This is a genomic window from Acidovorax delafieldii, from assembly GCF_007993815.1.
Classification (GTDB): Bacteria; Pseudomonadota; Gammaproteobacteria; order Burkholderiales; family Burkholderiaceae_C; genus Acidovorax; species Acidovorax delafieldii.
In genome coordinates this window covers 901,967-956,853 of sequence record NZ_VJWE01000011.1, presented here as the reverse complement: position 1 = coordinate 956,853, position 54,887 = coordinate 901,967, and the positions used below count along the sequence as shown (strand labels likewise).

Here is a 54,887-nt window from a genome sequence, read left to right as displayed (position 1 = left end):
GATGCCGCACAGCAGGCGCAACTGGCCTGCCTGGCCGACTGGATTGCCGCCCGGTGCGAAGCGGCTGCGCCATCAACGGCCGCCGCTGTGCCCACCAAGGCACGTACACGCCGTCGCTGACCCCTTTTGTCTGCCTGCTTGTCGTGCGGCATCTCCCGCCTGCACGCCACGTATCGCGGACATCCATCGAAGAAAACATTACCAGGAGACACACCATGACCTCAGCTTTTACGCGCGTTCCAAGCATGGTCGCGCTGGCCGCACTCGCCTGCCTGGCCGGTCGCGCCCAGGCGCAGCAGCCTGCTGCCTACCCGGCCAAACCCATCCAGCTCATCGCCCAGCAGCCGCCCGGCAGTGGCTCGGACGCGATGACCCGCGTGTGGGCCGACTGCGCCGCGCGCGAGTTGGGTCAGCCCGTCGTGGTGCAGAACAAGCCCGGGGCCAACGGCATCCTGGCCGTCAACTACCTCAAGGCCCAGCCTGCAGATGGCTATAACCTGCTGAGCATCGGCATGTCGCAGATGACCATCACGCCCTACGTCTACAAACAGCAGCCCTACGATCCGCTGCGCGACTTTGACGGCGTGGCGGTGCTGGGCACGTCGCCGCTGGTGCTGGCAGTGCCCGCAGGGCAGGGCATTGCCAGCCTGGCCGATCTGCAAAAGCTGGCGCGGTCCACGCCGGGCGGGGTCAACTTCGGGTCGCCGGGCAAGGGCAGCCCAGCGCACCTGCTGACCTCGGCGTTGATAGAAAAGCTGGGTGTGCCCGGCACCCATGTGCCTTTTGTGGGTGAGGGCGCGGGCCTCACCGCGCTCATGGGCCAGCAGATTCACGCGATGACGCTGGTGATTGGCACGGCAGCACCACAGGTCAAGGCGGGCAAGCTGGTGCCGCTGGCGCTGTTTGGTGCGCAGCGCTCGCCGTTGCTGCCCGATGTGCCGACCATCGCCGAAGCCTTGCCCGCTGCCAGCGACCTGGCGCGGCCCGCGTGGATTGCCGTGGTGGCCAAGGCCGGCACGCCCCCCGAGTTGCTGAACCGGCTCAATGCGGTCACTGAGAAGTGTCGGGGTGGCGATTCGCAGTACAAGGCTCGCCTTGAAGCCATGAACGTCACGCTCACTGCCACCGCACCTGCCGATGCGCGCACCTGGGCGGCGCGTGATGCGGCCGTGTGGCGCCCGCTGATCGACAAGCTGGGCCTGGCCACGGAATGACGACGGGCACTGCAGAGCCTCAGGTCACGCTGGCCCACGGTGGGCAACTGCGCGGCCTGTGGGAGGAGGGCGTGCGTGTGTTCCGTGGCATGCCGTACGCGCAAGCGCCACGCGGCGCGCTGCGGTTTGCGGCGCCGTTGCCTGTTTCGCCGTGGTCCGGCGTGCGCGATGCCACCGCGTTTGCGCCCATGGCACCGCAGCTGGCCCGCAGCGCGCGTGCCGATGCGCCCATGCTGGGGGGCGACGACTGCCTGGCGGTCAATGTGTGGGCGCCAACCGCCGAGCCAGGAGCCCACCTGCCCGTCATGGTCTGGGTGCATGGCGGAGGCTTCTTTCGCGGCGCGGCCAGCGAGCCGCTGTACGACGGGGCGTCGCTGGCGCGACGGGGCGTGGTGCTGGTGTCGGTGCAGTACCGTTTGGGCATTGACGGGTTTTTGCACTTCGAAGGCGAGGAGCACGCTGCGCCCGCCAATCGCGGCCTGCTGGATCTGCTGATGGCACTGCAGTGGGTGCGCGACCATATCCACGCCTGGGGCGGAGATGCAGCGCGCACCACGGTGTTCGGCCAGTCGGCCGGTGCCGGGGCCTTGGCCTGTCTGATGGGCATGCCCGCTTCGCGGGGGTTGTTCCAGCGCGCCATTTTGCAAAGCCCCAGCGTCGCCTGCCAGACCTTGCAGGAGGCCGCTGCGGCCCGCCGCGCCGTGGCCGTGCTGGCCGGTGTGGAGTCCACCCTGGCTGCGCTGGGCGCGGCGCAGCAGGCTGCTGTGCTGCACGCCGTACACCGGCTGGCCTCCGAGCCTGCCCTGCGGCAACAACACGGGCTGGGCGGACGCAACTTCTTTCCCTTGCGGCCCGTGGTGGATGGCCAGGTGCTTACCGCACCGCCGTTGGAGGCGCTTGCGCAGCAGTGGGCGGCCCAGCCGCTCGACCTGCAGGTGCTGGTGGGCAGCAACGCGCAGGAGATGCGCCTGTACCACGTGCCCGGCGGTGCCATTGACCGGGTGACGGAGGCGCAGGTCCATGCCTTTGCGCAGGACGTGGGCTTGAATGCCTCCGCCGCACAGGCCCTAAGAAACATGCTGCCACCCGCGCAGCAAACGCCTGGCGAGTGGCTGTGCGCTCTGCAATCCGACTACTACTACCGCGTGCCCGCGCAGCGCATTGTCGCGCTGGCCCACCGCTGGGCCCGCAGCGCCCATGGTTATGAGTTCACCTGGCCCTCGCCGCAGTGGCGTGGGCGCTTGGGCGCAGCGCATGGGGTGGAGCTGCCGTTTGTGTTCGGCAATCTCCACACGCCCACAGGGCAGGAACTCACGGGGCCGACGCCGCCCGCTGCGCTGGCCGAGGCACTTCAGCAGCGCTGGGTGGCGTTTGCGCGGGATGGCAACCCTGGATGGGTGCCGTATGCCGGTGCACAGCCACCGGTCCAGCATGTGGGCGAAACGCTGTTTTGTGCGCCCCACACGCAGCCGGAGCGGTTTGCGCTGTGGGAGCGAGTTCTGTAGCGATCCGCTCTCAGGGCTCACCCGTCAGGGGTACCACAGCGGCCGTTGGCTCGCTACACTGAGCCAGCGCTTGCGCGCGACTGACCAACTACAGAGAGAGGGATTGCCATGGCTTCAGCCAGTGTGGGAGATTGCCTGTCGGGTGCCTGGGGCACCTTCAAGAAAAACGTCCTCACCCATGTGGTGTGCACCTTGCTGGTGATGGTGGTCGCCGGCATCAGCGCCGGCCTGCTGGCCGGGCCCATGGTGGTGGGCTACATGCGCATGATCGAGCGCGAGACGCGCGGCGAAGCGGTGCAGATCGGCGACGTCTTTCGGGGCTTTGATGACTTTGTGCCCGCCTTTGTGGCGGGGCTCATCAGTTCGCTGGTGGTGTCGTTGGGCTTCATGCTGTGTTTCATCCCCGGCTTGCTGGTCATGGCGCTGCCCCCGGTGGCACTGTTCCTCGTAGCGCGCGGCGAGCGCGATGGCGTCGCGGCTTTCAGCCAGGCCTGGACCATCGTGACCAAGAACCTGGGCTCGGCGTTCTTCTGCTCGCTGGTGCTGGGCATCGTGGGCTCGCTGGGTTTCCTGCTGTGCTGGGTGGGCGCGCTGCTGACGCTGCCGCTTTCCACCATCGGCTCCTACTACATGGCACGCCAGCTGGTGGGCGATGAGCCGGTGGCCCTTCCTCCCCTCTGACCCCGGCCCCGCAGTGGTGCCGGTGGGCAGCCCACCCGCCTGGCAGCCGCTGGGCGGGGGCGATCGGCGGCAGCGGCTGGCGTTGGGCCTGGGCTGGCCGCTGGCCATGGCGGCCACGCCCTGGGGGCTGGGTCAGGGCGGGCTGGGTCTGGGTTGCGCGTTTCTTGCGCTGACGGGCATACCCTGCCCGCTGTGCGGCGGCACGCACGCGTGTGCGGCCCTGGTCCAGGGCGATTGGGCGGCCGCCTGGGCGGCCAACCCGGGTGCGCTGGTGTTGCTGCTGTGGCTGTCGCTGCTGGCGGGCCAGGCGGTGGTCGAAGGCGCTCAGGGCCGCCGCCGCGTGGCGCGCTGGCCCTGGTGGCACCCGGCAGTGTTTGTCGTGTTGGGCAGCGGGTTGGTGCTGTCCTGGCTCTCGCGCCTGGCCGGGCTGGTGTAGCCGCTCGTTGGGTCCTTGGGTCCTGGTACTTACCTCTTCGTGAGGCGACCGCCTTCTATGGCCGTCTGAGTGCCCTGCGCAGCCGGTGGCCCGCCAACGCCAGCGCCTGCACCACATCCATGCACCAGCATCCCCTTGGGTCAGGTTAGCGCAGCCCCACGCATCGTTGCGGGGCAGACTGCCCCATGGTGCACAGCCTCCGTGCGCCAGGCTGGTGCATTCAGCTTGTATACCAGTTGGCACGGAACCTGCGATACCGCAGGCAATGACCACCGCCACCGAGATCAGCAACCGCATCATCGAAGCTGTGATGGCGCAAAAGCTCGCGCCCGGCTCCCGCCTGGGCGAGCAGCAGCTGGCCATGCTGTTCGACTGCAGCCGCACCATCGTGCGCGAGGCGCTCACGCGGCTGGCCACACGGGGCATCGTCACCGTCAGTGCCCGGCGCGGCTGGTATGTGATCGAGCCGTCTCAGGACGAAGCGCGCGAGGCCTTTGAGGCGCGCCGCGTGATCGAGCTGGGCCTGCTGCACCAGCTCAAGGTGGTGGACAAGACGGCGCTGCGCCAGCTCAAGAGCCATCTGCAACGCGAAAAGGCCGCGCTGGCGGGCACCGATGTAGGCATGCGCAGCTTCTTGCTGGGAGACTTCCATGTGTGCCTGGCTGAATGCCTGGGCAACAGCCTGCTGGCCGACACGCTGCGCGACTTCACGGCGCGCACCACGCTCATTGCCATGCTCTACCAGTCATCGCACGATGCGGCGCAGAGCTGTGCCGACCATGTGCGCATCGTCGAGGCGCTGGAAGCGGGAGACATTGCCGGCGCCGAGGCACTCATGTCCGAGCACATCGGCACCGTGCAGTCGGCCCTGCGCCTGCAGGCCAGCAGTGACCCGCTGGCCGGGCTACGCGATGCGCTGGCGCCGGTGCGCAAAAGCCCCGCTCAGGCCACCCCAACAGCCCGCGCGCGCAAGCCCCGCGCCGCCACCAGTTCCATCCCCCCAGCGTCTGACCCAGACGCACCTGCCGACGCATCCACCTACCTAGGAGCCCTGCTATGACCACCGTCCGCACCGTCACTTCGTCCACCCGCCGCCTGACCCTGGGCGTGCTTGCCGCCACCGGCCTCGCAGCGGCCCTGATGGCACCTGCAGCCCACGCGCAGAACGCTCTGGACAACATCCTCAAGGCCAAGGAAATCAAGATCGCCATTCCCACCGACTACCCGCCCTACGGCTTTGTCGGCACGGACCTCAAACCCCAGGGGCTGGACGTGGAGATGGCCAACTACATCGGCACCAAGCTGGGCGTCAAGGTCGAGCTGATTCCCGTGACCAGCGCCAACCGCATCCCGTACCTGCAAACGCAGAAGGCCGACCTCGTGATCTCCACGCTGGGCAAAAACCCCGAGCGCGAGAAAGTGATCGACTTCACTGCGGCCTACGCACCGTTCTTCCAGGCCGTGTTTGCGAGCAAGAGCCTGAACATCAAGAGCTTTGCCGACTTGGCGGGCAAGACGGTGGCCGTGACGCGCGGCGCCATGGAAGACCAGGAGCTGGCCAAAGTCGCGCCCCCCGGCGTGGATGTGAAGCGCTTTGAAGACCACGCCGCCAGCATTGCGGCCTTTGTGTCGGGCCAGACGCAGGCCATTGCGACCAGCGCATCGACGGCGGGCACCATCATGGTCAAGAACCCCAACCTGGCCACCGAATACAAGCTGCTCCTCAAGGACAGCCCGAACTTCATCGGTGTGGCCAAAGGCGAAGACAAGCTGCGCTTGCGCGTGAACGAAATCATTGCCGAGGCCCGCAAGTCGGGCGACATCGACAAGCTGTCCAACAAGTGGCTGGGTCGTCCTGCGGGTGACCTGCCCCTGTGATGCGGCGCACAGGATGAATTGCTGAAACCCAAGGGCCTGCGGCGCGACAAGCGGCGCAGGGCACAAGCATGCTGATTGCGCTCGATTTTTCTGCCGTCTTCGCGTCGTGGCCGTTGCTGGTGCGTGGCGTGGTCTGGACCATAGCCCTCACCATCGTGGGCACCGTGCTGGGCCTGCTGCTGGGCACGGTCTGCGCCTGGGCGCGTGCACGCAATCTGGGCCACCGGCCCACTGCGCTGCGCTGGGCCGTGGCCAGCTATGTGGAGCTGGTGCGCAACACGCCTTTCATCGTGCAGCTGTTCTTCCTGTTCTTCGGGCTGCCCGCGCTGGGGCTCAAGCTCTCGCCCGAGTTCGCGTCGGTGCTGGCCATGGTGATCAACCTGGGCGCGTATTCCGCCGAAATCGTCCGCGCAGGCATCGAGGCCACGCCACGCGGCCAGATCGAAGCCGCGCACAGCCTGGCGCTGACGCCAGGCCAGACCTTCCGCCGTGTGGTGCTGCCGCCGGCGCTGCAAAAGGTATGGCCCGCCATGGTCAGCCAGATCATCATCGTGATGCTGGGGTCGGCCGTGTGCGGGCAGATCTCCACACCCGAGCTGAGCTACGCCGCCAACCTCATCTCCAGCAACACCTTCCGCGCCTTCGAGGCCTTCATCCTGGCCACTGCTGTGTACCTGGTGCTGTCGATGTTGACTCGTCGTCTGCTGGTGTGGGTGGGGACCCGATTCTTGGTGGGGAGGTAATCGAGATGGTTGAATTTTCCCTGTGGGACATCCTGCGCAACCTGCTGCTGGCAGCGCGCTGGACGGTGTCCCTGTCCCTCATCGCCTTCATCGGTGGTGGCCTGGTGGGCCTGGTGCTGCTGGTACTGCGCCTGTCCAAAGTGCGTGGCGTGGATCGCGCCGTGGGCGCTTATGTGCAGGTGTTCCAGGGCACGCCGCTGCTGATGCAGCTGTTCCTGGCCTACTTCGGCATTGCGCTGTTCGGTATCAAGACCTCGCCGTGGACGGCCGCTGCGGTGGCGCTCACGCTCTACACCAGTGCCTACCTCACAGAGATCTGGCGCGGCTGTGTGGCCTCCATCCCCAAGGGGCAGTGGGAGGCGGCGCAGAGCCTGGCGCTCAACTTCGGCGAACAGCTGCGCCATGTGGTGCTGCCGCAGGCGCTGCGCATCGCGGTGCCGCCCACGGTGGGCTTTCTGGTGCAGGTGATCAAGGGCACGGCGCTGGCTTCGGTCATCGGCTTTGTGGAGCTGACCAAGGCGGGCAGCATGATCTCCAACGCCACCTACAAGCCCTTCCTCGTCTACGCCTGCGTAGCGCTGCTGTATTTCGTTTTGTGCTTCCCGGTGAGCCTGGTGGCGCAGTCCCTTGAAAGGAAACTCCATGGCCATCGCCGCTGAAGCCTCTGCAACCAAACCCACCCCTGCGCACGACGGCATCGTGGTGGGTGAGCCACCCATTGTGGACATCACTGCGCTGCGCAAGTCCTACGGCAGCAACGAAGTGCTCAAGGGCATCGACCTGAAAGTGCAGCGCGGCGAGGTCATCGCCATCATCGGCAAGAGTGGCTCGGGCAAGAGCACGTTGCTGCGCTGCGTGAATGGGCTGGAGGAGTTCCAGGAAGGCGCGCTCAGCGTCAACGGCCAGAAGCTGCTGCACGACAGCCCCGCCGCCATGCGCGCGCTGCGCCAGCAGGTGGGCATGATCTTCCAGAGCTTCAATCTGTTTCCGCACCTCTCTGTGGGCCGCAATATCATGCTGGCGCCCACGCTGGTGAAGGCGCGCGATGCCAAAACCGCCGAGGCGCAGGCGCGCCAGCTTTTGGCGCGCGTGGGGTTGGCCGAAAAGTTTGACGCCATGCCCGACCAGCTCTCGGGCGGACAGCAACAGCGCGTGGCCATTGCGCGCGCACTGGCCATGGAGCCGCAGGTGCTCCTGTGCGACGAGATCACCTCGGCGCTGGACCCTGAACTGGTAGGCGAGGTGCTGCGCGTGGTCGAATCGCTGGCGCAAGAAGGCATGACGCTGATGATGGTCACGCACGAAATGGCGTTCGCCCGCAAGGTGAGCGACCGTGTGATCTTCATGCACCAGGGGCGGGTGCATGAGCAGGGCACGCCTGCCCAGCTGTTTGGAAGTCCGCAGACGCCTGAGCTGCAGCAGTTTTTGTCCTCGCTGCACGACTGACCTGACCGACTGCGCAAAAATCCCGCCCGTGGTCTGGAGGCTCCAGTACGGGCGGGCGCGGGAACGATGGGCGGCTATGTCAAACCATGGGGCTGATAGGTTTGAGTACCCAAGCCGCAACCTGGAGGCTGGGTGTCAGGACAGCAAGCCTTTCTCGAACTCGGTGGGCGAGAGGGTGCCGTTGTGGTCAGCGTCCAGTTCCTTGAATCGTTGGCTGATCGCAGGCAATTGGGCGGCTTCCTTCTCGCTGAGCTTGCCGTCCTTGTCAGTGTCTGCGCGCTGGAATGCGGTGGTAGCCGCCTTGGAAGGATTGCCAGTGCCTGGGCCGTACGAATAGGGGACCTCTGACGGAGAGGCGGTTTTTCCAGGTGAGGCGGTCTGTGCCTGCAAGGCACCCACACCACCCAGAGAGAGGGCGGCGAAGAGCATCACGCTGCGTGTGTCGAACGAGTAGTGGCGTCGTTGCAGTGCTTTCATGGTGAGCCTGGCTCCTTTGAAGTTGAACAGGCTTGCATTGCACCGCAGCAAAGCGTGCTGCGCCAGCACTCTTGCCTGCTGTTGCCTCACTCTACATTTGCCAGCGCGGTGTAACGCGGCACGCCGGTTGTGTGTAGATGTCCGCACAGTGTGTAGCCAGACGCAAGCGTCCCCTGGTGCGCATTCACACCCCACCTGCTCAGGCGCTTGGCCTGACCTGCAAGCCCGTGAACGTCCTACAAGCGGGGTCGGGGCGCGGCAAAACAATGCATCCAAGCATTTCGCTTGATCGCACGTTTTTCCGAAGGAGCTCTCCATGCAAAAGCAAACCGTCTTCGCCGCTCTGGCCGCACTGGCATGCACCGCTGCGCTGGCCCAGACCCCCGCCAACAGCAATGCGCGCCCTCCGTCCGAGGTGAACCCTTCTGCATCCAGTGGTGCGGCGGCGTCCAAGGCACAAAACAAGGTGGACACGCGCAGCGCCAACAGCAGCGCCATGCCTGCCAACCCCGCAGCTGGCGACGGACGTGCGGCGCCGGTGGCCGAGATCAACCCCAGCGCTTCAGGCGGCAAGGCCGCAGCCAAGGCCGATGCACGCGTCAATGCACGCCTGATGGACACCAACGGCGACGGCATGGTGTCGCGCCAGGAGTGGGACACCTACCACGCACATGCATGGGACACCATGAAGCCCACCAACGCTGGCGTATCCACAGCCGACATCGACAAGCTCAACCGTGCCCCCGCTGCGCATTGATCTCGCCGTACGCAGCGCCTTGATAGCGCTGCGCCGTCGCCCTGTGGCACACCATGTTGTGTGCCACAGGGCGTGGGTTCGCGTAGCGGGCATGCTGCGTGTGGTGGGCGGTCAGTGCTCAGGGCGCAGTGCGTAGGGGGATTGGAGGCGAAACGCTTGCACCCGCGTGGCGGTGGCGGAGAATCCGGGCAGATTCACTGCGGTGGCTTGTGCCGCGCAGAAGCTGGCATCCATCCTCCCGTTTCCTCATCAAGGCACCCCATGGGCAACCGACTCACAGAAATCGCAACCCGTACCGGCGACGCCGGCACCACCGGCCTGGGCAACAACCAGCGCGTCTCCAAGAACAGCCTTCGCATCCATGCCATGGGCGATGTGGATGAACTCAACTCGCACATCGGCCTGTTGCTGTGCGAGCCGCTGCCCGATGAAGTCCGCACCTTGCTGGTCGAGGTGCAGCACCAGTTGTTCAACCTGGGAGGCGAGCTGTCGATCCCGGGCTTCGAGCTGCTCAAGGCCGACGCCGTCTTGGCATTGGACGAAGCCCTGGCCCACCACAACGCCGCGCTGCCGCGCCTGCAGGAGTTCATCCTGCCCGCGGGCACCCGCGCCGCGTCACAGGCCCACGTGTGCCGCACCGTGGCCCGCCGCGCCGAACGCGCCGTGGTTGCCCTGGGCAACGAAGAGGCGCTGAACGATGCGCCACGCCAGTACCTCAACCGCCTCTCCGACCTGATGTTCGTGCTCGCCCGCGTGCTCAACCGCATGGATGGCGGTGATGACGTGTACTGGAAAAGCGAGCGCCTAGCCCAGCAAAACGCTACAGAATAGATAGCTACCAGCGCATATTCTTCTAGCGCTTGGGGCCGATTTCATCAAAAATACCCCCCAGCCTTTGCCACGGGCGCGTCCCCAGGCCAAGACCGCCGCGCAAGGGCCGCCCCGCCGCGCTGGCGGTGCCCCCCATCCCGGATCGCGCTAGCGATGCGAGAGAAGGGGGAAGGCGCGAAGCGCCTCAGGGGGATGCACTTTATCTCGGTGCGAGGATCGCCATCGTCAGCCGCGACACACAGGTCAGCTCACCCGCTTCGTTGTGCAGATCGATGTGCCACACGTGTGTGGTGCGGCCGATGTGCACCGGCTTTGCCGTGCCGGTCACCCAGCCGCTGGTGGCAGAGCGCAGGTGGTTGGCGTTGATGTCCAGGCCCACGGCGCGGTAGCCCTCCGGCAGGGTGTAGTAGGCGCCGGTGGAGCCCATGGACTCGGCCAGCACCACGCTGACACCGCCGTGCAGCAGGCCAAAGGGCTGGATGGTGCGGTGGTCTACCGGCACGCGGGCGCGCAGAAAGTCGTCACCCACCTCGACAAACTCAATGCCCAGGTGCTCTACGGCGGTGTTGCGGTTGGCGGCCTTCAGCAGGGCCAGGTCGATGGGTTTTTTCCAGATGGGCATGGTGGTCACGGGGCAGGGCCAAGTCAGTGCAAGCCGCTGATTGTGCCAATGCCTGTGGTCCCGCCCTGTGCCGCAGGTGCCTGGCCTCAGCCCACAAACTTTCCGTTGGCGCCCATCACCCCCAGGTCCAGAAAACGCGAGCCCACATACGGCGCGCCGCTGGCGTAGTCGATGGACAGGCCACCCAGGTCGTTGCTGCGGATGCCTGCGAGGGCGTTGCGCAGCTTGGCGCGGGTCAGGTCGCGGCCGGCGCGCTCCAGGCCCTCGGCCAGCACGCGGGCGTTCACATAGCCTTCAAAGCTGCGGGCCGAGAACTCCTGGTAGCCCAGTGCGCGCATGGCCTTCTGGTAGTCGCGCACCACGGCAAAGCTGGTGCGGGCCGCGTCGGGCAGCACCAGCGACAGCGCAATGCCCGAGGCCTTGCCACCGAGCTGGCGCAGGTTGTCGCCCGACAGCGCCACGCTGGTGGCGGCCAGCGGCGTGCTGGGCGAGACCTTTTTGAACTCATTGACCAGCGTGGCGGTGATGTCGCCCGCCGTGCCCAGCAGCACGGCGTTGGGCTTGGCAGCCACGGCCTTGCCCACCACATCCGCCACCTGGGCGCCCTGGGCGTCGAGCTTGAAGGCTTTGGGTGCGGGCTGCTTGGCGGCGGCCATGGCCTTGGTCACATCGGCCAGAAACTCGCGGCCAAAGGCGGTGTCCTGGTACACGACGGCCAGCTCGGTGATGCCCATGGACACCAGCTTTTGGGTCAGGCGCTGGGCCTCGTCGGCGTAGCTGGCACGCACGTGGAACACCGAGCGGTACTCGGCCTTGCGCAGCGATGTGGCGCCGCTTTGCGGGGCCACGTAGGGGATCTGCGCCTCGTCCACCAGCGGCAGGATGCGCTGGTTGTTGGCCGTGCCCATGCAGGAGATCAGCGACACCACGTTGGCATCGGCAATCAGCTTGCGCACGTTGTCTTCGGAGCGGGCAGCGTCGTAGCCGTCGTCCAGCGCCAGCAGCTTGATTTCGCGGCCGTGGATGCCCTTGGCGTTGGCCTGGGCAAAGCCTGCATCCAGCCCCTGCTTGAGTTCCTTGCCCAGGCTGGCCAGCGCACCAGTCGTTCCCAGCGAGCAGCCAATGGTCACGCTCTTCGCGTCCATGGGGTCCTGCACGCCCACGGCGCGCGACGCGGTGGCAAACAGCAGGCCGGTGCTGGCGGCCACAAGGGATTGGGTGAACTGACGGCGTTGCATGGTCAAAAAAATCTCGCAGACAAAAAGCCACCAGCCCCGGACAGGGGCGGGTGGAGGGGGATGTGGACAGACAGAGGGGGAGGTCGATAGACCTAGGGTTAACCCTGATTTTACCGGGCCAGGCTGGCAGTTGGCTGTCAGAAGCCGATGGCCCTGCGGACCCTGTCGACAAGCGGGCGCCGCGCCTCTACGCTGCGCCGACCGGATCTGCGGGCCGGCGCATGCTCCCCGTTTCCACATACCGCTGGTGCCACGACAGCGCCTCATTCAGCAGGTGTGGCGTGTGCTGGCCCACGGCGTTGCGCTTGGCGCGGGCCACGTAGTCGTGCAGGGCGGGGCGGAAGTCGGGGTGCGCGCAGCGGTCGATGATGATCTCGGCGCGCTGCGTGGGCGAATGGCCGCGCAGGTCGGCCAGGCCTTGTTCGGTGACGAGGATCTGCACATCGTGCTCGGTGTGGTCCACATGCGAGGCCATGGGCACGATGCATGAGATGCTGCCGTTCTTGGCCAGCGACGGCGTCATGAAGATCGACAGGTAGGCATTGCGCGCAAAGTCGCCCGAGCCGCCAATGCCATTCATGATGGCCGAGCCCATCACGTGCGTGGAGTTCACGTTGCCATAGATGTCGGCTTCGATCATGCCGTTCATCGCGATCAGGCCCATGCGGCGGATCAGCTCGGGGTGGTTGCTGATCTCCTGCGGGCGCAGCACGATGCGCTGCTTGTAGTAGTCGATGCGGTCGTTGAAGTCCTGCATCGCCGCCGGGCTCAGCGACAGCGCCGTGGCCGAGGCGCTGGCCAGCTTGCCCGAGCGCAGCATGTCCAGCATGCCGTCCTGCAGCACCTCGGTGTAGGCCGTGAGGTTGTCGAACGGGCCGTTGTTCAGCCCTGCCAGCACTGCGTTGGCGATGTTGCCCACGCCCGACTGCAGAGGCAGCAGGTCTGCGGGCAGGCGGCCCTTTTTCACCTCGTGCTGCAGGAACTCGATGATGTGGCCCGCGATGCGGTTGGAGGTGTCGTCGGGCGCGGCGTACACGCTGTTGCGGTCGGGCTGGTTGGTCATCACCACGGCGATCACCTTGCTCGGGTCGCAGCGCAGGTAGGGCTCGCCAATGCGTTCGTCGGGCCGTGTCATGGGGATGGGCTTGCGGTGCGGCGGTACATCGGTGCCGTAGTAGATGTCGTGCATGCCCTCCAGCTGCGGGTTGTGCCAGGCATTCACTTCCAGGATGACCTTGTCGGCCTGGTCCAGCCAGGTCTTGTTGTTGCCCACCGAGGACGAGGGGATCAGACGCCCGTCGGGCAACACGCCCGCCACCTCGACCACCGCCACATCCAGCTTGCCCAGAAACCCGAACCACACAAACTGCGCCACGTGCGACAGGTGGATGTCCACATACTGCATCTGCCCCGCATTGATCTGGCGGCGCACCGTGGGGTCGGACTGGTAGGGCAGGCGCATCTCGATGCCGTCCACCTGGGCCAGCGCGCCGTCCAATTCGGGTGCGGTGCTGGCGCCTGTCCACAGCCCGATCTTGAAGCCATGGCCCTGCGCGTTCAGGCTCTCGATGCGGCGCGCCAGCGCGCCGGGCACGGCCTTGGGGTAGCCCGCGCCAGTGAATCCGCTCATGCCCACATGGGCACCGGCAGGGATCAGGGCGGCCGCCTCGTCGGCGGTCATGGTGCGGGAGAGAAAGTCGGGGTACAGCACCCGATCGGCCAGGGACATGAACAAACTCCGCAAAAAGAAAAAGGCCACCCGCCCGGTGAGCGGATGGCCCTGTGGACAAAACCCTGGATGCTAGCCTTCGTTCCTTACAAATTAAGGGTTAACCCTTACATATGAGGTTCAGCCCGGCCACATCCACAGATTACGCCGCTTTGCGGTTGAGCAGCGCGTACAGCAGGATCGCCCCGAACGTGGCGGTGCCGATGCCGCCCAGCGCGAACTGGCCGAACTTGAGTGTGAAGTCGCCCGTGCCCAGGATGAGGGTGATGGCCGCCACGATGAGGTTCTTGTTCTGCGAAAAATCCACCTTGTTGTCCACCCAGATCTTGGCGCCCGCCACCGCGATCAGGCCAAACACCACGATGGACACGCCGCCCATCACCGGCAGCGGAATGGTCTGGATCAGTGCGCCGAACTTGGGGGAAAAGCCCAGCACCAGCGCAAACACACCCGCCAGCAGGAACACGGCGGTGGAATAGATCTTGGTCGCCGCCATCACGCCGATGTTCTCGGCATAGGTGGTCACGCCCGTGCCGCCTGCGCTGCCACTCACCATGGTGGCAATGCCGTCACCAATGAACGCGCGGCCCATGTAGCGGTCCAGGTTCTGGCCGGTCATGGCCGTCACGGCCTTCACGTGGCCCAGGTTCTCGGCCACCAGGATGATGGCCACGGGCGCAATCAGCAGCATGGCATTGCCGCTGAACTGCGGGGCCGCAAAGCTCGGCAGGCCAAACCACGCAGCGTTGGCCAGTGCAGTCAGGTCCATCGGCTTGCCCAGGCCCAGGCCGTTGGTCAGCACTGCATAGATGATGCTGGCCACGATCAGCCCGACCAGGATCAACAGGCGCTGCACCATGCCGCGCGTGAGCACGGCCACCAGGCCCACGCTCACAAAAGTCACCACCTGCATCCAGCTGTCAAAGTTGCTGGCCGCCATGTTCTTGATGGGAATGCCCGCGAGGTTCAGCCCGATCACCGCCACCACCGAGCCCGTGACCACGGGCGGCATGAAGCGCTCGATCCAGCCCGTGCCAATCGCCTGCACCAGCGCGCCGATGAGCGTGTAGACGAGGCCACACGCAATGATGCCGCCCAGCGCCACGCCGATGTTGGCATTGGCCCCTTGGCCCGCATAGCCCGTGGCCGCAATCACCACGCCAATGAACGCAAAGCTGGAGCCCAGGTAGCTGGGCACCTTGCCGCCGGTGACGAGGAAGAAGATCAGCGTGCCGATGCCGCTCATCAGGATGGCCACGTTCGGGTCAAAGCCCATCAGGATGGGCGCCAGCACCGTGGCGCCAAACATTGCAATCACGTGCTGCACGCCCATCACAGCCGTCTGCGGCCAGGGCAGCCGCTCGTCCGGCGCGATCACGCCGCCTTGTTGCAACACATCAGCGCTTTTCACACGCCAGTTCATGAATCCCATGTGGTTGTTCCTTGTGGTTGAGGCGCGAATGCTAGTGGATGCGGCCAGGGTGGGGGACGAGCATCCCAGGCGGGTTACGATGCCCCCGCCCCCGCGAGGCACCCCGCACCGTTGCCAAGACCCTCACTGCCATGTTTCCTGCACCCACTTGCCCCTCGTGCCGCCAACCCATGCAGGCACACCGCTTTGCCAGCAACCTGGGCGATTCGCTGGAGCTGGACATCTGCTTTGCCTGCCAGGGCATGTGGTTTGACCGGCACGAGAACCTCAAGCTCACGCCCCAGTCCGTGGTCGAGCTGTTTCGGCTGCTGCACGAGCACCGTGTGGACCAGCACCAGGCCCTGGCCGAGAGCATGGCCTGCCCGCGCTGCAACACCAGCCTGGCCAAGGGTTACGACGTGGTGCGCAGCGGCCGCTACATGGTGTACCGCTGCGGGCGACAGCATGGGCGCTTCAGCACCTTCTCGTCCTTCATGGTCGAAAAAGGCTTTGTGCGCCACATGACGCGCCCCGAGATCGACGACCTCGCCAAGCGCGTGGGCGCCATCTACTGCACCAGTTGCGGCGCCCCTGTGGACATCCGCAAGGACCACGCCTGCCCCTATTGCCGTGCCGCGTTCTCCCTCATCGACCCCCAGGCCGTGGTGCGCGCCATGGAGGGCTATGCCGCCGCGAGCGCCAAGGCACCGGCGGCGCCGGTATCGCCCGTGGACATTGGCGACGCCCTGGTGGCCCTGGAGCGCGACCGCACCCGGGCCGAGCGGGAGCGCCAGAAGCGGGCGTTCACCACGGCCAGCAGCGACGCCAATGACAGCTCGTTCACCGGGGACCTGCTGGCCGCCGGGGTGGCGCTGGTGTGGGCGCTGGTGAAGGACTAGGGATTCAGCGTCGCGCTGGCCGCAAGCCCCGCCAGTGCACTGACATACCGCAGCACGCGCTGCGGTCATTCACGACAGACTGGGGCAGACCGTTCAGAATGGCCCAAGAACCTGTTGAACAGGCTCTAATGCCCTTGCCCTGGGCCACACCGCATCCCACGCAACCGTGGCGCCCGCAGCCACTGGAGGAGCGCCCCGTGCCGCAGTCCCCCACCAGACGCCCTGCCCGATCGCCGCGCAGCCCTGCGCCACCGGCGCGTGCGCTTCACCGCACCGGCAGCCTGCTGCAGCGCGCGCAGCTGCCCCCCGTGCCCAGCACCTTGCTCATCCCTTTGGCCGCGCGTGCCCACGGCGGGCGCTATTTCCCCTGGCTCGACTGCCACGATGCCGTGGCCCAGGCCTTGCTGACGCAGTTGGATGCCGATGTGAACAGCACCCTGGACGACCTGCCCACGGTGCTGCATGTGCTGTGGCGCACCCGCGCCATCAAGGAGGCGGGGCGCGCCTTTTTTGCCGAGCACCCGCAGGCCCTGGGCGTCAACCTGGGGTGTGGCCTCACGCACCACTTTCAGTGGCTGGACACGGGGGCCAACCAGTGGCTTGATGCGGACCTGCCTGCGGTGATGGCGCTGCGCAAGCCCCTGTTGCCGCCGCAGTGCCCGCGCATGCGCCGTGCCGATCTGGACCTGTCGCAACCCGGCTGGTGGCAGCGGCTCGGGCTGCCCGCGCAGCGCACCGACCCCCCGGTGCTGCTGGTGTGTGAGGGCGTGTTGATGTACCTGCCACCCGCGCAGGTGCATGCCGTGCTGGCCGAGTTTGCGCAGCACGCTCCGCCGGGCTCGCGCATGGTGTTGGATGTGATGACGCGCCAGGCCGTGGGTTGCGCAGCCCGCCACGCCAGCGTGGGGCCTACGGGCGCGGAGTTTCGGTGGGGGGTCGGCCGCATTGCAGAGCTGGCGGCTGTGCACCCGCGCCTGCACCTGCTGCGCGAGCAAAGCGTGGCGGAAGGCTACGGCTGGGCCGGTATTGCCATGGACATGTGGTGGCGCCCCTGGCTCGGTGCGCCGCTGTATGGTCTGGCCACGCTGGGGGTGAGGGACGGCTCTCCCTGAGCCGCTTCGCGTCTTCCCCCTGAGGGGGACGCCACCGGTGGCCTGGCAAAGCCAGTTCCACGGTGGCGCTGGCGTGGGGCGCGCCCGTTGCAGAGGTTGGCTACGGCCTGAGCGTCAGTGCGCGCATCCATTGGGGCGCCTTGCCCGTCAGCTGCCCCACGATGGCCGCCTGCAGCGGTGGCAGGCGCCGCGCGCCCTGCAGCACCAGTTGCCGCAGCAGGCGGGGCACCGGGCGGGCGTCGGTGTACAGGCGCACGATGGCGTTGGTGCCCTGGTAGATGGGCCAGGCGTGGCGGTGGTGGCCCTGGGCGTAGGGGGCCAGGGCGTCGGCGCTGCCAATGTCCTGCCCGCGCTGGCGGGCGCTGACCAGCGCGGCCGTGAGCCGCTCCACCCCCGCCAGCCCCAGGTTGTAGCCATGCGCCGTGACCGGGTGCATGCCCACGGCGGCGTCGCCCAGCAGCGCGCAGCGGTGGCCCGCAAAGCGCTGGGCATACACGGCCACCAGCGGGTAGGCATGGCGCTCGCCCACCAGCGCCATGGGTCCCAGCCGGTCGTTGAACTGGGCCTGCACCTGGGTGGCAAAAGCCTCGGGGCTTTGGGCCATCAGCGCGGCGGCGTCGGCCGCGCCCGCCGTGACCACCACCGAGCACAGCGCTTGTCCCGTCTGTGGGTCATCGGGCAGGGGCAGCACGGCCAGTGTGCGGTCGTAGCCAAAACATTCGTGCGCCACGTTGCCGTGGGGCAGGGCGTGGCGCATGCGGCAGACGATGACGGTGCGGCCAAAGTCGGTCATGTCTGCGCCAAGGCCCAGTTGGCGGCGCGTGGCCGAGAAGCGGCTGTCGGCGGCCACCAGCAACGGGGCGGTGAGGCGCTGGGGCGTGGCGTGGTCGCCAGGGCCCGTGTGGGAGGGCACGCAGTCCAGCTCGGCATGGCCGGGCAGCGCGGCCACGCGGGTGACCTGGGTGCCGGTGAGCAGGCGCACGCCCGGGGTGCTCGCAGCCACCGCGTGGGCTGTGCGCCGCAGAGCGTGGTTGGGCACGATGAAGCCCAGGGCGCCGTGAGCTGACACATCGCCGTGGGTGCCGCTGGCCGCGTTCAGTTGTAGCGCGCTGTGGCGGCCCAGCGGGCCGTCGTGCACCTGGGCCTCGGCAATCTGGCCCACCTCGTGGTCGGCCAGGTGCGCCCAGCTGCCCAGCCGCTGCAACGTTGCCTGGCTGGGGTGGGTGAGGGCGATTTCGCGGCCGTCAGGTGCGGGCTGGGCCAGCGCGCGGTCGCCCTGCTGCTCCACGACGGTGGCGGTGAACCCGGCCTGCGCCAGGGAGATGGCCAGCGACAGGCCCGCCGGGCCTGCGCCGACGATGAGCACGTCGCTGTGGTGGGTGGTCATGGCGGGATGAATACAGGGTGACAAGGTGCCCGCCCCGGGTCGGGGAGGCCGCGCGCCATTGTGGGCGGGCGGGTCTGGGCACGCTTTGCCCTGCGTCAAGCCATGGCGTGGTGACGCTATCCAATTGATAGCTGTTCAGGCATATGGTTCTAGCGCCTGGGGGCTAAAACAATCGAAACTCAGTCTCTGGCTGCCTTGCGCGGGGTTTTGCTGGACTTCTTTTTGGCCGGGCCTGCCTTCTTGCCGCGCAGGTGCAGCACCCAGGTGACCAGCAGCCACAGGTAGCCCGCCGGGATGCTGTACGCCGCAAAAGCCGCCAGCGACAGTGGTGGTGCGGTGACGGAGCGCGGGTTGGCAATGGTCTCCAGCAACTGGCGCGTGCCGGTGCCCAGCGTGGGCGTGGCGTGCTGGCTGCCCGAGCGGGCCATGAGGGCGCCCATGAAGGTGAAGAACTCCATCAGCAGCGCGCCGATCAGAAAACAGGCCAGCAGGGCCATCAGCTGTGCAAACGCCCGCCGGTTGCCCTTGGCCAGGAACACGATGGCCGACACCAGCCACAGCGCGGGCAACAACAGGACCAGGGCGGGCCAGGCGGACAGGAGAGTGGACATGGGAGACACGGCAGGTAGCAACAGGCAGCAGGGGCCGCTGGTGCGGGCACCAGCGATTCATCGGCAAGGCGCCTCCAGGAAGGCGGTCGAGTGCGGATGATAGAGGCTGCCTGTCGCCGGCTGATTCCGGCGGGTCGCGCGACCCGTCTGCCACCGCCGGCCGGCGCTTACGCCGCCACAAAGTCGGCCACGGCCTGCAGCACTTCCGCCTGCTGCAGGATCTTGCGGTGCCCCAGCCCCTCGGTGGCCAGCAGCGCGGCACCCTGAATGTGGTCGCGGTAGGCCTCGCCGTCAGCAAAGCGGTTGATGCGGTCGCCCCGGTCGTGCACCACCAGCGTGGGCAGTGCAATGCGCGGGCCCACGGCGGGGGGCTCAAACTGTCGCATCAGGATGCCCTCGCGCGCCTCGATGCGCCGCTGCATGGCGGCGCGGGTGCGCTCGGACAGGCCAAACACCTGCGCGAACAGGCGCGTGTATTCGTGCGGCGAGGCGGGCGGCGCCAGCAGCACCAGCCGCTCGGTGGCCAGGCCCCGGCTGGCCGCATGGGCCGCTGCGTTGGCCGCCAGCGAATGGGCCACCACGGCGTGGGGCGCCGAGTCCTGCGCGTGCAGGCGGGCGGTGGCGTATTCGATGGCACGGGCGAACTGCGGCAGGTTGCTCACGCGGCCCCGGCTGCCGCCGTGTGCGGGCAGGTCCACCAGCACCGGGCGCAGGCCGCGGGCGGCCAGGGCGTCGGCCAGCGGCAGCATCTGGCGCGCATGCCCGCCCCAGCCGTGCAGCAGCAGCACCGTGGGGCCGTGCGGCTGGGCCTGGGGCAGGTACAGCGTGATCTCGGCGTCTTCAAACGCCAGGCGCTCCGTGCGCCAGTGGCCCGGTGGCACGGCGCTGCGGCCCGGTTTGCGCAGGGGTAGGGGCGTGCCAAACAAGCGGTAGGCCGCGCGCACGGCCAAGGTGGGCCACAGGCGTTCGGCCGTGCCCAGCGCCACACGCAGCAGGCGCATGCCGGGGTGCTCGCCGTAGAAGCTGGACGTGGCCTGCAGCGCGGCGGATGGGGAGGTGTTCATGGTGGGACTCCAGGAGGGAGATGGGGGTAGATGGGGGAGGTGGACCGGGTGGACGGTCAGTAAAAGATCCAGTCCCGGTTGCTGCGCGGGAGGCTGGTGAGGGTGCTGCGTAGCGACCGGATGGCGCCCACTGCGGCCGCAATGGCGGCAATGCCCAGGATGATCAACATGGTGGTTCCTTTCTTCGCACGGTTGTGCGAAATTGGGACATAAAAAAACAAGAGCACTCCCTGGCACACCACCGCGTATCAAGCGGGGGAGGGGAGGTAACTCTTGACGAGGCGCGCCCAGGACGCCTCAGTGCGTGCCACTGCCTGCGGATCGCGCAGGAAGCGAACGTCGTGCAACAAGCCCATGATCAGGCCATAGATCTCGCCCACCAGCTGGTCGGGGGATGTGTCGGCCGCCAGGTGCCCGGCCTCGATGGACTGGATCACTGTGCGGCGCAATGCGGCGCGCCAGCGGGTGATTTCAGCGTGCAGCAGGTCGCGCAGTTCGCCCTCGCGGTCGTCCAGCTCGAAGGCGCCGGCGGTGTAGATGCAGCCCGTGAATGCCTCCACGTCGCGCGTGCGGGCAATCCAGCGGCGCAGGATCTCCTGCAGGCGCGGCAGGCCCTTGGGCTGCTGCATGGCGGGTACGAACACATCGGCCAGAAAGCGGCGGCCAAACTCCTCGATCACCGCTTTTTGCAGCGCCTCGCGCGAGCCGGCCCGCGAGAACACGCCGCTCTTGGACAGGCCCACGCGGTCGGCCACGGCCTGCAGCGTGATCGATTCCAGCCCCTCGGCCGCAGCCAGGTCCAGCGCCGCGCCGACGATGGCGGCGCGGGTGAGTTCGGCTTTCTGGGTTTTGGCGTCCATGGCTGCAATTTAGCACGATTGTGCGAAATAGCGCAATCCCCCGCGCTGTCAACCGGGCGACGGACGCGGCTGGCCTCTGCCGGGCGCCGCTGGTACGCTGCGTCGCCATGGAGACAACACACACAACCCCGCCTTACATCCCCCAGATCCGCCTGTACCAGAACTGGCTGCGCGACCAGCGCGGCCTGCAGTTCGACAGCTACGACGCGCTGTGGCGCTGGTCCACTACCGAACTCGACGCCTTCTGGCAAAGCGTGTGGGACTACTTTGACCTGCAGTCGCCCACCCCCCACACGGCCGTGCTGGCGAAGAACACCATGCCCGGCGCGGTGTGGTTTCCTGGCGCCCAGGTCAATTACGCACGCCAGGCGCTGCGGCATGTGGATGCCGCCCACGCGGCGGGCCTGCCCGCCATCATCAGCCGCAACGAAAAGGGCCAGCACCGCGAGCTGAGCTGGCCCGAGCTGCGCCGCCAGGTCGCGTCGCTGGCGCTGCACCTCAAGGCCCAGGGCGTGTTGCCCGGCGACCGCGTTGCGGCCTACCTGCCCAACGTGCCCGAGGCCATGATCGCCTTCCTGGCCACGGTGAGCATCGGCGGCGTGTGGAGCATCTGCGCGCCGGACATGGGCACGCATGCGGTGCTCGACCGCTTTCGCCAGATCGAGCCCAAGGTGCTGATCGGCGTGGACGGAGTGAGCTATGGCGGCCGTGACCACGACCGCCGCCCCGTGCTGGCCGAGCTGCGCGAGGCCCTGCCCAGCGTGCAGCACGCGGTGCTGCTGGGCAATCTGGATGCTTCGGTTTCGATAGCTGGCTGGGCAAGCTGGACTAGCGCTACCGCCCAAAACGATGCAGAAACGGCTGCCTTCGAGCCGATGTGGCTGCCGTTTGACTACCCCCTGTGGATCGTCTACTCCAGCGGCACCACCGGCCTGCCCAAGCCCATTGTGCATGGCCATGGCGGCACGGTGCTGGTGGCGCTGCAGCTCAAGGTGCTGCACAACGACATCGGCTGCAGCTACGAGCCCAACAGCTTTGGCGAGCGCTACCACTGGTACAGCTCCACCGGCTGGGTGATGTGGAATGCGCAGCTCAGCGGCCTGCTGTCGGGCACCACCTGCGTGATCTACGACGGCAACCCCGGTGGCAGCAAGGAGCACCCGGACTGGGGCGTGCTGTGGCGCTTTGCGGCCGAGACGGGCGTGACCTTCTTCGGTGCGGGCGCGGCGTTCTTTGCCAACTGCATGAAGGCGGGCATTGCGCTCAGCGACCATGGCGACCTGGGGCGCATCCGCGCGCTGGGCACCACCGGATCGCCGCTGTCGCCCGAGGTGCAGGAATGGGGCACGGCCCAGTTCGAGGCCTTGGGCACCCATGACATCTGGTGGAACAACATTTCGGGCGGGACTGACTTTTGCGGCGCCTTCATCGGTGGCAACCGCGAGATGCCCCAGGTGCCCGGCGAGATGCAATGCCGCATGCTGGGCGCGGCCGTGGAGTCCTGGGACGCCGAGGGCCGCCCCGTGCAGGACGCGGTGGGCGAACTGGTCTGCGCGCAGCCGATTCCGTCGATGCCGCTCTACCTGTGGGGCGACAAGGATGGTTCGCGTTACCTTTCGAGCTACTTCGACATGTACCCCGCAGGCCACGGCCGCCAGCCCGGCGGTGGCGACGGCCCCGCGAGCATGGGCGCGGTGTGGCGGCATGGCGACTGGCTCAAGATCGGCGCCAACGGCGGCTGCGTGATCTATGGCCGCTCTGACGCCACCATCAACCGCCACGGTCTGCGCATGGGCACGAGCGAGATCTACAGCGCGGTCGAATCGCTGCCCGAAGTGCTCGACAGCCTGGTGGTGGACCTGGAATACCTGGGCCGCGAGAGCTACATGCCGCTGTTTGTGGTGCTGCGCCCCGGCTACGCGCTGGACGATGGCCTGCGCGCGCGCATCAACGGCGCCGTGCGCACGGCCCTGAGCCCACGCTTTGTGCCCGACGACATCTTTGCCGTGGCCGAGGTGCCGCGCACGCTGAGCGGCAAGAAGCAGGAGCTGCCCATCAAGAAACTGCTGCTGGGCCAGCCCATCGAAAAGGTGGTCAACAAGGACGCGATGGCCAACCCGGGGTGTCTGGACTGGTATGTGGCGTTTGCGGCGCAGCGGGCGAATGTGCTCCAAAAATAATAGCTGCTAGTGCTTATTGAATAAGCGCTATCGCCCTGTTTGAATGCAAGGGTTCGTGCGGCACCGAGGCGCGCTGCGCCTCAGGGGGTCAGTCCAGCTTCGCGCCCGATGCCTTGATCAGCCGCTCCCACACCGGGCGTTCCTTGTTCATGGCCGCGGTGAACAAAGCCGGTGAGCTCTTTTGCACGTCAAAGCCCATGGCCGTGATGCGCTGCGCCACATCGGGATGCTCGGTGGCTTTGCGCACCTCGGCCGCAACGCGCTCCAGGATGGCGGGCGGTGTGCCTGCGGGGGCTCCAAACGCCAGCCAGCCCGCCACGCGGTAGGCCTCGTCGTTCAGGCCCTGTTCGCCCAGTGTGGGCACGTTGGGCAGCGTGCCCATGCGGCGCTCGCCGCTCACGCCAATGGCCTTGAGCTTGCCGGCGTCGATGTGCGCCTTGACTTGCAGTGCACTCGCAAAAGCAATCTGGATCTGCCCGCCCAGCAGGTCCTGCACCATAGGCGCCTCACCCCGGTAGGCCACGTGGCTCATGTCGGCGTTCTGCGACTGGCTCATGTACGCGCCGGCCAGATGCGGGTAGGCACCCGTGCCGTAAGAACCATAGGCCACCTTGCCTTTGTTGGCGGCGATGTATTTCAGCAGCTCAGGCCCCGTGGCCACCGGCACGCTGGGGTGGGCCACCAGCACCAGGGGCGCGATGGCGATCTGGTAGATGGGCGCGATGTCCTTCTCGGGGCTGTAGGGCAGCTTGGTGTACAGGAACTGGTTGGTGAGCATCGAATTGCTCAGCGCCAGCAGCAGGGTGTAGCCGTCCGGTGCGGCCTTGGCCACCGCGTCGGTGCCGATGATGCCGGCCGCGCCGGGCTTGTTGTCGATGACCATGGGCTGGCCCAGGCCCACGGCCATCTTCTCGGCCAGCACGCGCGCCAGCACGTCGGTGGCGCCGCCGGGGGCGAAGGGCACCACCACCTTGATGGGCTTGTTGGGGTAGGCAGCCTGCGCCCAGGCGGCGGTGCCGGTGCAGGCGGTGGCAGCGGCCAGCGCGGCAGCGCCGAGCCATGAACGGCGGGTCAGGGGGAAGGGCATGCGTTGTCTCCTGTCGTGGTTATTAGCAATGAGAAATCGAACGGGCTCCACCAGACATGGTGGTGGGCCGGGGCCTGGCTGTCACGCCATGGGCTTATGCGGTCTGGGGGCTCCCTGGGGCGGGGCCGGTGGTGACGCGCACGGTGAGGGGCAGGGGCGCGAGCACTTCGCGCAGGCGGGCCTGCAGCGCGTCGGCGTCGGGGCCCGGAGCCACGGTCACGCGCACGGCGTTGTCGCCCTCGGGCTGTACCTGGGGACGGAGGCCGTCCGTGGCTTGTCCGCACACCCCATCGACCAGCGCTTGCACCGTGTGGCAGGCCGCGCGCTGGCGCAGATCGGGCTTGTAGATCTTGCCCACGTTGGTCACGGGCATGGTCTGCAGCACCTGCACCCAGCGCGGGCGGGCCACGGCCTCGTCCACGCGTTCGGCGGTGAAGGCCAGCAGTTCGGCCTCGGTCACAGCCGGTGCACCGGGCACCAGCGTGGCGTAGACCACGGGCAGCTCGCCCGCATAAGCATCGGGCGCGCCCACGGCGGCGGACAGCTGCACGGCGGGGTGGGCGCCCAGCGCGTCTTCGATCACCTTGGGGTCGATGTTGTGGCCGCTGCGGATGATGAGGTCCTTGGAGCGACCACTCAGGTGCAGGCGGCCCTGCTCATCCACAAAGCCCAGGTCGCCCGTGGCCAGCCAGCCATAGGGCGTGAAGGCCTTGGCCGTGTCGGCTGCATCGAGAAAGCCGGAGAACAGGTTGGGCGACTGGAACAGCACCATGCCCGGCTGGCCGGGCGGCAGGTCCTGGTCGGACGCATTGCCCTGCGCATCCAGCGCCACCACTCGCAGCTGGGTGTACGGCAGCCGCCAGCCCACGCAGCCTGCGGGCGCGTTGACGCCCGGTGGGGTGATGGTGGAGATGCCCGCCATCTCCGTCATGCCCAGGCTTTCGTGGATGTGCAGGCCAAACAGGCGCTCAAACCGCGCCGCCAGCTCGGGCGCTAGGATGGCCGCGCCGGTGCGGCAGTAGCGCAGCGTGGCAATGTCGGCCCCGTCCAGCGGCACGTTGGCCAGCGCCGCCAGCGCTGTGGGCACGGCCGACAGGTAGGTGCAGCGGTAGCGCTCTACCAGCCGCCAGTAGTTCGCAATCACCTCGCGGTTGCGGAACAGGCCGGTGGTGGGGATGATGGTCTCCACCCCTGCCGACAGCGCCGCCAGCGAGCCGGGCAGCACTCCCGCCACATGGAACAGCGGGTAGCCGTTGATGCCCACGTCCTCGGGCCGTATGCCCTGCATCTGCACGCTGCCCCAGGCGGTGAACACCTGCGCGCCGTGGCTGTGGCGGGCCAGCTTGGGCGCACCGGTGGTGCCGCCGGTGTGGAAGTACGCGGCGATGTCGCTGGCCACAATGCGGCGGCCGCTTACTAGGTGGTCGCCCGGGTGCTGGTGGCGCGCGGCCAGATCGAGCATGCCTGGGGGCAGGGCGGTTGTTGCGCCCGCTGCCTCGTCGTATGGGGCTACGCGCAGCACTGTGGTCAGGGTGGGTACCAGGGCGCGCAGGCGCAGGGCCTTGCTCCAGTAGCCCAGGTCGCCCTCGCCGCCGTAGGCAATCAGCACCTTGGCCCGGGCCAAGGTCATCATGGCCGCGATCTTCTCGTCGGTGAGCATGGGATTGAGCGGCTGCACGATGCCCGCCGCCTCGCCACCCCACAGGGCCAGGTGGTATTCCAGGCAGCCGGGCAGCAGCACGGCCACGGCGTCCTGCGGGCCCACGCCCAGGTGGTGCAGCAGGTTGGCTGTCTGGTGGATGCCGGTGAGCAGCTGCGCATACGACCAGCGGATGGGTTCGGCAGCCGGGTCGGCGGCGGGCAAAAAGGCCAGCGCCGTCTTGTCGCCAAACGCCGCCGCCGAATTCACAAAAATTTCGTAGGTGCTTTGCACCGGTAGCGCCTCGGCCAGGGGGCGGGCTTCGAGCCGTTCCACATCCTGCAGGCTGCGCACCGGGGCACCCGGGGCAAAAGGACTGTGCAGTGGGGGCAACGAGGGGTGGCGCATGGGGTTGTCTCGGGTCTTGTGGGGAATCAGGTCGGTCACCGACGGTGCACATATGCGGCGTCGTCCTACCTGGCGGCCGTCGCCGCTTGCCCACAGTCTGTCCGTGTGCCAGCGCAAAAGCAGTCACGCAGATGTCAGGGCAGGTCTTCAGGGCATACAGGCGATCCGCTGCGCGATGGACAACAGGCTCTTGACGCGCCGGTGGCGCTGCAGCACACCCATAATGGACCTTGTTGATTGCCACTGCGCGCCCCGCTGCGCGCCTTTACTTCATGAACACACCGCAGCCGCCCAAACGTTTTTCGATGATCCGTGAGTTCCACCTGGCCGACTGGTTCACGCTGGGCAACGCGGTCTGCGGCGTGGGCGCGCTGTTCTCGGTCATGTCGTACCTGGAGACCAGCAATGTGGTGCATGTGTACTTTGCATGTGCCCTGGTGCTGGCCGCGCTGATCTTTGATGTGCTGGACGGCCGCATCGCGCGCTGGCGCCAGAAAAGCTCGGCCATGGGCCGCGAGCTGGACTCGCTGGCCGACGTGATCTCGTTCGGCGTGGCCCCGGCGATCATTGCCTATGGGTGCGGCATGCAGGGCCTGTACGACCGCATCGTGCTGGCCTACTTTGTGGCCTGCGGCGTGTCGCGCCTGGCGCGCTACAACGTCACGGCCGAAACCCTGTCGGGCGACGATGGCAAGGTCAAATACTTCGAGGGCACCCCCATCCCCACCTCCATCGTGCTGGTGGGCCTGCTGGCCCTGGCCGCCTGGCTGGGAGCAGTGCGCGAGAACCTGTGGTTTGGCAAGCTGCTCATCGGCGGCTTCACGCTGCACCCGCTGGTGCTGCTGTTTGCGGTGTCGGGGTCGCTGATGATCAGCCGGATTCGCATTCCGAAGCTCTGAGCCGCTGGCTAGCGCGTCCTTTCTTTGTGGATGTTGAACACCATGGCACTCCAAAAAATCGCAGCGTTCTCCGACGGCCCCCAGGGCGGCAACCCCGCCGGTGTGTGGATCGGTGACGCGCTGCCCAGCCCCGCAGATATGCAGCGCATTGCCGCTGAAGTCGGTTTTTCTGAAACTGCGTTTGCCGCCCCGCTGGGCGATGGCCGGTGGCGGGTGCGCTACTTTGCGCCCGAGAGCGAGGTGCCCTTCTGTGGCCACGCCACGATTGCCCTGGGCGCCGCGCTCGCGAAGCGCGAGGGCGACGGCGTGTTTGCGCTGTCGCTGAGCCAGGCCGAGATCACGGTCGAAGGCCGCCGCGCGGGCGATCTGGTGCAGGCGGCGCTGCAGTCGCCCCCCACGCGCAGCGGGCCTGTGCCAGCGGCGCTGCTGGCCGATGCGCTGGCCCTGTTTGGCCTCAGCGCGGTCGATCTGAACCCGCGCATTCCGCCCGCGCTCATCCACGGCGGTGCGGACCACCTGGTGCTGGCCCTGCGCGGCCGCGCGGCGCTGGCGGCCATGCACTACGCGCTAGATGCCGGCCGCACGCTGATGGTGAGCGCCGGGCTGGTCACCATCGTGCTGGCGTTTGTGGAGTCAGACCGCCTGCTGCACACCCGCAATGCCTTTGCGTCGGGCGGCGTGCTGGAAGACCCGGCCACGGGTGCCGCCACGGCCGCGTTGGCGGGCTACCTGCGCGACCTGGGCTGGCCGCACGGCGGTGCCATTGACGTGGTGCAGGGCGAAGACATGGGCATGCGCTCGCGCCTGCGGGCCGAGATCGGGCCGGTGGCTGGCAGCTCCATCCGCGTGTCGGGAACGGCGCGGTGGATGGGCGATGGCGAATGATTTTTGCTATTGAAAATATAGCTGCTAGCGCATGATTCACTAGCGCTACCGCCCGATTTGTGCAGAAAGCGGGCAAGCCGAGCACGTGGGGCTCTGTGCGCCCGGCCTCCCGCTCAGGCGCTGATCTCGTCCTGGAGCCACTGCACAAAACGCAGCGTCTCCGCCGATGGGTCCGGCGCCATGCCCAGGTAGTGCCGCGTCAGCGGCAGGCGCAAGCTGGGCAGCGGTGACACCAGCCGCCCCGAGGCCAGGTCGTGGGTGATCAACGACACCGGGGCCACCGCAAAACCCAGCCCATCCACGGCGGCCTGCAGCACAAAGTGCAGGTGGTCAAACTGCAGGCAGCTGGCGGGCTGGAGCCTTGGCGCGTTCACCAGCTTCTTCCAGCTTTCCCAGTCCTTGCTGCGCGATTTGGACAGCAGCAACACATGGGCCGACAGCGCCTCGGGCTGCGTCACCGGGCGCTGGGCGAACAGCGCCGGCGACCCCACCACCAGCGCCTCATCCTCCAGAAACGGCTGCACCTGCATGCCCGGCGGCCAACCGCGTGGGCCGCGCCGCAGGGCCAGGTCGAAGGTCTCGGTGGCATGGTCCGGCGCCAGCGTGCTGGTGATGACCTGGGGCTCAATGTCCGGATGCTGGGCCACAAAACCCGGCAGCCGGGGGATCAGCCACCGCACCGCAAAGCTGGGCCGCACATTGATCTTCACGCTGCGCAGCCCGGCATCGCCCCGCAGCGACTGGGCGGCAGCGCCGATCTGCGCGAGCGCCGGCCCGACCTGTGCATGGAACTGGTGGCCCGCCGCGGTGAGCAGCACCTGCCGGGTCTTGCGCTCGAACAGGTCCACGCCCAGGTGTGCCTCCAGCGCCTTGATCTGGCGACTGATGGCGCTATGGGTGACGTGCAGCTCCAGCGCGGCGCGGGTAAAGCTCTGGTGGCGCGCCGCTGCTGCAAAGGCGCGGACGGCATTCAGCGGGGGCAGGCGGGGTGGCATGCGCGGAATTTTCACACGCGTGCGTCGCCGCCAAATCGTCTGCCGGGAGACGGTGGTTTGCCAAGCCGCTGGTCAGCGGCGGCACGCTGCGCCTGTGGTCGCCGATGCTGTGGTGTCGGGGCCGTTGCCGACCCCTCTAGATTAGATGCCGAAGTGGTGACCCCGGCCCACGGGCTGCATGGGCCGAGTGCCAAGGGTCAGGGGCAGGTCCAGGCCCCGTTGCGGCGATTGAAAAGCTCGCTGCCGTAGAAAAGACCATTGCCGTCAGGGGCTAGCGCCCAAGCCACGGTATCGCGCGCCATGACGGCCTGCCTACGCCATGTGGTGCCATCGCGTCCGAAAAGCGCAATATGCCACCCGGGGGTCGTGCTATACGCTCCGTTGGCCAGAGGTTCTGTAATCCAGGGGCTCTTGCTGCCGCAAGTCAGATCTGCTGCGACGATGGTGAATTCTGAGGGCAATCTGCCTGGCAAGTATTGGGCTTCCACCGCCAGGGTGTTGCCGTCGTGGGAGAGCGTCATCGCGCTGTACCGCGATGCGGCGATGTCCAGGAAATTCACGATGCCCACCGGCAGCCGCGCTTGCTCTGTCCATCCGTCGACCCCTTTCTGCGCGTAGATATGCACGTGCGGTGGCGTGAAGTTCTCGCTGCGGGTGATGGCGCCGCTGTTCAGTGCCAGCGTACTGCCGTCGCCCGACAGGGCGAGGGCAGTGCCCACGATGCTGTCGCCTGGCGCGAAATGGCTTTGCGCAGCCCAGGTGGTACCCGTGCGCACATAGGTGAAAACGGCGTTGGAGTCGCTGGCTGCCGCCCCAAAGCGCCCCGTGACCGCCAGCAGGTTGCCGTTGGCCGACAGCGCGAGCCGGTCAGGGACTATCTGGCAGGGCTGGGGGCAGGCTGCGGGCGTCTGGGTCGAGGCAATCGTGGTTGGCTGGCTCCAGGTGCCGCTGCTGCGTTGGTAGATCTGTACCTTGGACTCTTCGCTGGCGGCCAGCGTGTTGCCGTCCGCTGAAAGCGCGATCCGGTACGCACTGGTGGGGATCTCCGCCTGCTGTTGCCATGGCTGGCCGGCTGCAGTGCGCGTGAACACCAGCAAGGTGCTTGTCGAACCGTTGGAGCCACGAAGGACCAGGGTCAGGCCGTCTTGGGATATGGGGTCGAAATTGCCCGATGAGGATTTGAGGGGCGCGCGTCCCGAGGAGAATTCGTAGCTGATGCGGCTGGGAAGGTCTAGTGCCTTCGCTGCGGTGAAGGCTCCACATCCATCGCTGTTACAAGCCCGCAGGCGGAAGGTTGCGTTGATGAAATCAGGGATTCGGGCGAGGCTCAGGTTGCCGAACTGTCGTTGCGTCGTGGAGTAGAAACTCAGGCCCTGCGCCGCGCCCATCTGCACTTCGGTCTGCGGCCCTGGGCCATCCAAGTCGGCAAAGAGCTCATAGCGCGTGGCGCCCGGCGTGGCGCTCCACGCAAAACTCAGAGCCCCGCTGTTCTCAAAGTTCTCGGGGGCGGGCAGCGTGCTGGTGACGGGGGGCTGGCCAGGCTCTGCGGAGCCGGAGCCGCCGCCGCAGCCTGCCAAGGCCAGTGCGGCACAGCCCAGGGCCAGCGTGGCTCGCAAGGTCGGCAAGGCCCGGGGGGCCCGCTGGTGAACGGCTTCGGGTGCAAAGGTCAGTGTGTCGTGACGCATGGATACCTTTTTGAAGAAAGCGTGAAATGGTGCTCGGGTACCGGTGGCGGTACTTTGCAGTGGCGATTCAGACCGTCCCAGTGTGTTCTTCCCAAACACCTGGACCAGGAATCTTCGACAGCGAGTGTCGGGAAAATGATAGCTGCCAGTACTGTGCAGGTAGCCCTTGGGCACCATTTGATACAAATCTCAACCCGGCCGTCTGTTCACCAGCACGATGCCTGCCGCCACCAGCACCAGCGCCGCCACCAGCCCGGGCGTCACGGGCTCACCCAGCCACAGCGCGCCAAACAGCAGCGCAAACACCGGCGTGAGGAACACAAACACCGAGATCTTGGTGGCCGGGTAGTGCGCCAGCATCCACATCCAGGCGAGGTAGCTCACAAACGCACCCACCAGCGCCTGCACCAGCAGCGAGCCCCATGCAAAGCCGCTGAACTGCCAGACCCAGGCCTCACCCAGGCCCAGCGATAGCACTGGCAATACCGCCGTGCTCACCGCCACTTGATAGAAAAGCTGCTTGGCGGGGGCCACACGCGCCAGCGGCGTGGTGCGGATGACCACCGTGGTCAGCGCCCACATCAGGCCTGCGGCCAGTCCTAGCAAATCTCCCAGCCAGCCTTTGGGCAGCGCCGTGCTGGCATGGCCCAGCAGCCCGTCGCCCAGTGCCAGCCCCACGCCCACAAATGCCGCCGCCAGGCCCAGCCACTGCCAGCCCTGCAGGCGCTCACCGGGGATGAAACGCGGCAGCAGCAGTGCCACCCAGAAGGGCGACGCATACAAGAACACCGTGAGCCGCGAGGCGGTGGTGTACTGCAGCCCCAGATAGATGCACGCAAACTCGCCGGCAAACAACGCCCCCGCCAGCAGTCCGGCACGCGTGGCCCCGGCGGGCTCGCCCGCGCCGGAAAGGCCTACACCACGCCACAAGCACCAGGCCGCCACCGCGACCGTGGCCAGCGCAAAGCGCACAAAGGCCTGGAACACGGGCGCCACCTCAGCCACTGTGGCCTTGACTAGCACCTGCTGGAAGCCCCAGAACATGCAGCAGGCGAGCAGCAGGGAGATAGCCAGGGCGTCGATGTGTGTTTTGAGGGTGGAAGGCATCGGCGCATTATCAAAGGGCGCGCTGGGTCTGCCGGTCTCCTGGGTGCATCCGCTGGCCTTCTTGCAGTCCGCTGTGAATGCCGAAAAAGCGCATACGGACGCTTACACAGGCCCACGGTACACTTTGCGCCTTCTGAAACAGGTTACCGCGCTCCTTTTTCCCATCCCCCTCATGGCCCTTACGACGGCGGCGCAGTCCCGCTCCAGCTTTGACCTCAAGAGCGCCTCGCTGCCAGTGGTGGCGGTGTTGCTCAAGACCACCGACGCCGCCCAGTTCGTAGCCGATCTGGCCGAGCGCGTGGCCGACGCCCCGGGATTTTTTGACAACGACCCCGTATTGATCGACCTGGCGCCCGTGCGTGAGGCCGAAGCACCCATCGACTTTGCCGCCATCGCAGCAGCGCTGCGCCAGCACAACACCCTGCCCGTGGCCGTGCGTGGCGGCAGCACTGCCCAGATGGAGGCTGCGCGCGCCGCGGGCCTGGCCGCAGCACCCGACGCGCCTCCCGCGCGTGCCGAGGCGCCAGCGCCGGTGCAGGAGGTGGTGCGTGAGGTGATCCGCGAAGTCGAGGTGGAAGTGGTACGCGAAGTGCCCATGCCCGGCCCCGGCACCGTGGTGGTGGACAAGCCCTTGCGTTCTGGCCAGCAGGTCTATGCGCGCGGCGCCGACCTGGTGGTGATGGCGGTGGTGAGCTTTGGCGCCGAGGTGATTGCCGACGGCAACATCCACGTTTATGCCCCGCTGCGTGGCCGCGCAATTGCCGGTGCGCGGGGCAACACGGAAGCCCGCATCTTTTCGACCTGCCTGGAGCCGCAACTGGTCTCCATCGCAGGCATCTACCGCACCACCGAGACCGAGCTGCCTGCCGATGTGCGCGGCAAGCCGGCCCAGGTGCGGCTGGAAGGCGAGAAGCTCCTCATCGAGCCGCTGGCCTGAGCCCTTCATTCCCCATTCGTACCAACCCCACAGAGAATCAGCAACACATGGCCAAAATCGTCGTCGTGACCTCCGGCAAAGGTGGCGTGGGCAAGACCACCACCAGCGCCAGCTTTGCCACCGGCCTCGCCCTGCGCGGCCACAAGACCGCCGTGATCGACTTTGACGTCGGCTTGCGCAACCTGGACCTCATCATGGGCTGCGAACGCCGCGTGGTGTACGACCTCATCAACGTCATCCATGGCGAGGCCAACCTGAACCAGGCGCTCATCAAGGACAAGCAGTGCGACAACCTGTTTGTGCTGGCCGCCAGCCAGACACGCGACAAGGATGCGCTCACGCAAGATGGCGTCGAGAAGGTCCTCAAGGACCTGGCCGCGATGGACTTTGAATACATCGTCTGCGACTCGCCTGCCGGCATTGAAAGCGGCGCCCTGATGGCCATGCACTTCGCCGACGAGGCGCTGCTGGTGACGAACCCCGAAGTGTCTTCGGTGCGCGACTCCGACCGTATCCTGGGCATGCTGGGCAGCAAGACCAAGCGTGCGATTGACGGCGGCGAGCCCATCAAGGAACACCTGCTCATCACGCGCTACAACCCCAGCCGCGTGCAGGACGGCCAGATGCTGAGCCTGGAAGACATCCAGGACATCCTGCGCATCAAACTGATCGGCGTGATTCCCGAGTCGGAAGTGGTGTTGCAGTCGTCCAACCAGGGCACGCCCGCCATCCATGCGCAGGGCAGCGATGTGAGCGAGGCATACAAGGACGTGATCGACCGCTTCCTGGGGCAGGACAAGCCGCTGCGTTTCATTGACGCCGAAAAGCCCGGCTTCTTCAAACGCCTGTTCGGGAGCAAATAGCTATGGCTTCTTTTCTGTCCTTCCTGCTCGGCGAGAAGAAAAAAACCGCCAGCGTTGCCAAGGAGCGGCTGCAGATCATCCTGGCGCACGAGCGCAACGGCCGCAATGCGTCTGAGCCCGACTACCTGCCCGCGCTGCAGCGCGAGCTGGTGGCGGTGATCTCCAAGTACGTCAAGATCAATCCCGACGACCTCAAGGTGCACCTGGAACGCCAGGACAACCTGGAAGTGCTGGAAGTCAAGATCGAGCTGCCCGATACCGTGCGATAGGCAGCCAATGCCACCGGGCCACGCAATCCCATCGTGCCCCGGTATCGCCCCAGACCCTGCCCCGCAACCCTGCGCGGCAGGGTTTCTTTTTGGGCCGGCGTGGCCTGATTTGGCCTGACAATTGCTAGATGTACTAGGGTAATCCCTAATCTTTCGGCAACAAGGCTCCTGTGGACACAACCTGGAAACTCAGCTGGCAGCGTGCACGCAACCACGAAGGCGTTACGCGCGGCGCGCGTGCCTTGGTGGCCTTGGCCGCCGTGCTGGCCTATGGCTGGTGGGCCGACTGGCAGGCCGAGTTGATGCCGGTGCTGCTGGGCGTGATCGCCAGCGCGCTCACCGAAACCGACGACAGCTGGCGCGGGCGGCTGCGTGCGCAGTGCCTGGCGTTGGCGTGTTTTGGCCTCATGGCGGGGGCAGTCTGGGCGGCGGTGTCCTGGCCCTGGGTGCTGATGGGGGTGATGGCGCTGCTGGCCTTCGGCATCACCATGCTGGGGGCGCTGAGCGAGCGCTACCGCGCCATTGCCTTTGGTTCGCTCATCCTGTTCATCTATGCGGGGCTGGCCGCCCACAGCAGCCGAGCGGGCGCGGGTGATGCCATTCCCCGCATGCTGGCCGGTGCTGCCTGGTACGGGGTGGTGTCGGTGCTGTGGCATGCCGTGCTGCCGCGTGCACCGGTGCGCTACCGCCTCGCCAAGCTCTACGCCATGCTGGGCGAATACCTGCGCCTGAAGGCGCTGTTGCTGGAGCCGGTGCGGGATGTGGACCTGGAGCGCCGCCGCATGGCGCTGGCGCTGCACAACGGCCGCGTGGTGGACGCCCTGAACGCCACCAAGGAGAGCCTGATCAGCCGCATGGGTGCGGGCGCACCCCCGCTGTGGCTGCAAACGGCCATGCACCAGTACCTGGCGGCGCAGGACGTGCACGAGCGCGTGAGTTCGTCCCACGAGCATTACGACCTGCTTGCCCAGTCGTTCTTTCACAGCGACGTGCTGTACCGCTGCCAGCGCGTGCTCACGCTGCTGGGCGAACAGGCGCTCAAGCTGTCAGTGGCCATCGAGGCGCAGTCGGTGCCCAAGCACTGGGGCGTGACGGCCCGTGCCATCGAGGACATGCAGGCCGCCGTGGCGCACCTGGAGTCCCAGGCGCAGTCCGCCGGTGCCGCGTCCCTTCCCGCCCAGTCCCGGGCGTTGCGGTCGCTGCATGCGTTGGCCGACAACCTGACCGCGCTGGCCGGGGTGTTTGCCGGTGCGCTGGCGCTGCCAGCTGGCAACGCCGAAGCGGCGGTGGACTACGCACTGTTTGACCGCGAGCCCCGCAGCCTGCGCGATGCCTGGACACGCCTGCGATCGCACTGGCAGCTGCAGTCTCCCTGGCTGCGCCACAGCCTGCGGCTGAGCCTGTCCCTCATGGTGGGCTTTGCCCTGATGCAGGCCACGGCCGATCCGCACGGGTACTGGATCTTGCTGACCATCGTGTTCGTGAGCCAGCCGCAGTACGCGGCCACGCAGACGCGGCTGATGGAGCGCGCCAAGGGCACTGCCATGGGGCTTGCGCTGGGGTGGGCGGTGATCCAGCTGTTTCCGGGCGAGCTGGTGCAGGCCGCCTTGCTGGTGCTTGGGGGCGCGGTGTTTTTTGGGGCGCGGCACACCCGCTATACCCTGGCTACGGCGGCTGTCACCACCTTGTTGCTGCTCAGCTTTCACCAGATGGGCGCGGCCAGCGGCGTGATCTCCGCGCGCCTGCTCGATACCGTGGTCGGCTGCGTGATCGCCGCCGTCGCCTCATGGCTGGTGCTGCCGTCGTGGCAGTCGCGCCACTGGCCCCGGCTGGCCGCCCAGGTGCTGCAGACCCAGGCGTTGTACCTGCGGGAGATCCTGGCGCAGTACCAGGGCGGCAAGTGCGACCACCTGGCCTACCGCCTGGCCCGGCGCAATGCCCACAATGCGGATGCCGCACTGTCCAACTCGTACAGCGCCATGCTCAAGGAGCCCTTGCATGTACGTGGCAACGCCGAGGTGGTGGGGCATTTCCTGTGCCTGTCGCACACCCAGCTCAACTACCTGTCGGCCCTGGGTGCCCAGCGCGGTGGTGCGGCGGCCCAGCCCATGGACGAGGCCACGCGTGAACTGGCGCAAAGCCTGCTGGCGTCCCTGCAGCAATTGGCGCTGGAGCTGGAGCGCGCGCAGCAGTCAGGCCGGGTGCGTAAGTCCCACAGCGCCCCGGCAGTGGCACAGGTGCTGCGCGAGTGGGGCACGGTACCGGCAGCGCCCTGTGCGCACAGCCTCATGGCGGCGCAGCTGCAGCTGGTGGGCAAGGTGTTCCCACAGCTGCAGGCGCAGGCGCGCCAGCTGGTGATCACGGAATAACCTGGGTGGAGTGCGGCGCGCGAATGCTGCCGCAGCCGGGTCAGCGTGCGTGCTTGGCGAACTTGCCCGCAAATGCCTGGGCAATGCTCAGCCCGCGTTGCCCCGCGACCAGCGTGGCGGTCTGCCCGGCGGCGATGGTGCCGGGCCGGTCCACCGCCAGGTAGTAGCCGCAGCATCCCGCCACCGCCATGGCGCGGCCGGCTTGGGCAAAACCCATCACGGCATTGAACTTGAAGCAGGGCTCGCGGGGGGCCGTCACGCGCAGCACGCAGTCCGGGAAATGCCACTCGTCGCCCACAAACACCTCATGCTCCAGCGGTCCGTCAATGGTGAGGTTCTCGCCCATGAAGCCTGGTGGCAGCGCCTCGTCGAACAGGCTCACGCCCCGCTCGCGGCGTTGGGCCTGCCAGAACGCATAGTGCGCTGCGGGGTAGGCATACACCGCCTTGGCCAGACCGCCGTGCACGCTCAGGTCGGCCTGCTCGTCGCCCGCCAGCCCCAGTGGGCCCACAGACACGGGGTCGGTGACGGATGTTTTGCCGATAGCGGTGAGCACCGACCGCTCGCCCACCTTCAGGCGGCGGGCGGAGCCGACATTCACGTGGCGTACGACGATGAAGGGCGCCGTCACAGCGGGTGCTCGGTGTAGAACTTGCCGCCGTGGTACAGCAGGGGCGACGCGCCCTCGCGGTGCTCGCAGCGCTCCACCTCGCCCACGAAGATGGTGTGGTCACCCTCCTTGTACTGGCTGCGGTTGAAGCACTCGAACGTGGCGGCGGCACCGGCCAGCAGCGGCGCGCCGCTGATACCGGGGCGGTGCTCCAGGCCGGCCCAGCGGTCGATGCCGCGGGTGGCGAACCGTTCGGCCAGGTCTTTCTGGTCCGCTGCCAGCACATGGATGGCGTAGTGTGAGCCGTTGGCAAACGCCGGCATGGTGCTGGCGCCATGCGACAGGCTCCACAGCACCAGCGGGGGCTCCAGCGACACCGAATTGAACGAGCTGGCCGTGAGCCCCACCAGTTCATCCGCGGCATTGCGGGCGGTCACGATGGTCACACCCGTGGCGAACATGCCCAGCGCATTGCGGAATTCGCGGGTCGAAAAGCTCGGCGGTAGGGCGAGGGCGGGGCGGGGGAGCGATGGGTTCACAAAAGCGGCGCCAGCGGTGGCGGCGTGGAGGCAAGCAACAGGACCTATTATCAGGCGCCACCCTCCGCTGCGCTGTTGCGGGGTTTACTTCTGCTTTTCACCGCATGGCTGCACTGCTCCCTACCTTCACCACCCTCGGCTCCGGCCCTACCGTGCTCATGCTGCACGATGCCGATGGCGACCACCTTACCTTTGCGCCCCAGGTGGAGACCCTGGCCACTGCAGGCTACCGGGCCGTGGCCTGGGACATGCCAGGTTATGGCCGCAGTGCGCCCGTGGAGCCCTACACCTTCAAGGCGCTGGCACAAAGCTGCCTGGCGTTGATCGACGCGCTGCGCTGTGGCCCCGTCACCCTCGTCGGCCACGGCATGGGCGCCATGGTGGCGCTGGAGGCCGCCGTGCGCGATGCGTCCAAGGTGCGCCGCATGGTGCTGTGCGCAGGCGGCCCGGCGCTGGATGCCCAGGCCGTGCAAGACTGGGTGGCACCGCGCGAGCAGGCCCTCAAGGCCCTGGATGCGGGCGGCAGCATGGAACAACTGGCACAGACCCTGGTGCCGCAGTGCATCGGCACCGGCGCCCTGCCCGAAGGCGTACGGCTGGCGGGCCATGCACTGGGCCAGGTGTTCCCGGGCGCTTACCGCCGCGCCCTGGAGGCCCTGCCCACGTTTGACCGGGGTGCCGCCGCGCTGGCGCATTTGGCCATGCCGGTGCTGCTGGTGGGCGGTGATCAGGACCGGTGCACTCCCCCCGCAGCCTTGCAGGCGCTGGCCCAGGTGTTGCCCGATGCGCAGACGGTGCTGCTGCCGCATGTGGGGCATTGGCCCCAGCTGGAAGACCCCGAGGGGTTTGACGCTGCGCTGCTCGATTTTCTGGCCCACCGGCGCACGCTGCACTGACCCTTTTGATCTTGGCTCGCCCGGCCGCCGCGCCCGGGCATGAACGCTGCCTTCTTTCTCCATGTTGTTTGCCCTCAAGAAAATTCTGTCTGCGCTGCTGTTGCCGCCGGTGTCCAGCATCGTGCTGGCGCTGTTTGGTCTGTGGCTGGCGCGGTACCACCGTCGCACTGGCAACACGCTGGTGGTGCTGTCGCTGTTGTCGGTGCTGGTGTTGTCCTGGCCGCCGGTGTCGGACGCGCTGGTGCGCAGCCTCGAGCGCTACCCCGCCGTCACGCCGCGCCAGTTGCCCGAGGCGAAGGTGCAGGCCATCGTGGTGCTGGGTGGCGGCGCCGACACCGTGGCGCCCGAATACGGGGTGGACGTGCTCAGCCGGGGCGCACGCGAGCGGGTTCGCTATGCCGCCTACCTGCAGCAGCAGACCGGCCTGCCCATTCTGGCCACGGGGGGCTCCACGGGCGGCACACGGGCCGAGGCCCTGGTGATGAAGGACGTGGTGGAGCGGGAGTTCAAGGGCCGCGTGCGCTGGACCGAAGTGGAGTCCCTCGACACCCGCAACAACGCCGAAAAATCGGCTGTGCTGCTCAAGGCCTCGGGCATCGAGCGCATTGCGCTTGTCACCCACGGCTGGCACATGGTTCGGGCGGCGAAGGACTTTGAACACGCCGGGCTGCAGGTGCTGCCTGCGCCCATGGGCTTCAAAGGGGGGCAGTCGCGCAAGCTCTATCGCGTGCTGCCCCGCGCCTCGGCCCTGTCCGACAGCAGCCTGGCGCTGCATGAATGGCTGGGCATAGTGGCCCAGCGTGCTTCGCTGGACCGCTGAGAGCTCGTTGACGATCCCCTGCGAGATCGTCCACAGGCTCTCAGATCAGCCTGCGGCGGGTGTGACCAGGAAGCGGCTGGCGGCTTCCACCGCCTGCGCATCGGCCTGCACGGCGCCCGGGGGTCCGCCCTTGCCCCACAGGGCGCCGCCCCAGGTCATGGACAGGAACTGAGCACACAGCGCCACCGAATCGATCATGGGCTGGGCCTTGGTGCGATCGCCGCTGGTGGTGATGAGCGACAGCGTCTTGCGGCCCATGGCGTCCTTGAAGTCCAGGCCGGGCACGCGCATCCAGGCGCTCCAGTGGTCGAGGTAGGTTTTGAGCGGCGAGGGGATGCTGTACCAGTACACCGGCGCCACCCAAACAATGTGGCTGGCGGCCAGCGTGGCGTCCAGAAGGGTTTTCATGTCGCCCTCAGGCGGTGCGTAGGTGCCGCTGGTGTGGCGCTGGTCCACAAAGGGCGGCAACTGCATGCGTGCGAGGTGGTGCCAGGTTTGCTCCGTGCCCGCAGGCAGGGCCGCTGCGGCCTGCCGCGCCAGCCATTCGGTGTTGCCGAGGTGGCCGGGTTCGCGGGTGGAGGTGGTGAGGAAGAGGTAATGGGGTGCAGACATGGCCGGCATCGTAGCGGCACCGGCCCGTGTCTGCAGGCGCAGGGTGGGCGCCGTCCCTCAGGCCGGGACCACAGCGCGGGGCGCGCGCACGGCTTCGGCACCCAGAAAACCAAAGTTCATCGCAGGCTGTTCGCCACTGATCAGCTCGGCCAGGGCCTTGCCCGAGCCCGCACCGTGCGTCCAGCCCAGCGTGCCGTGGCCCGCGTTGACCCAGAGTTTGCCCACGCGGGTGCGACCGATGAACGGGATGTTGGTGGGCGTGGCGGGGCGCAGGCCGGTCCAGTACTGCGGGTTGCCGCCTTCCTCGGGCGTGCGCGTGTCGCACACGCCGGGCAGGATGGCCTCGATGCGGCGCGAGAGCATGTGGCAGCGCGCGCGGGCCAGGGAGCTGTCGAGTGTCAGGTCCCAGCCGTTGAGCTCGATGGTGCCTGCCACGCGCAGGTGGTTGCCCAGGCGGCTCATGGCGATCTTCTTGCCGTCGTCGATGGTGGAGACCATGGGCGCACCCTCGGGCTTGAGCAGCGGGAAGGTCGCGCTGTAGCCCTTGCCAGGGTAGATCGGCAGGTCCACGCCCACACTGCGCAGCAGCGGAGCGCTGTACGAGCCGCAGGCCACCACGATGGCGTCCGCCTTCAATATGAAGTCTTTTTTGCCGCTTGCGCTAGTGGAATTTGGCATGACTGCTACTGAATCAATAGCATTGCCAATCTTGTTCAGCCGCAGCACATCGTGGCCGTACAGGAACTGCACGCCGCGCGCTGCGCAGCGGCGGGCCAGTTCCTGGGTGAAGACCCGTGCATCGCCGCTTTCGTCAGTGCTGGTGTAGGTGCCGCCGGTGATCTTGTCGCCGTAGGCCTTGAAGGCCGGTTCGATCTGCAGCAGCTCGTCGCGGCTCACCAGGCGGCGCTGCACGCCATGCTTGCGCATCAGCTCCACGGCATGGCCTGCGGCGTCAAACGATTTCTGGTCGGTGTAGAAGTGGGCAATGCCGCGTTCGAGCCGGTTGTATTCGATGCCCGTGGTTTTCACCAGGTCCTTCAGCGCGGCATGGCTGTAGGCGCCCAGCGCCACAATCTGCTGCACATTGCGCTCGAACGCCGCGTCGTTGCACTGTGCCAGGAACTGCAGGCCCCAGCGCCATTGCTGCCAGTCCATCTGCGGGCGAAACAGCAGCGGCGCTTCCTTGTCGAACATCCACTTGAGCGCCTTGAGAGGCGCCTCGCGGTTGGCCCAGGGCTCGCAGTAGCTCACCGAGATCTGTGCCGCATTGGCAAAGCTGGTTTCGAGCGCGGCATCGGGCTGGCGGTCGATCACGATGACTTCGTGACCGCGTTCCAGCAGGTGCCACGCCGTGCTGATGCCGATGATGCCGGCGCCGAGAACAATGGTTTTCATATGCGGAATGCCTTGTGAGCCTGTGCGTGCCACACGCCCCAGTGCGGGACACGATGGGGCGCAGTGTGCGCGACATTGCATTCAACTAAAAGCAAAATTAAACTTACTCCAAAAACATCAGCGCACCTAATGAATGGCGCTGCGGAGACAACCCTCTTTTGTTCGAGCCAGAGACCATGAGCACCTACGATCCCGCCGCCCTGGAATGCCTTGCCGCCATCGTTGAAGAGGGCGGCTTCGAGCGCGCCGCGCAGCGCCTGAACGTCACGCAGTCGGCCGTCTCGCAGCGCCTGCGCGCGCTGGAGGCGCAGGTGGGCTCGGTGCTCATCGTGCGCAGCCGCCCGCTGCGGCCCACGTCGGCCGGGCAGCTGCTGCTCAAGCACACCAAGCAAATGCGCCTGTTGCGCGCCGACCTGGAGCGCGACCTGCAGGAGCTGGCGCCCAGCGCGCCGGGGGGCTCGCGCGAAGACGAGCGCATCTCGATCGCCATCAACGCCGACAGCATCGCCACCTGGGCCATGGGTGCGCTGCACGATCTGGTGCGCCAGCGCCTGCCGCTCGAAATCATCGTGGACGACCAGGACTTCACGCAGGAATGGCTGCGCTCGGGCCAGGTGCTGGGCTGTGTGACCACGCTCAAGCAGGCGCTGCGTGGTTGCAAGATGGTGCCGCTCGGCGCCATGCCCTATGTGGCGGTGGCGTCGGCCAGTTACGCGCAGCAGTACCTGCCGCAGGGGCTGACGCCCCACAACTTCCGCGACGTGTCTTTTTTGTCGTTCAACCGCAAGGACGACATGGCGGCCGAGTTTGTGGCCCGTGCGTTCGGGCTCAAGCGCGTGGCGCTCAACCACCTGTTTGTGCCGGGCTCTGAGGCGCAGATGCGTGCGGTGGCCGCTGGCTGGGCCGTGGGGGTGATGCCCGAGCTGATGGCGCGGCAGGCGCTGGCCGACGGCAGCATGGTGGACCTGGCCCCAGGCCGCTCACTGCCGATCCAGCTCTATTGGCATTGCTGGAACCTGGAATCCGAGCTGCTGGATGCATTGTCGGCAGCGCTGACGGGCGCCGCGGCCCAGGCGCTGGTGTCCTGACACGGCCTTGCTGTTCGCCACATGCGGGGCGCAAGGCACGGTTTGTGCTGTCAAAAACGTGAACGACGTAGTTGCATTGCAACTTAGTCATTTATTTTTTTACTGCAATGTATAAAATGGACGCCATGCAAACGCCGCAACCCAAAGTCTCTTTCAAGGAGCAGATGCATCAGGCCCGCGAGGATGCCATCCTCCAGTCCGCCTGCCGCCTGCTGGGCGAAAAAGCCTTCGACGCCATGACCATGGACGACGTGGCCAACGCCGTCGGTATCGCCAAGGCCAGCCTGTACAAGCATTTCTGCAGCAAGGAAGAGCTGTGCAGCGCCGCCATGGTGCAGATCCTGGGGCGCGTACAGGCTTATCTGGCAGGGTTGCCGGCCGACATGCCGCCGCTGGAAAAGCTGCATGCGCTGGTGCGCTGGTCGCTGGAGCGGCTGCTGACCAACGAGATGCCCCTGCTGCCCAGCCGCAACTCCACGCTGCGTGCGGTGCTCATGGCCAACAAGGACTACCTGAACGGACTGGTGGCCGTGAGCGACCAGATCGGCGAATGGATCACCCAGGCCCAGGCCCAGGGGGTGATCAGCCCCACGCTGCCACCGCTGGTCGTGCTGTACACCCTGTATGCGCGTGCGTGCGACCCGGTGGTGAGCTTCCTCAAGGAAGGCGGGCAGTACTCGGACGCCGAAATCGTGGACCTGGTGGTGCGCACCTGTTTTGACGGCCTGGCGGCGCGTTGAGCCGGGCGGCTTCATAGGCCACACAGCAAAAAGCCCGGCACGCCGGGCTTTTTGCTGTGTGGGTGCTGCGCCGGTGGAGCCGCGCAGCACCTGGGGCCCTGTCACTTCGGCAGGATCACCTTGTCCACCACGTGGATCACGCCGTTGCTGGTGAATACGTCGGTCGCCACAATATTGCTGGTGCGCATGTTCTGGTCGGTGATCACCAAGCTGGAATTGATGCTGAAGGTCTGGCCCTGCACGGTGGTGATGGCGGTGTTCACAGGCACTTCGGCCTTGAGCACGCGCGCGGGCACCACGTGGTAGGTCAGCACCTGGGTCAGCAGGGTCTTGTTGGCCAGCAACGCGTCCTTGGTCACGCCCAGCTCGGTCAGCAGCGCCGCAAACGCGGCGTTGGTGGGGGCAAACACGGTGAAAGGGCCCGCGCCTTGCAGTGTGCTCACCAGGCCCGCGGCCACTACGGCCTCGACGAGGATGCTGAAGTCCGGCAGGGCCGAGGCCGTGGCCACGATGTCCTTGTCGGCGGGCAGCAGCACCTTGTCCACCAGATGCACCACGCCGTTGCTGGCCTGGATGTCGGTGCTGGTGATGGTGCTCACGCGGTTGCGGCCATCGGTGATCTTCAGGCCGTTGTTCGACTCGACCTTGAAGAAGCCGCCCGACACCGGCGTGATCGCCTTGCCCAGAGGCACATCAGCCCGCATCACCTTGCTGCCCAGCACGTGGTAGGTCAGCACGGCGGTCAGCAGGGGCTTGTTGGCCAGCAGCGCTTCCTTGGTCACGCCCAGTTCGGTCAGCAACGCCGCAAACGCCGCGTTGGTGGGCGCGAACACGGTGAGCGTGCCTGTGCTCAGCGTGGGCGCCAGGCCAGCTGCGACCACGGCTTCGACCAGGATGCTCAGCTCGGGGGTGTTTTGCGCCAGCTCGACGATGTTGCGCTGGGGTTCGTCGTCGCTGCCCCCGCAGGCCTGCAACAGGGTGGTGCTGGCGCCCAGGGCGGCGGCCATCAGGACGGTGCGGCGATTGAATACGGTGTTCATGGCGGCTTCTCCTCGTGAATGGATGGTGGGTGAAAAGAGCGGTGGTGCCTGTGGCTTACTTGGGCATCAGCACCGTGTCGATCGCATGGATCACGCCGTTGCTGGCGGCCACGTCGGCGGCGATGACCTTGGACTGGTCCACCATCACGCCCATGTTGGTGGTGACGGTGAGTTCCTGGCCTTGCACGGTCTTGACCTTGCCCGCCTTCACATCCTTGGCCATGACCTTGCCGGGCACCACGTGGTAGGTCAGCACCTTGGTCAGTGCGGCCTTGTCAGCCAGCAGGCCGTCCAGCGTGGCCTTGGGGATCTTGGCGAACGCTTCGTCGGTGGGGGCAAACACTGTGAACGGGCCGGGGCCCTTGAGGGTTTCCACCAGACCGGCGGCCTGCACGGCGGCCACCAGGGTCTTGAAGTTGCCCGCCTTCACGGCGGTATCGACGATGTCTTGCGCCATGGCGCTGAAGGTGGCGCCAGCGGTCAAAGCGAGTGCAATCAGGGTCTTCTTCATGGGTCGTTCCTCTCGGTTTCGATGGAAATGACACGCCAAGATGGGCGTGGCGCGAATGTATAACCATTTGGTACAAAAGTAAACTGATTGGTTATTCAATAACCCTTTGGTCGTAACGAGATGAAAAAAAGCCCTGCAAGGCAGGGCTTTGGGGTGGGCGTTGCGCCGTTGTGCGCTGTGGACCTGTGCGTTCAGCGAACGATCAGCAGCGGCACCTTGCTGTGGGCCAGCACCTGGGTGGTCACCGAGCCCATCACCAGCGTGGCGATGGCGCCATGGCCGTGCGAGCCCATGACCAGCAGGTCGAACTTGCCGGTGTCTGCCACCTTGGCAATGGTCTCGCCCACCGCGCCGACCTTGACGCTGCGCTTGGCATCCACCCCGTGGCGGCCCAGGAACTTGCACACCGGGGCGAGGATTTTTTCGGCTTCTTCCGCGTGGTAGTTGTCGACCACTTCCTTGCCCAGCGCGGCGCGTGCGCGGGGAGGCAGCGGGGCCTGCACCGTCAGCACGGTGTAGGTGTGGGTGCCGCCCAGCAGTTCTTCGTGGGTGGCCAGGTAGGCCAGCATTTTCTTGGTGTAGGCGCTGCCATCGACAGCAAGCAGGATGTTCATGGTGTTCTCCGAAAAAGGATGAAGCAGACTACTCTGCGCGGGTGCCTGTTGTCTTGACCTGGGTCATGTTGTTCTGTTCGGCGCGTGGCGGATTCGTACGAACCGCGCACCGATCATACGGTGACCATGCAGCGCGGCTGAAACGCTATCTGCTCGCCCTTGCGCGCATAACCCAGCGGGTTGGCCACCACCCGGCACTGCCAGGCGGAGCCATCGCTGTGCGTGCCCTGGGCGGTGTAGTCGCTGGGCGCATGCAGGTGGCCGTGTAGCCACAGCGGGGTGTACATCAGCAGGTCGTCCAGCGCGTTGCAAAACCCCGCCGTGCCAGGCACCAGGCCGTAGCGGGGGTCGGCGCTGCGCAGGCTGGGCGCAAAGTGGGTGACAACCACGGTGGCACCGTCAAATGGCTGCTGCAGCGCATCGCGCAGCCACTGCTGGCAGACCAGCGCCTGATCGCGCATGGGTTCGGCCAGAAACGGCTCCGCGTGGCGCGTGCCACCGGTCTTGCGCAGGTAGAAGTTGGCCGCGCGAAAAGCCTTGTCGCGCAGCTTGAGCCGGCGCGTGAGGTCGGTGGTGCCTTCGTGGTCGGCCAGCGCGTCGAAATCGCTCCAGAGCGTCGTGCCGACAAAGCGCACGCCTTGCAGCACCAGGGTTTCACGTTCGAGCCACGCAATGCCCAGGCGGTCGCAGGTCCGGCGCAGCCGCAGGTGCGCGGCATCGAAGTCCTGGGCGTCGTACTCATGGTTGCCGGGCACAAACAGCACGGGGGTCGGCCAGCCTGCATATTGGGACAACGGCGAAAACCGGGCCAGGCCGAAGTCGTCGTCGTCCAGTTGAGAGCCCTGCTGGTAGGAGCCCACGTCCCCCGCCAGCACCAGCACATCCGCGCCAAGGGCGGGCTCGGGCACAAAGTAGGGGTGTGCCTCCAGATGGAGGTCGGACAAAAGCTGGATATTCATCAGCCGTGCAGTCTAAGGCGTGCCGTGCAGGTCCTGCCCCGGAAAGGTGCGCCGTGCTGACCGTGCAAGCGCCTGCAGCAGCCAGGTCATTGCAGCCTGCTGGGGGCCGCGCCGGCGCCACAGGGCATCCACGTGCACGGCGGGCACGTCCAGCGGCAAAGCCCGTTGCACCAAGGCGTCGGCGATGCCGGTCACTGGCACAAAGTGGCGCGGCAGCACGGTCAGCAGGTCCGAGCCCGACACCACCCGACCGGCCGTGAAGAATTGGTTGACCGTGATCACCACCTTGCGCTCGCGGCCCAGCGACGCCAGGGCTTCGTCGATGAAACCAAAGGGCCGGCCCGAAAAACTCACCAGCATGTGCCGCGCTGCACAGTAGGTGTCCAGCGTCAGGGGCGCGTCGGCCAGAGGGTGGCCCTGGCGCATCACGCACACGTATTCGCCGTCGTACAGCCGGCGGCTTTCAAAGGCGACCACGCCGCCTGATTGCGCCCGCGCGGTGAGGTCGGCCAGTGCCGCTGGAAAGTAACCCACAGCCATGTCGGCCGCCTCTTCTTCGAGCAGACGCCGGGGGTCGCGCGTGGTCAGCGGCAGCACGCGGATGGAGATGCCGGGGGCTTCGCGCTCGATGATCTCCACCAGGGCCGGCACCAGCGTCGCCGCCGTGGCATCGGCCATCGCCAGCACAAAGGTGGACTCCGCCGTTGCCGGGTCAAAGTGCCCCGGCGCCAGGGACTCCTGCAAATGGGCCAGGGCCTCGCGCACGGGCGGCCACAGGGCCAGCGCACGTGGCGTGGGCTCCACCCCCTGGCCGCTGCGCACCACCAGTTCATCGCCCACCACATCGCGCAGGCGCCGCATGGCATTGCTGACGGCCGGCTGGGTGATAGACAGCTTGTGCGCAGCCCGGGTGAGGCTGCGCTCTGCCATCACCTCGTCAAAGACGCGCAGCAGGTTCAGGTCCAGGGAGCGGAAGTTCAGGGGAGTCATGGTCACCCGAGAGCATATTCATCACTGATATGAATATCAATGATTCAAAATATAAACTTGAACATGCAAAGGGTAAACCCTAATATCACCCCATCGCCCGGCAATCTCGCCACAAGCGTTAGAAAAGGGAAACCGAAATGACCGCCTTTGCACACGTTGAGTACCCCACCGAACACCCCGGCGTTGTCCGGGCCGAAAACGCAGCCGCCGCTCTGAAGAGCGCTGCCGCCCATTTTGACGGCGCGCGTGGCGCAGCCTCCCTGCTGTTGGCCGCCGTGGTCTCCGCGCTGCTGGTGGTGGCCAACCAAGTCATCGACACCTGGACCGAAGGCCACCTGCTGGCTGCCTGGATGGTGCTGTGGCTCGTGGCCTTTGCGGCCCTGGCGCTCCTGACCAGCCCCGCCCGCCGCGCCGGTGTTGCGCTGCGCGACACTGCGCTGGCATGGGCTGAAAGCCGTCGCCGCGCTGCTGAAGATCAGCGCACCTGGCAAGTCGCCCTGAAGGACCCACGGATCATGGCTGAACTGAACCATGCCATGGGTATTCCCACTGTGAACAGCATCCGCAAGTACTACTGAAGCATTTTGCGCGGCGCACGCTGCGCAGAGACTCCCATTCAAAGCCGTGGCCAACGCCACGGCTTTTTTTATGCCCCGTTGCGCCCCGCGTGCAGTCTGTTCTTGCAGTGTCCGCACGAAAAAAAGCCGCCCCGCAAGGGCGGGACGGCTTTGAATGGTCAGCTTCCTTGACTGAATGTCGCAGCGTCAGGCTGCCAAACGCTTTTGCAGTTGCGCCTTGGTATCGAGCAGCGCCTTTGGCAGGTGGTAGGCCAGCTGTTCGAAGTGTGCATCGTGCAGCTTGAACTCTTCGGCCCAGGCCGCCTTGTCGATGCTGGTCACGGCGTCAAACTTGTGGGCGCTGAAGTCCAGGCCCGTCCAGTTGATCTCTGCGTACTGCGGGGCCACGCCGAACATGGTTTCCTGGCCTTGGGCCTGGCCTTCGATGCGGTCAATCATCCACTTGAGCACGCGCATGTTGTCGCCATAACCGGGCCAGACGAACTTGCCAGCCTCGTCCTTGCGGAACCAGTTCACGCAGAACACCTTGGGCAGCGCCTTGCCGGTGGCGGCGATTTGGCCTTCCATGTTTAGCCAGTGCTGGAAGTAGTCACTCATGTTGTAGCCGCAGAACGGCAGCATGGCGAAGGGGTCGCGGCGCACCACGCCTTGGGCACCAAAGGCTGCAGCGGTGGTTTCAGAGCCCATGGTGGCAGCCATGTACACGCCTTCCGTCCAGGTGCGGGCTTCGGTCACCAGCGGCACGGTGGTGGAGCGGCGGCCGCCGAAGATGAAGGCATCAATTGGCACGCCATTGGCATCGTCCCACTGGGGGTCGAGCGCAGGGTTGTTGGTGGCAGCCACCGTGAAGCGCGAGTTGGGGTGGGCAGCCTTGGCGCCGGTTTCCTTGGCGATCTGGGGCGTCCAGTCCTTGCCTTGCCAGTCGATCAGGTGGTCCGGCAGCTTGCCGGTGTCCTTTTCCATGCCTTCCCACCAAACGTCGCCGTCGTCCGTCAGGGCCACGTTGGTGAAGATCACGTCCTTGTCCAGGCTGCGCATGCAGTTGGGGTTGGTGTGCATGTTGGTGCCGGGGGCCACGCCGAAGTAGCCGGCCTCAGGGTTGATGGCGTACATCTTGCCGTCGGCATGGGGCTTGATCCAGGCGATATCGTCACCGATGGTGGTGACCTTCCAGCCGGCAAAGCCCGCCTCGGGCGGCACCAGCATCGAGAAGTTGGTCTTGCCGCAGGCGCTGGGGAAGGCCGCTGCCACGTGGTATTTCTTGCCTTGGGGGTTGGTCACGCCCAGGATGAGCATGTGTTCGGCCAGCCAGCCTTGGTCGCGGCCCATGGTGGACGCGATGCGCAGGGCCAGGCACTTCTTGCCCAGCAGCGCGTTGCCGCCGTAGCCCGAGCCGTAGGACCAGATTTCGCGCGTTTCTGGGTAGTGGACGATGTACTTGACCTTGGGGTTGCAAGGCCAGCTCGTCGTGTCCTTCTCGCCTTCGGCCAGGGGCGCGCCCACGGTGTGCATGCAAGGCACGAACTCGCCTTCCACACCCAGCACGTCGTACACGGCCTTGCCCATGCGGGTCATCAGGCGCTGGTTCACGGCCACGTAGGCGCTGTCGGTCAGCTCCACGCCGATGTGGGCGATGTGGCTGCCCAGTGGGCCCATGCTGAACGGCACCACGTACATGGTGCGGCCCTTCATGCAGCCGTCAAACAGTGGCTGCAGCGTGGCGCGCATTTCAGCGGGAGCCATCCAGTTGTTGGTGGGGCCGGCGTCTTCCTTGGCGGCCGAGCAGATGTAGGTGCGGTCTTCCACACGGGCCACGTCCGATGGATCGGACCAGGCCAGGAAGCTGCCGGGGCGCTTGGCGGGGTTCAGCTTCTTGAAGGTGCCAGCATCGACCAGCTGCTGGCACAGGCGGTCGTACTCTTCCTGGGAGCCGTCGCACCAGTAAATGGTGTCGGGTTTGCACAGGGCGGCCATGTCGGCCACCCAGGCGAGCAGCCGGGCGTTTTTGACGTAAGCGGGGGCGTTGAGATTCAGGCCCTGCATCGTGGGTGCGTTCATCGGGGAGCTTCCTAAGTTGAAAAAACGTTTTTTCAAAGGAAGCGGACCGGGCGGGTCACGGCGAGGCCTGGCGCAGTTGCGGTGCTGAGCGCTGCCTTTGAAAAAACGGCTTTCGTGCTCAGTCGGCGGGCGGGAGCGTGTGTCAGCCCCACGGGTGGAGGCTAGTTCCACGGATTCCGCGGGTCGGCTGGGATGTCAATTTTATGAATCTGCCGCCGGTTTGTCTGTCAGACAGGGGTCAAAACCATGCAAAAATAACATAGGTTTATGCATGGTTCTTGCCCCCATCTTCGTGGACTTTGGGACTAGGCGGTCGTGGCACCGCTCCAGCGCTCATAGCCGCTTTTGCGCAGCGCGCAGGCAGGGCAGGTGCCGCAGCCGTAGCCCCACGCATGCAGCGTGTCGCGCACGCCGTGGTAGCAGGTGTGCGAGTCGTTCACGATCAGATCGACCAGTGCCTTCCCACCGAGGGCCCGGGCCAGTTCCCAGGTCTCGGCCTTGTCCAGCCACATGAGTGGGGTATCGAAGGTGAAACGCTGTCCCATGCCCAGCGACACGGCCACCTGCAGCGCCTTGAGCGTGTCGTCACGGCAGTCGGGGTAGCCCGAAAAGTCGGTCTCGCACATGCCGCCCACCAGGGTGTGCAGGCCACGCCGGTAGCCCACGGCGGCCGCCAGCTGGAAGAACAGCAGGTTGCGCCCTGGCACAAAAGTGTTGGGCAGGCCGGCGGCGGTCATCTGGATCTCGGTGTCGCTCGTCAGCGCCGTGTCGCTGATGTGGCCCAGGACCGCCAGGTCCAGCATGTGGTCATCGCCCAGCCGGGCGTTCCACTGTGGAAACTGCGCGCGCAGCGATGACAGCACCGTCTGCCGCGCCTGCAGTTCGATATGGTGGCGCTGGCCATAGTCAAAGCCGATGGTTTCGACATGGGCAAAGTTCTCCAGAGCCCAGGCCAGGCAGGTGGTGGAGTCTTGGCCTCCGGAAAAGAGGACGAGTGCGTGTCCGGGTCTCATGGGGGTTCTCCAGGTCAAACGAGGATGGGAGTGGGGGCTGGACGAAAAAAAGCCCCGCACTGCGGGGCTGTGGTGGAGGCCTGCCGGAGCGGTCAGGCCATCATCACGGCGATGAACGCCAGCAGGAACATCATGATGCCGCCCACCACAGGCAGCACCACGGGGACCACGTGAACGACGTTTTCCACAGGGTCGTTCGATGGTGTTGCGGGGGCGTGCGAGGTGTTGTGGTCAGACATGGTGGGCTCCAGATGCTTAAAACTTGCGCAATTCTAGCCGCGAGAACCTGCGTGGGGCGCAAAACCCTGTGGTCTCAGATCAGGTCGGCCTGCATGCCCGCTGTGCGGAGCTGTCCCAGCACCTCATCCACATGGGGCTTGCCCCGGGTTTGCAGTACCAGTTCGATCTCCACGTTCTGCGCGGCCAGCATGGTGAAGGCGCGCTGGTGGTGCACTTCCTCGATGTTGGCGCCCGCGTCGGCCACGGTGGCGGTGATGCGCGCCAGCACGCCGGGCACATCGCGTGCGCTGACCTTGATGCGCGCCAGGCGCCCCGAGCGCACCATGCCGCGCTCGATGATGGCCGCCAGCAGCAGCGGGTCGATGTTGCCGCCACACAGCACCAGGCCCACGCGCTTGCCCTGAAAGCGTTCGGGGTAGCGCACCAGCGCCGCCAGGCCGGCGGCGCCTGCGCCTTCGACCAGGGTCTTTTCGATCTCCAGCAGCATCAGCACCGCCTGCTCGATGTCGCCCTCGTCCACCAGCACCAAGTCGTCCACCAGGCGCTTGACGATCTCCTGCGTGATCTTGCCCGGTGTGCCCACCGCAATGCCCTCGGCGATGGTTGATGTACCCTGCGGGTGGTGCGTGCCCTTGACCGCGTTGACCATGGCCGGGAAGCGCATGGTCTGCACGCCGATGACCTCGATGCCGGGCTTGATCGCCTTGGCCGCCGTCGCCACACCCGAGATCAGCCCGCCGCCGCCCACGGCAATCACCAGGGTGTCCAGGTCGGGCACGGCCTGCAGCATCTCCAGGCCCAGCGTGCCCTGGCCCGCAGCCACGCCCTCGTCGTCGTAGGGGTGGACAAAGGTCAGGCCTTGCGCATCGGCCAGCGCGTAGGCGTGGGCGCGGGCTTCTTCCAGCGTGTCGCCATGCAACACCACCTCGGCACCAAACCCGCGCGTGCGCTCCACCTTCACGCCGGGCGTGAAGCGCGGCATCACGATAACTGCGCGCAGGCCCAGGCGCTGCGCGTGGTAGGCCACGCCCTGGGCATGGTTGCCGGCGCTCATGGCCACCACACCCCGCGCACGCTCCTCGTCCGTCAGCAGCGTGAGCCGGTTGCAGGCGCCGCGCTCCTTGAAGGACGCGGTGAACTGCAGGTTCTCGAACTTGAGGAAGACCTGCGCGCCCACGATCTGCGAGAGCGTCTTGGATTCCACACAGGGGGTGTCCAGCACCTGGCCTTGCAGGCGGGTGGCGGCGTCGCGGATGTCTTGGAGGGTCAGCATGGGCCGATTGTGGCGCAACGCGAGCCGGTGGAGCACCGTGGCGGGTGCCGGGCAAGAAATTGAATGAAAAGTGCCGCAAGCGCTAGAAATTCATGCGCTGATTGCTATCAATTTTGATTCTTTATTTGAGGCCCAGCCTGCGCGCCAGTTTGTGCAGGTTGCTCGCGTCCACCTCCAGCGCACGCGCGGCCTGGGCCCAGTTGCCCTGGTGGCGCGCCAGGGCCTGCGTGATGGCGTGCCGCTGGCAGGCATCCACTGCGTCGCGCAGCGGGCCCTCGGCGGTGTTTGAGGTGGTGGCGGTCGCGGGCAGCTCTGCCGCCGGGGTGGAGGCGCTGGTGTTCAGCGGGGCATGGGCCGCGCTGGCCGCGTCGGCGTCCAGGTCGAGCAGCGCGGGCTCCAGCGTCACGATGTCGGCGCGGCTAACGCCCCGGCTCAGGGCCTTGAGCGCCGCGCGGCTGACCACATGCTCCAGCTCGCGGATGTTGCCCGGCCAGGGGTAGCGGCGCAGTGCATCCTGCGCGCTGGCCGACAGCCGCAGGCTGCGCAGGCCCAGGCGCGCGCGGTTCAGTTCCAGAAAACGACCTGCCAGCAGCAGCACATCGTTGCCCCGTTCGCGCAGCGGCGGGATGGGCACGGGGTACACCGACAGCCGGTGGTACAGGTCGGCGCGGAACGCGCCGTCGCGCACCTGCTCGCGCAGGTTGCGGTTGGTGGCGGCGATCACGCGCACGTCCACACGGCGCGGGCGGTCGGCGCCCAGGCGCTGGATTTCGCCGTTCTGCAGCGTGCGCAGCAGTTTTGCCTGCACGGCCAGCGGCAACTCGCCCACCTCATCAAGGAACAGCGTGCCGCCCTCGGCCGCCTCGAAGCGCCCCGGCCGGTCGGTCACCGCGCCAGAGAACGCGCCGCGCACGTGGCCGAAGAGCTCGCTCTCGGCCAGCGACTCGGGCAGCGCCGCGCAGTTCACGTGCACCAAGGGCTTGGTGCGGCGCGTGGACTGGCGGTGCAGCAGGCGCGCGAACAGCTCCTTGCCCACGCCGGTCTCACCCAGCAGCAACACGGGCAGGTCCGAGCCCGCCACCACCTCCAGCTCGTGCAGCAGGCGCAGCAGGGGCTCGCTCTGGCCGACGATCTCCATGTCGCCATCGCCCGCGCGGGTGGTGCGCTCGTCGTCGGCGCTGCGGGTGTGGGGGGCGCTGCGCAGCGCCTGCACCTCGCGCTCCAGCCGCGAGATGCGCACGGCCGCCTCCACCAGCACCTTGCAGTCGGCCAGCGCGGCGCGTGCGGCGTCGCCGAAGGTGCCGGTCTGCAGTGCGTCCAGCGTCAGCACGCCCCAGGGCTGGCCGTCCACCCACAGGCTCACGCCCATGCAGTCGTGCACGGGCAGGGGCTCGCCCACCAGGGTGTCGAGCAGGCCGTCGTAGGGGTCGGGCAGGGTGCTGTCGTGGTCAAAGCAGGTCACCTCGCGCCGCGCCAGGATGGCCGCGAGCCGGGGGTGCTGGCTGACCACAAAGCGCCGGCCCAGCGCCTCGCGCACCAGGCCTTCCACGGCCACGGGGCGCAGGTGGTCTTCCTCCAGCTGCAGCAGTGCCACCGCGCCGGAATGAAAGCGCTCCCGCAAGTGGGCGACCAGCCGCTGCAGGCGCACAGCCTGGGGCAGATCGGTGGCCAGGTCGGCCAGCAGGGGGCGGTGGTCCATGGTGATATTTACCTTTAATGGGTTAATTAGACCCTATCTGAAGGCGGTTAAAAAGACCATGAACGGCGTAAGTGGTTGATTTGATAGGCCTCTGCCCCTGGCCCGGCGCTTGCGATGTGGGCAGTGACACCGATTCACTCGTTCCGAAAAGCCATGACCACAAGACCCCGACCCCATGCCGCCAGCGCCCGCTGGCGCCGCCCCTTCGTTGTTGTTCTGTTGAGGCAGGAGGCCCGCCATGGGTAACTACCGCAAGCTCTGGTTCACGCTGATCGGCGTGCTCATCCTCACCTTCAGCCTGCTGGGCTACTACGGCGCCGAGGTCTACCGCACCGCGCCGCCCATTCCCGACAAGATCGCGACGGCCGGAGGCGAAGTTCTCTACACCCACGACAGCATCCTCGACGGCCAGACCGCCTGGCAGTCGGTGGGCGGCATGCAGCTGGGTTCCATCTGGGGCCACGGCGCCTACCAGGCCCCCGACTGGACAGCCGACTGGCTGCACCGCGAGCTGCTCAACTGGCTTGACGTCGCCGCCGAGCGTGCGCACGGCAAGCCCTTTGCCGAGCTCGACGCCGCCGCGCAGGCTGTGCTGCGCGACCGCATGAAGACCGAGTACCGCACCAATACCTTCCACCCCGCAACAGGTGTGGCGACGGTGTCGTCCACGCGGGCCGACGCGATCGCGATGACCGCGCTGTACTACGACCAGCTCTTCAGCGACGCGCCCGCGCTGCACAAGACCCGCGAGCATTTCGCCATGAAGGAGAACACCCTGCCCAGCGCCGAGCGGCGCGCGCAGATGATGGGCTTCTTCTTCTGGACGGCCTGGGCCGCCGCCACCGAGCGCCCCGGCACCACAGCCACCTACACCAACAACTGGCCGCACGAGCCACTCATCGGCAACCAACCCACCGCAGAGAACATGGTCTGGTCGGTGATGAGCGTGGTCGTGATGATGGCGGGCGTGGGCTTCCTCGTGTGGAGC

55 protein-coding genes (2 of these 55 running past the window's edge) are annotated in these 54,887 nt (G+C 66.9%); 27 read left to right on the top strand and 28 right to left on the bottom strand.

The features are described 5' to 3' along the window. The 10 genes from ATF69_RS07125 to ATF69_RS07080 form a co-directional block, all read left to right on the top strand. Window positions 1-120, top strand: partial view of a TetR/AcrR family transcriptional regulator gene (locus tag ATF69_RS07125; protein WP_146870352.1) — the final stretch only. Its footprint begins 573 nt before the window's first position; the window shows 120 of its 693 coding nt (coding positions 574-693); its start codon lies off the left edge, out of view; its stop codon occupies window positions 118-120. Between the two features lie 95 nt (window positions 121-215). Further along, window positions 216-1,214, top strand: a complete 999-nt coding sequence (locus ATF69_RS07120; RefSeq protein WP_146870350.1) for a Bug family tripartite tricarboxylate transporter substrate binding protein — start codon at window positions 216-218, stop codon at window positions 1,212-1,214. Then, entirely contained in the window at window positions 1,211-2,719 is a 1,509-nt protein-coding gene (locus ATF69_RS07115; RefSeq protein WP_146870348.1) for a carboxylesterase/lipase family protein, read from the top strand. Before ATF69_RS07120 ends, ATF69_RS07115 begins: the two co-directional genes overlap by 4 nt. A 108-nt stretch (window positions 2,720-2,827) precedes the next feature. Continuing rightward, complete coding sequence (locus ATF69_RS07110; RefSeq protein WP_116748512.1) at window positions 2,828-3,400, top strand: hypothetical protein; 573 nt, start codon at window positions 2,828-2,830, stop codon at window positions 3,398-3,400. Beyond that, window positions 3,372-3,836 carry a DUF2752 domain-containing protein gene (locus ATF69_RS07105; protein ID WP_146870346.1) on the top strand — a complete coding sequence of 155 codons (465 nt, stop codon included), beginning with the start codon at window positions 3,372-3,374 and terminating at the stop codon, window positions 3,834-3,836. The genes ATF69_RS07110 and ATF69_RS07105 overlap by 29 nt, the downstream gene beginning before the upstream one ends. Before the next feature lie 265 nt (window positions 3,837-4,101). Continuing rightward, window positions 4,102-4,896 carry a GntR family transcriptional regulator gene (locus ATF69_RS07100; protein ID WP_146870344.1) on the top strand — a complete coding sequence of 265 codons (795 nt, stop codon included), beginning with the start codon at window positions 4,102-4,104 and terminating at the stop codon, window positions 4,894-4,896. Next, on the top strand, window positions 4,893-5,714 hold the full coding sequence (locus ATF69_RS07095) for a transporter substrate-binding domain-containing protein (RefSeq protein ID WP_056057032.1): 822 nt from the start codon (window positions 4,893-4,895) through the stop codon (window positions 5,712-5,714). The genes ATF69_RS07100 and ATF69_RS07095 overlap by 4 nt, the downstream gene beginning before the upstream one ends. A 68-nt stretch (window positions 5,715-5,782) precedes the next feature. After that, window positions 5,783-6,457: an amino acid ABC transporter permease gene (locus tag ATF69_RS07090; RefSeq protein WP_146870343.1), complete on the top strand. Its 675-nt coding sequence runs from the start codon at window positions 5,783-5,785 to the stop codon at window positions 6,455-6,457. A 5-nt stretch (window positions 6,458-6,462) separates the two neighbouring features. Further along, entirely contained in the window at window positions 6,463-7,116 is a 654-nt protein-coding gene (locus tag ATF69_RS07085) for an amino acid ABC transporter permease (protein ID WP_056057035.1), read from the top strand. Beyond that, window positions 7,100-7,903 carry an amino acid ABC transporter ATP-binding protein gene (locus ATF69_RS07080; protein WP_146870341.1) on the top strand — a complete coding sequence of 268 codons (804 nt, stop codon included), beginning with the start codon at window positions 7,100-7,102 and terminating at the stop codon, window positions 7,901-7,903. The genes ATF69_RS07085 and ATF69_RS07080 overlap by 17 nt, the downstream gene beginning before the upstream one ends. 135 nt (window positions 7,904-8,038) lie before the next feature. Here ATF69_RS07080 and ATF69_RS07075 read toward each other — a convergent pair whose 3' ends face one another. After that, window positions 8,039-8,380: an EF-hand domain-containing protein gene (locus tag ATF69_RS07075; RefSeq protein ID WP_121943872.1), complete on the bottom strand. Its 342-nt coding sequence runs from the start codon at window positions 8,378-8,380 to the stop codon at window positions 8,039-8,041. Window positions 8,381-8,696: 316 nt separating this feature from the next. On the opposite strand from ATF69_RS07075, the gene ATF69_RS07070 reads away from it, so the two are divergent. Beyond that, the gene (locus ATF69_RS07070; protein ID WP_146870339.1) at window positions 8,697-9,137 is read left to right on the top strand and encodes a hypothetical protein; all 441 of its coding nucleotides are present in this window, start codon (window positions 8,697-8,699) and stop codon (window positions 9,135-9,137) included. A 261-nt stretch (window positions 9,138-9,398) separates the two neighbouring features. Next, complete coding sequence (locus ATF69_RS07065) at window positions 9,399-9,968, top strand: cob(I)yrinic acid a,c-diamide adenosyltransferase (protein WP_108500130.1); 570 nt, start codon at window positions 9,399-9,401, stop codon at window positions 9,966-9,968. 199 nt (window positions 9,969-10,167) lie between these two features. Here ATF69_RS07065 and ATF69_RS07060 read toward each other — a convergent pair whose 3' ends face one another. The 4 genes from ATF69_RS07060 to ATF69_RS07045 all read right to left on the bottom strand — a co-directional run bounded on the left by ATF69_RS07060 (window position 10,168) and on the right by ATF69_RS07045 (window position 14,989). Further along, window positions 10,168-10,590, bottom strand: coding sequence for a hotdog fold thioesterase (locus ATF69_RS07060; protein ID WP_108500132.1), 423 nt, complete (start codon window positions 10,588-10,590; stop codon window positions 10,168-10,170). Between the two features lie 86 nt (window positions 10,591-10,676). Continuing rightward, complete coding sequence (locus tag ATF69_RS07055) at window positions 10,677-11,828, bottom strand: ABC transporter substrate-binding protein (protein WP_146870337.1); 1,152 nt, start codon at window positions 11,826-11,828, stop codon at window positions 10,677-10,679. Between the two features lie 187 nt (window positions 11,829-12,015). Further along, window positions 12,016-13,557: a succinyl-CoA:acetate CoA-transferase ScpC gene (locus tag ATF69_RS07050; RefSeq protein ID WP_146870335.1), complete on the bottom strand. Its 1,542-nt coding sequence runs from the start codon at window positions 13,555-13,557 to the stop codon at window positions 12,016-12,018. A 142-nt stretch (window positions 13,558-13,699) separates the two neighbouring features. Continuing rightward, window positions 13,700-14,989 carry a solute carrier family 23 protein gene (locus ATF69_RS07045; protein WP_146870334.1) on the bottom strand — a complete coding sequence of 430 codons (1,290 nt, stop codon included), beginning with the start codon at window positions 14,987-14,989 and terminating at the stop codon, window positions 13,700-13,702. A 131-nt stretch (window positions 14,990-15,120) separates the two neighbouring features. On the opposite strand from ATF69_RS07045, the gene ATF69_RS07040 reads away from it, so the two are divergent. Beyond that, window positions 15,121-15,867 (top strand): zf-TFIIB domain-containing protein, encoded by a 747-nt coding sequence (locus tag ATF69_RS07040; protein ID WP_146870332.1) that lies wholly within the window; start codon window positions 15,121-15,123, stop codon window positions 15,865-15,867. Window positions 15,868-16,064: 197 nt separating this feature from the next. Beyond that, window positions 16,065-16,979 (top strand): class I SAM-dependent methyltransferase, encoded by a 915-nt coding sequence (locus ATF69_RS07035; RefSeq protein WP_244303669.1) that lies wholly within the window; start codon window positions 16,065-16,067, stop codon window positions 16,977-16,979. A gap of 100 nt (window positions 16,980-17,079) precedes the next feature. Here the strand turns inward: ATF69_RS07035 and ubiM are convergent, their stop codons facing one another. The 4 genes from ubiM to ATF69_RS07015 all read right to left on the bottom strand — a co-directional run bounded on the left by ubiM (window position 17,080) and on the right by ATF69_RS07015 (window position 20,901). After that, complete coding sequence (ubiM, locus tag ATF69_RS07030) at window positions 17,080-18,366, bottom strand: 5-demethoxyubiquinol-8 5-hydroxylase UbiM (protein WP_146870329.1); 1,287 nt, start codon at window positions 18,364-18,366, stop codon at window positions 17,080-17,082. A 179-nt stretch (window positions 18,367-18,545) separates the two neighbouring features. Beyond that, window positions 18,546-18,977, bottom strand: coding sequence for a hypothetical protein (locus ATF69_RS07025; protein ID WP_146870327.1), 432 nt, complete (start codon window positions 18,975-18,977; stop codon window positions 18,546-18,548). 167 nt (window positions 18,978-19,144) lie between these two features. After that, on the bottom strand, window positions 19,145-20,041 hold the full coding sequence (locus ATF69_RS07020; RefSeq protein WP_146870325.1) for an alpha/beta fold hydrolase: 897 nt from the start codon (window positions 20,039-20,041) through the stop codon (window positions 19,145-19,147). 248 nt (window positions 20,042-20,289) lie between these two features. Further along, window positions 20,290-20,901 carry a TetR/AcrR family transcriptional regulator gene (locus ATF69_RS07015; RefSeq protein ID WP_056057057.1) on the bottom strand — a complete coding sequence of 204 codons (612 nt, stop codon included), beginning with the start codon at window positions 20,899-20,901 and terminating at the stop codon, window positions 20,290-20,292. Between the two features lie 107 nt (window positions 20,902-21,008). On the opposite strand from ATF69_RS07015, the gene ATF69_RS07010 reads away from it, so the two are divergent. Further along, window positions 21,009-23,081, top strand: coding sequence for an acetoacetate--CoA ligase (locus ATF69_RS07010; protein WP_146870324.1), 2,073 nt, complete (start codon window positions 21,009-21,011; stop codon window positions 23,079-23,081). A gap of 88 nt (window positions 23,082-23,169) precedes the next feature. Here the strand turns inward: ATF69_RS07010 and ATF69_RS07005 are convergent, their stop codons facing one another. Further along, window positions 23,170-24,168, bottom strand: a complete 999-nt coding sequence (locus ATF69_RS07005) for a Bug family tripartite tricarboxylate transporter substrate binding protein (RefSeq protein WP_146870322.1) — start codon at window positions 24,166-24,168, stop codon at window positions 23,170-23,172. 94 nt (window positions 24,169-24,262) lie between these two features. After that, window positions 24,263-26,215, bottom strand: a complete 1,953-nt coding sequence (locus tag ATF69_RS07000) for an AMP-binding protein (RefSeq protein ID WP_146870320.1) — start codon at window positions 26,213-26,215, stop codon at window positions 24,263-24,265. 272 nt (window positions 26,216-26,487) lie between these two features. Between ATF69_RS07000 and pssA the strand changes: the two genes are divergently transcribed. Continuing rightward, complete coding sequence (pssA, locus tag ATF69_RS06995) at window positions 26,488-27,114, top strand: CDP-diacylglycerol--serine O-phosphatidyltransferase (RefSeq protein WP_056057700.1); 627 nt, start codon at window positions 26,488-26,490, stop codon at window positions 27,112-27,114. 42 nt (window positions 27,115-27,156) lie between these two features. Further along, window positions 27,157-27,999 (top strand): PhzF family phenazine biosynthesis protein, encoded by an 843-nt coding sequence (locus ATF69_RS06990; protein WP_146870319.1) that lies wholly within the window; start codon window positions 27,157-27,159, stop codon window positions 27,997-27,999. A gap of 113 nt (window positions 28,000-28,112) precedes the next feature. Here ATF69_RS06990 and ATF69_RS06985 read toward each other — a convergent pair whose 3' ends face one another. The 3 genes from ATF69_RS06985 to ATF69_RS06975 all read right to left on the bottom strand — a co-directional run bounded on the left by ATF69_RS06985 (window position 28,113) and on the right by ATF69_RS06975 (window position 31,786). Next, window positions 28,113-28,994: a LysR substrate-binding domain-containing protein gene (locus tag ATF69_RS06985; protein WP_146870318.1), complete on the bottom strand. Its 882-nt coding sequence runs from the start codon at window positions 28,992-28,994 to the stop codon at window positions 28,113-28,115. 197 nt (window positions 28,995-29,191) lie between these two features. Next, window positions 29,192-30,856 (bottom strand): WD40 repeat domain-containing protein, encoded by a 1,665-nt coding sequence (locus ATF69_RS06980; RefSeq protein ID WP_146870316.1) that lies wholly within the window; start codon window positions 30,854-30,856, stop codon window positions 29,192-29,194. Window positions 30,857-30,868: 12 nt separating this feature from the next. Further along, window positions 30,869-31,786, bottom strand: coding sequence for a DMT family transporter (locus tag ATF69_RS06975; protein ID WP_146870314.1), 918 nt, complete (start codon window positions 31,784-31,786; stop codon window positions 30,869-30,871). Between the two features lie 172 nt (window positions 31,787-31,958). On the opposite strand from ATF69_RS06975, the gene minC reads away from it, so the two are divergent. From minC to yccS, 4 genes are all read left to right on the top strand, one after another. Further along, window positions 31,959-32,723: a septum site-determining protein MinC gene (minC, locus tag ATF69_RS06970; protein WP_056057065.1), complete on the top strand. Its 765-nt coding sequence runs from the start codon at window positions 31,959-31,961 to the stop codon at window positions 32,721-32,723. A 47-nt stretch (window positions 32,724-32,770) separates the two neighbouring features. Then, the gene (gene minD / locus ATF69_RS06965) at window positions 32,771-33,586 is read left to right on the top strand and encodes a septum site-determining protein MinD (RefSeq protein WP_056057067.1); all 816 of its coding nucleotides are present in this window, start codon (window positions 32,771-32,773) and stop codon (window positions 33,584-33,586) included. A gap of 2 nt (window positions 33,587-33,588) precedes the next feature. Continuing rightward, the gene (gene minE / locus ATF69_RS06960; protein ID WP_015011987.1) at window positions 33,589-33,855 is read left to right on the top strand and encodes a cell division topological specificity factor MinE; all 267 of its coding nucleotides are present in this window, start codon (window positions 33,589-33,591) and stop codon (window positions 33,853-33,855) included. Between the two features lie 170 nt (window positions 33,856-34,025). After that, complete coding sequence (gene yccS, locus ATF69_RS06955) at window positions 34,026-36,224, top strand: YccS family putative transporter (RefSeq protein ID WP_146870313.1); 2,199 nt, start codon at window positions 34,026-34,028, stop codon at window positions 36,222-36,224. Window positions 36,225-36,264: 40 nt separating this feature from the next. Here the strand turns inward: yccS and ATF69_RS06950 are convergent, their stop codons facing one another. Beyond that, window positions 36,265-36,855 (bottom strand): MOSC domain-containing protein, encoded by a 591-nt coding sequence (locus ATF69_RS06950; protein WP_116748531.1) that lies wholly within the window; start codon window positions 36,853-36,855, stop codon window positions 36,265-36,267. Continuing rightward, the gene (locus tag ATF69_RS06945) at window positions 36,852-37,373 is read right to left on the bottom strand and encodes a flavin reductase family protein (RefSeq protein ID WP_146870311.1); all 522 of its coding nucleotides are present in this window, start codon (window positions 37,371-37,373) and stop codon (window positions 36,852-36,854) included. Before ATF69_RS06945 ends, ATF69_RS06950 begins: the two co-directional genes overlap by 4 nt. A gap of 104 nt (window positions 37,374-37,477) precedes the next feature. On the opposite strand from ATF69_RS06945, the gene ATF69_RS06940 reads away from it, so the two are divergent. Further along, entirely contained in the window at window positions 37,478-38,269 is a 792-nt protein-coding gene (locus ATF69_RS06940) for an alpha/beta fold hydrolase (protein ID WP_056057073.1), read from the top strand. A gap of 61 nt (window positions 38,270-38,330) precedes the next feature. Next, a complete protein-coding gene (locus tag ATF69_RS06935) occupies window positions 38,331-39,089 on the top strand; it encodes a YdcF family protein (protein WP_056057075.1) in 759 nt (252 codons plus the stop codon). A gap of 45 nt (window positions 39,090-39,134) precedes the next feature. On the opposite strand, the gene ATF69_RS06930 is transcribed toward ATF69_RS06935, so the two are convergent. Together ATF69_RS06930 and ATF69_RS06925 are read right to left on the bottom strand one after the other, a co-directional pair. After that, complete coding sequence (locus ATF69_RS06930; protein WP_146870309.1) at window positions 39,135-39,710, bottom strand: flavodoxin family protein; 576 nt, start codon at window positions 39,708-39,710, stop codon at window positions 39,135-39,137. Between the two features lie 48 nt (window positions 39,711-39,758). Further along, window positions 39,759-41,096 (bottom strand): D-amino acid dehydrogenase, encoded by a 1,338-nt coding sequence (locus ATF69_RS06925; protein WP_056742348.1) that lies wholly within the window; start codon window positions 41,094-41,096, stop codon window positions 39,759-39,761. Between the two features lie 176 nt (window positions 41,097-41,272). Between ATF69_RS06925 and ATF69_RS06920 the strand changes: the two genes are divergently transcribed. Next, a complete protein-coding gene (locus tag ATF69_RS06920) occupies window positions 41,273-42,184 on the top strand; it encodes a LysR family transcriptional regulator ArgP (protein ID WP_056057711.1) in 912 nt (303 codons plus the stop codon). Window positions 42,185-42,300: 116 nt separating this feature from the next. Next, a complete protein-coding gene (locus ATF69_RS06915) occupies window positions 42,301-42,924 on the top strand; it encodes a TetR/AcrR family transcriptional regulator (RefSeq protein WP_082522288.1) in 624 nt (207 codons plus the stop codon). A 101-nt stretch (window positions 42,925-43,025) separates the two neighbouring features. On the opposite strand, the gene ATF69_RS06910 is transcribed toward ATF69_RS06915, so the two are convergent. The 5 genes from ATF69_RS06910 to ATF69_RS06890 all read right to left on the bottom strand — a co-directional run bounded on the left by ATF69_RS06910 (window position 43,026) and on the right by ATF69_RS06890 (window position 47,038). Then, window positions 43,026-43,964 (bottom strand): fasciclin domain-containing protein, encoded by a 939-nt coding sequence (locus tag ATF69_RS06910; protein WP_146870307.1) that lies wholly within the window; start codon window positions 43,962-43,964, stop codon window positions 43,026-43,028. 55 nt (window positions 43,965-44,019) lie between these two features. Then, window positions 44,020-44,475 (bottom strand): fasciclin domain-containing protein, encoded by a 456-nt coding sequence (locus ATF69_RS06905; protein WP_146870306.1) that lies wholly within the window; start codon window positions 44,473-44,475, stop codon window positions 44,020-44,022. A gap of 191 nt (window positions 44,476-44,666) precedes the next feature. Beyond that, on the bottom strand, window positions 44,667-45,089 hold the full coding sequence (locus ATF69_RS06900) for a universal stress protein (RefSeq protein ID WP_015011999.1): 423 nt from the start codon (window positions 45,087-45,089) through the stop codon (window positions 44,667-44,669). A gap of 113 nt (window positions 45,090-45,202) precedes the next feature. Next, complete coding sequence (locus ATF69_RS06895; RefSeq protein ID WP_099731586.1) at window positions 45,203-46,048, bottom strand: metallophosphoesterase; 846 nt, start codon at window positions 46,046-46,048, stop codon at window positions 45,203-45,205. A gap of 12 nt (window positions 46,049-46,060) precedes the next feature. Further along, window positions 46,061-47,038: a LysR family transcriptional regulator gene (locus ATF69_RS06890; RefSeq protein ID WP_015012001.1), complete on the bottom strand. Its 978-nt coding sequence runs from the start codon at window positions 47,036-47,038 to the stop codon at window positions 46,061-46,063. 137 nt (window positions 47,039-47,175) lie between these two features. Here ATF69_RS06890 and ATF69_RS06885 point away from each other — a divergent pair, with 137 nt between their 5' ends. Beyond that, the gene (locus tag ATF69_RS06885; RefSeq protein ID WP_146870304.1) at window positions 47,176-47,616 is read left to right on the top strand and encodes a hypothetical protein; all 441 of its coding nucleotides are present in this window, start codon (window positions 47,176-47,178) and stop codon (window positions 47,614-47,616) included. Between the two features lie 186 nt (window positions 47,617-47,802). Here ATF69_RS06885 and ATF69_RS06880 read toward each other — a convergent pair whose 3' ends face one another. From ATF69_RS06880 to norR, 5 genes are all read right to left on the bottom strand, one after another. Then, a complete protein-coding gene (locus tag ATF69_RS06880) occupies window positions 47,803-49,674 on the bottom strand; it encodes a phosphoenolpyruvate carboxykinase (GTP) (RefSeq protein ID WP_146870302.1) in 1,872 nt (623 codons plus the stop codon). Between the two features lie 305 nt (window positions 49,675-49,979). Continuing rightward, the gene (gene queC, locus ATF69_RS06875; protein ID WP_146870300.1) at window positions 49,980-50,687 is read right to left on the bottom strand and encodes a 7-cyano-7-deazaguanine synthase QueC; all 708 of its coding nucleotides are present in this window, start codon (window positions 50,685-50,687) and stop codon (window positions 49,980-49,982) included. A gap of 92 nt (window positions 50,688-50,779) precedes the next feature. After that, on the bottom strand, window positions 50,780-50,926 hold the full coding sequence (locus tag ATF69_RS23140; RefSeq protein WP_165836532.1) for a hypothetical protein: 147 nt from the start codon (window positions 50,924-50,926) through the stop codon (window positions 50,780-50,782). A gap of 74 nt (window positions 50,927-51,000) precedes the next feature. Further along, a complete protein-coding gene (locus ATF69_RS06870) occupies window positions 51,001-52,200 on the bottom strand; it encodes a threonine ammonia-lyase (RefSeq protein ID WP_108499491.1) in 1,200 nt (399 codons plus the stop codon). 121 nt (window positions 52,201-52,321) lie between these two features. Beyond that, window positions 52,322-53,899 (bottom strand): nitric oxide reductase transcriptional regulator NorR, encoded by a 1,578-nt coding sequence (gene norR, locus ATF69_RS06865; protein WP_146870298.1) that lies wholly within the window; start codon window positions 53,897-53,899, stop codon window positions 52,322-52,324. A gap of 238 nt (window positions 53,900-54,137) precedes the next feature. On the opposite strand from norR, the gene ATF69_RS06860 reads away from it, so the two are divergent. Beyond that, window positions 54,138-54,887, top strand: the start of a protein-coding gene (locus tag ATF69_RS06860) for a nitric-oxide reductase large subunit (protein ID WP_146870297.1). The gene runs 1,536 nt beyond the window's last position; 750 of the gene's 2,286 nt are visible here — the first part of the coding sequence; its start codon is at window positions 54,138-54,140; the stop codon falls past the right edge of the window.

Bases quoted from the DNA above. Each gene is read 5' to 3' on its own strand.
- ATF69_RS07120 (WP_146870350.1), top strand. From the start codon at position 216: ATGACCTCAGCTTTTACGCGCGTTCCAAGCATGGTCGCGCTGGCCGCA.
- ATF69_RS07115 (WP_146870348.1), top strand. From the start codon at position 1,211: ATGACGACGGGCACTGCAGAGCCTCAGGTCACGCTGGCCCACGGTGGG.
- ATF69_RS07110 (WP_116748512.1), top strand. From the start codon at position 2,828: ATGGCTTCAGCCAGTGTGGGAGATTGCCTGTCGGGTGCCTGGGGCACC.
- ATF69_RS07105 (WP_146870346.1), top strand. From the start codon at position 3,372: ATGAGCCGGTGGCCCTTCCTCCCCTCTGACCCCGGCCCCGCAGTGGTG.
- ATF69_RS07100 (WP_146870344.1), top strand. From the start codon at position 4,102: ATGACCACCGCCACCGAGATCAGCAACCGCATCATCGAAGCTGTGATG.
- ATF69_RS07095 (WP_056057032.1), top strand. From the start codon at position 4,893: ATGACCACCGTCCGCACCGTCACTTCGTCCACCCGCCGCCTGACCCTG.
- ATF69_RS07090 (WP_146870343.1), top strand. From the start codon at position 5,783: ATGCTGATTGCGCTCGATTTTTCTGCCGTCTTCGCGTCGTGGCCGTTG.
- ATF69_RS07085 (WP_056057035.1), top strand. From the start codon at position 6,463: ATGGTTGAATTTTCCCTGTGGGACATCCTGCGCAACCTGCTGCTGGCA.
- ATF69_RS07080 (WP_146870341.1), top strand. From the start codon at position 7,100: ATGGCCATCGCCGCTGAAGCCTCTGCAACCAAACCCACCCCTGCGCAC.
- ATF69_RS07075 (WP_121943872.1), bottom strand. From the start codon at position 8,380: ATGAAAGCACTGCAACGACGCCACTACTCGTTCGACACACGCAGCGTG.
- ATF69_RS07070 (WP_146870339.1), top strand. From the start codon at position 8,697: ATGCAAAAGCAAACCGTCTTCGCCGCTCTGGCCGCACTGGCATGCACC.
- ATF69_RS07065 (WP_108500130.1), top strand. From the start codon at position 9,399: ATGGGCAACCGACTCACAGAAATCGCAACCCGTACCGGCGACGCCGGC.
- ATF69_RS07060 (WP_108500132.1), bottom strand. From the start codon at position 10,590: ATGCCCATCTGGAAAAAACCCATCGACCTGGCCCTGCTGAAGGCCGCC.
- ATF69_RS07055 (WP_146870337.1), bottom strand. From the start codon at position 11,828: ATGCAACGCCGTCAGTTCACCCAATCCCTTGTGGCCGCCAGCACCGGC.
- ATF69_RS07050 (WP_146870335.1), bottom strand. From the start codon at position 13,557: ATGTCCCTGGCCGATCGGGTGCTGTACCCCGACTTTCTCTCCCGCACC.
- ATF69_RS07045 (WP_146870334.1), bottom strand. From the start codon at position 14,989: ATGGGATTCATGAACTGGCGTGTGAAAAGCGCTGATGTGTTGCAACAA.
- ATF69_RS07040 (WP_146870332.1), top strand. From the start codon at position 15,121: ATGTTTCCTGCACCCACTTGCCCCTCGTGCCGCCAACCCATGCAGGCA.
- ubiM (WP_146870329.1), bottom strand. From the start codon at position 18,366: ATGACCACCCACCACAGCGACGTGCTCATCGTCGGCGCAGGCCCGGCG.
- ATF69_RS07025 (WP_146870327.1), bottom strand. From the start codon at position 18,977: ATGTCCACTCTCCTGTCCGCCTGGCCCGCCCTGGTCCTGTTGTTGCCC.
- ATF69_RS07020 (WP_146870325.1), bottom strand. From the start codon at position 20,041: ATGAACACCTCCCCATCCGCCGCGCTGCAGGCCACGTCCAGCTTCTAC.
- ATF69_RS07015 (WP_056057057.1), bottom strand. From the start codon at position 20,901: ATGGACGCCAAAACCCAGAAAGCCGAACTCACCCGCGCCGCCATCGTC.
- ATF69_RS07010 (WP_146870324.1), top strand. From the start codon at position 21,009: ATGGAGACAACACACACAACCCCGCCTTACATCCCCCAGATCCGCCTG.
- ATF69_RS07005 (WP_146870322.1), bottom strand. From the start codon at position 24,168: ATGCCCTTCCCCCTGACCCGCCGTTCATGGCTCGGCGCTGCCGCGCTG.
- ATF69_RS07000 (WP_146870320.1), bottom strand. From the start codon at position 26,215: ATGCGCCACCCCTCGTTGCCCCCACTGCACAGTCCTTTTGCCCCGGGT.
- pssA (WP_056057700.1), top strand. From the start codon at position 26,488: ATGAACACACCGCAGCCGCCCAAACGTTTTTCGATGATCCGTGAGTTC.
- ATF69_RS06990 (WP_146870319.1), top strand. From the start codon at position 27,157: ATGGCACTCCAAAAAATCGCAGCGTTCTCCGACGGCCCCCAGGGCGGC.
- ATF69_RS06985 (WP_146870318.1), bottom strand. From the start codon at position 28,994: ATGCCACCCCGCCTGCCCCCGCTGAATGCCGTCCGCGCCTTTGCAGCA.
- ATF69_RS06980 (WP_146870316.1), bottom strand. From the start codon at position 30,856: ATGGTGCCCAAGGGCTACCTGCACAGTACTGGCAGCTATCATTTTCCC.
- ATF69_RS06975 (WP_146870314.1), bottom strand. From the start codon at position 31,786: ATGCCTTCCACCCTCAAAACACACATCGACGCCCTGGCTATCTCCCTG.
- minC (WP_056057065.1), top strand. From the start codon at position 31,959: ATGGCCCTTACGACGGCGGCGCAGTCCCGCTCCAGCTTTGACCTCAAG.
- minD (WP_056057067.1), top strand. From the start codon at position 32,771: ATGGCCAAAATCGTCGTCGTGACCTCCGGCAAAGGTGGCGTGGGCAAG.
- minE (WP_015011987.1), top strand. From the start codon at position 33,589: ATGGCTTCTTTTCTGTCCTTCCTGCTCGGCGAGAAGAAAAAAACCGCC.
- ATF69_RS06940 (WP_056057073.1), top strand. From the start codon at position 37,478: ATGGCTGCACTGCTCCCTACCTTCACCACCCTCGGCTCCGGCCCTACC.
- ATF69_RS06935 (WP_056057075.1), top strand. From the start codon at position 38,331: ATGTTGTTTGCCCTCAAGAAAATTCTGTCTGCGCTGCTGTTGCCGCCG.
- ATF69_RS06930 (WP_146870309.1), bottom strand. From the start codon at position 39,710: ATGCCGGCCATGTCTGCACCCCATTACCTCTTCCTCACCACCTCCACC.
- ATF69_RS06925 (WP_056742348.1), bottom strand. From the start codon at position 41,096: ATGAAAACCATTGTTCTCGGCGCCGGCATCATCGGCATCAGCACGGCG.
- ATF69_RS06920 (WP_056057711.1), top strand. From the start codon at position 41,273: ATGAGCACCTACGATCCCGCCGCCCTGGAATGCCTTGCCGCCATCGTT.
- ATF69_RS06915 (WP_082522288.1), top strand. From the start codon at position 42,301: ATGGACGCCATGCAAACGCCGCAACCCAAAGTCTCTTTCAAGGAGCAG.
- ATF69_RS06910 (WP_146870307.1), bottom strand. From the start codon at position 43,964: ATGAACACCGTATTCAATCGCCGCACCGTCCTGATGGCCGCCGCCCTG.
- ATF69_RS06905 (WP_146870306.1), bottom strand. From the start codon at position 44,475: ATGAAGAAGACCCTGATTGCACTCGCTTTGACCGCTGGCGCCACCTTC.
- ATF69_RS06900 (WP_015011999.1), bottom strand. From the start codon at position 45,089: ATGAACATCCTGCTTGCTGTCGATGGCAGCGCCTACACCAAGAAAATG.
- ATF69_RS06895 (WP_099731586.1), bottom strand. From the start codon at position 46,048: ATGAATATCCAGCTTTTGTCCGACCTCCATCTGGAGGCACACCCCTAC.
- ATF69_RS06890 (WP_015012001.1), bottom strand. From the start codon at position 47,038: ATGACTCCCCTGAACTTCCGCTCCCTGGACCTGAACCTGCTGCGCGTC.
- ATF69_RS06885 (WP_146870304.1), top strand. From the start codon at position 47,176: ATGACCGCCTTTGCACACGTTGAGTACCCCACCGAACACCCCGGCGTT.
- ATF69_RS06880 (WP_146870302.1), bottom strand. From the start codon at position 49,674: ATGAACGCACCCACGATGCAGGGCCTGAATCTCAACGCCCCCGCTTAC.
- queC (WP_146870300.1), bottom strand. From the start codon at position 50,687: ATGAGACCCGGACACGCACTCGTCCTCTTTTCCGGAGGCCAAGACTCC.
- ATF69_RS23140 (WP_165836532.1), bottom strand. From the start codon at position 50,926: ATGTCTGACCACAACACCTCGCACGCCCCCGCAACACCATCGAACGAC.
- ATF69_RS06870 (WP_108499491.1), bottom strand. From the start codon at position 52,200: ATGCTGACCCTCCAAGACATCCGCGACGCCGCCACCCGCCTGCAAGGC.
- norR (WP_146870298.1), bottom strand. From the start codon at position 53,899: ATGGACCACCGCCCCCTGCTGGCCGACCTGGCCACCGATCTGCCCCAG.